A 57,671-nucleotide genomic window follows, 5' to 3' on the forward strand; every position below is an offset into this window, starting at 1 on the left:
GAGTGCGGACACGGCCGTCAGTCCCACCGCCACGGCGACAGCGGCGGCACAGCACCACCCCAGCACCGCCAGTGCCGTGCGCGTCTTTCCGGTGGGAACCCTCATGGGCCCACTATGCCAAGCCGGAACGGACGAGCGGTTCCGGTTACCGTGCAACAGTGGCACAGGTGCTGCTTGTCGAGGACGACTCGGCTCTTCGCACGTCGTTGAGCAGAGGACTGAGCGAGCGCGGGCACGCGGTCACCTCGGCCGTCACCGCGATGGACGGACTGAACAGGATCGTGGCGCACAAGCCCGACATCGTGGTGCTGGACATCGGCCTGCCGGACCTGGACGGGCGGGAGATGCTGCGGATGCTGCGCGCGGCCAGTCGGGTCCCGGTGATCGTGGGCACCGCGCGCGGCGGCGAGGACGAGATCGTCTCCGTGCTGGACTCGGGGGCCGACGACTACGTGGTCAAACCGTTCAGCGCGGGGCACCTGGACGCCCGGATCCGCGCCGTGCTGCGCCGAGGGGGAGAGCAGCAGACCGCCCCCGAGGCGATCGTGGTGGGCGGACTCCGGGTGGACCCGGCGACGCGCTCGGCGAGCCTGGACGGCGAGCCGCTGGAGCTCAACCCGAGGGAGTTCGACATGCTGCACTACCTCGCCGCGCGGGCCGGGCAGGTGGTGAGCAAACGCGAACTGCTCACCGAGGTGTGGCAGCTGCCCTACGGCGGTGCCGACAAGACCGTGGACGTGCACGTCTCCTGGCTGCGCCGCAAGCTCGGCGAGACGGCGCGGCAGGCGCGTTATCTGCACACGGTGCGCGGGGTGGGGATCCGCCTGGCCGCCCCGGACGATTCCGGGGACCGGTGATGCGACGGCGTATCGCGGTACTGGTGGCTGCCACCACCACGCTGGTGCTGGTGGCCTTCCTCATCCCGTTGGCCGTGCTGGTGCGCACGGTGGCCTTCGACCGCGCGGTGAACACCGCCACCACCGAGGCGCAGGCGTTGACCTCGGTGGTGGGGACGGTCGACCGGTCGACGCTGGAACTGAGCGTGCAGCGTGCCAACGCCCAGGGCAGGTTCCCCCTGACCGTCTTCCTCCGGGACGGCACGGTGCTGGGCGCGGAGGCCGAACGCACCCCGGCGGTGCGGTTGGCGGCCCGGGGGCGCAGTCTGACCGTGGACACCGACAGCGGGGTGGCCGTGCTGGTGTCGGTGGGGGACTCCTCGGGTGGTCAGGCGGTGATCCGCAGCGAGGTCGGCGAGCGGGAGCTCATGCGCGGGGTGCACCGTGCCTGGCTGCTGCTCGCGGGGCTCGGGGTGGTGCTGCTGGGGCTCAGCGTGCTGGTCGCCGACCGCCTGGCCCGCTCTCTGGTCCGTCCCACCAGAGAGCTCTCCGAGGTGTCCCACCGGCTGGCCAACGGGGAGTTGGACGCCAGGGCCCGGGTCGACTCGCCACGGGAGATGCGGGACGTGGCCACCGCCCTGAACCACCTGGCCGGACGGATCCGCGAGCTGCTGGCCGCCGAGCGCGAGTACGTCGCCGATCTCTCCCACCGGCTGCGCACCCCGTTGATGTCGCTGCGGCTGGACGCGGAGGCGCTGCGGGACCGGCAGGAGTCCGAACGCATCACCGAGCACGTGGACACGCTGCACCGCGAGGTCACCCGCATCATCGAGCAGGCGGGCAGACGCAGCTCCGCGAGGTCGGCCCCGAGCGGCTGCGACGCGGTGGCGGTGGTCTCCGAGCGGGTGGAGTTCTGGTCGGTGCTGGCCGAGGACACCGAACGCGAGATGCGGGTGGACCTCGCGCCCGGCCCGCTGCGGGTGGCGCTGGAGGCCTCGGAGCTGTCCGACTGTGTCGACGCGCTGCTGGGTAACGTCTTCGCGCACACCGAGGACGGGGTCGGCTTCGACGTGCGGCTGTTCGCCCACGAGGGGTTCGTGCGGCTGGTGGTCTCCGACGACGGTGCCGGTTTCGGGGAGTCGGTCGCCTCCGGGGAGCCGTTGAGTCGCGGTGCCAGCGGTAGTGGTTCCACCGGGATCGGGCTGGACATCGTGCGGCGTGCCGCTGACGAGTCCGGTGGTTCGGTGACCCTGGGAACCGGTGAGCGCGGCGGGGCCCGGGTGACCGTGGATTTCGGGGTGCCCGAGGGATAGCCCTCGTCGGGTCCGCGCCCGTCGTTCGAGCCGGAGGGGGTCCTTAACCTCGTTTTAGCGTTCGGGTAGGGACCGTTTAGCGCCCGCGCTGTGACCGTGGTTGTCGGCAGTGACGGAGAACAGGTTCTACCGGGAAAGGAGATCGAGGTGCCGGCTACGAAGAGGTTGGTCGCGGCGCTGGCGGTCACGGGCGGGGTGCTCGCGGTGGGCAGCACCGCCGTGGCCTTCGGCAGCGGGGACGCACAGCAGCAGGCTCCGGCTGGGGGCGGTTCCCCCGTGGTGCGCGAGGCTTCGGGGCAGCCCTACACCGGTCCGAATCCGGACGATGTCTACACCGGTCCGGATCCGGACGATGTCTACACCGGTCCGGATCCGGACGATGTCTACACCGGCCCGGAGGAGTTCTACCACGGTCCCCGGCCGCGGGACTGCACGAAGGATGCCCCGGAGGTCGGTGCCGACCAGGCGCGGAAGACCGCGTTGGAGCGGGTGCCCGGCAAGGCGCGGGTGACCGAGGTGGAGCTGGACCGTTGCTACGAGTTCGAGTGGGAGCTGGAGCTGCGTGACGGCGACACGGAGTACGAGGTCACGGTGGACGCCCGCAGCGGTGACGTCCTCGGCTACGAGAGCGACCGGGACGACTGACCGGGGCGAGTGAGTGTGCGAGGCGGGGTGTCCGCGTCGCGGATGCCCCGCCCGGGTGTTCTTCGAGGGCTTCAGCGGGTGCAGGAGTGGATGTCCGGTGGGTTGACGGTCACCGAACTCGCCACGGCGGCCATGTCGTAGTCGTTCAGGTCCGCGTGGCGGGAGCCCGGTGGGATGACCACGCAGTTCCCGCGCCCCCGGTAGTCCTGCCAGACGAAGACGTCGTGGTCGGTGTGGTTGACCACCGAGCGGATCTTGTCGTTGGCGCTCACGGCGTTCTCGGGAACCTCGTTCAGGTTCTGCCAGTTTCCGTCCGCGTGCCAGAGGTTTCTGGGGTGCTCCTGCTGCTTCTCGTTGAAGTCGGTCCACTGGTACAGGCAGTACACCCCGGAGGGGCAGGCGTCGGCGCCTTCCCCGCGTGTGCCCACGGCGTTGTCCGGAGGAGCCGCCTGCGCCGCGGTGGCCGAGGCCAGCATGGCCGCGGCGACGAGTGCGAACAGACCGGGTTCGTTGCGGGATCCGAACACTGTTTCTCCTTCGGGAGGCGGGGATGCCGGTGTGTTCTTCCGGCTTGGGACGGGTTTTCCCATTTCGTGCGGAGATTAGTGTTCGGTGTCGGCGGTGATCAACGTTTTCCGGTCTTTTTCATGCGAAAGATTCTTGGTTTCTTCTTTTCGAAAGGCGCGATCGCTTCCGTTCTTTCCGGAGGGTTCCTTCGACGGTGTGGCGACGAGGGTTCGTCGGGATGCTCGTGGCCGGGCTACGAGATCGTGTGTCACGGACGGCGTCCGTTGCGGACCTCGGATTCCCTGTGTGTCCGAATGGACACTGTGTGCTCGTGGGGTGCGATAGGGTGTCCCCCGTTGTCGTGACGGTGGCTGGGCGGTACTGACGCGGTGTGCGCGCTCGGGCGGTCCGGGCCACCGGTGCGCGGAACACGGTCGCTCACAGGGGGAGATGTCAGTGGGGCAGGACGGTTTCACCGTCGACCAGGACCTGATCCGGCAGGGGCTGGAGGAGCTGAGGCAGGCGCGGGACGAGGCACGCGATCTCGAACGTCAGATTCAGTATCTTGAACCGGGTGAGCTGACCGCCGAGGACCGTAACACCCGGGGAGCGCGCGAGGTGTTCCAGCGGCGGATGACCGGGGACGGGTCTGTGCGCAGCGCGGCGGCTGAGATTCGTCTGCGGTTGGACGAGCGGATCCGGGCCTACGAGGAGGCGGTCGGGGAGTACGCCAGGGCCGAGGACAACGCGAACGCAGAACAGCGCGGGAAGGAGAGCTGAGTACAGTGCGCGCCGTCGAGAGTGCACCGCGCCGTGTGACCGGTGTCGTGGGCGGGTTGGTGTTGGTGGCGGTGCTGGCCGCGTGTTCGGGAGGAGCCGGCATGCAGCCTCCTGCCACCGAGGGGTCAGGCGACTCCACCACCCCGGCGGGCTCCGGAGAGAGGATCGCGAACCCGAAGGACGCGACCGCTGTCGGGGTGTGTGAGTTGCTTCCGGCCGAAGCCGCCTCCGAGCTCGGAGTGCAACAGCAAGGTGAGAAGAGCACTAATGAGCTGGGTGGAAGCGGAACTCCCGCGTGTACGTGGGAGAGCCGAGACGGACTCACCAGCGTGGCTTTGTCTCCGGCTCCGGATCGGTCGGTTCGAATTTATCGGAAAAACAGATCGCAGTACGTGGACTACGAGGAATTCGAAGTCGGCGGATATCCGGTTGTGCGGGCGAACAAAGTAAAACCGATGGAATCGGGATCATGCGGTATGTTCATCGCCGCACAGGAAAATCAACTTGTGCAGTCTTTCGCTGCTGTTCCCGCGGAGCAGGTCGGGAAGAGTGATCCGTGTTCCTTGGCTGAGAAGGCGTTGGAGTTGTCGGTGTCCTCGTGGCCCGATGCGTAGTGCTGTGTGGGGGAGTTCGCGATGACCGTACTGGGGATGTGCTACGCCAGCACCGCCAGGGAGCTGCGCAAGGCCATGGCGGGATCGGAGGAGGCGACGAGCCTGCCCGCGCCGAGTTCCAAGGGAGCGGAGGCGCTGGGGAACGCGGCGGACAAGTTCGACTCGATTCTGGGCAGGATCGACTCGGGGCTGCGCACACTGGAGCGGGGCCATTCCGGCCGGGCGGCCGAGGCCGCCCGGGCCTCGATCGCCGAGGTGCGTCCGGTGGTGGAGCAGGCCGCCGAGCACTCCCGGAAGGTGCAGGAGGCACTGAAGGAGCAGACGCGGATGCAGCACGAGACGTTCCGTGCCCTTCCCGTCGAGGGAGGTCGGCTTCCGGACGGGCGTCCGACGCAGCTGCGGCCCCCGGAGAAGAACTTCGCCGAGATCACCAGGCTGGACAGTGTTCCGGGTTTCGACTGGACGAGTGACTACGAGGAGAAGCAGGCGCGTTTCCAGGCCACCAACGACGAGGCCAACCGGGTGATGACCGAGTACAGCACCCGGACCGCCGAGACCACCGACGGGACGGAGGACTTCGACCCCGCGAAGGCCGGAGAGGTCGATCCGGGGCGGCGGGCGAGCTACGGGCCCGGGGCGGACGGTGTCGTCTCCGGTGGTTCCTTCGGATCCACCGGCACGGGCGGAGCCGCTCCGGCCGGGTCCAGCTCGGCGTGGGCGAGCGGGGCCGCCGGGGCCTCCGGCGCGCCCGGCGTTCCTTCCGGTGGTGGCGGTGCCGTGCCGTCCGAGGGAGGGGCGTCGAGTCCGTCCGCCGGTTCGGGTTCGGCCTGGACGACCCCTCCGGGGACGGTGCGCGGTCCGGACGGGACGCTGTACCGGCAGGGCCCGGACGGAACCTGGCAGCGGCAGAACCCGTACAACGGCCGCTGGGCCCCCGCCCCGTACGCTCCGTCCGGAGCGGGCGGCGGTGCGCGCGGTGCTGGTGGTGCGACACCACGGGGCGGTGGTGTGAGCCGGGTGCCGGGTGGGGGTGCGCGCGGTGACCTGGCTCCCGGCGGCCGTGCCGGAGTCGGTGGTTTCGGTCCGCAGGGAGGCGGCGGCGTGAACTCGGGGAGCGCCGCCGTCGGTCAGCCCTCCGGGCGTGGGGGTGTGCGCGGGATGCCCGCCGCCGGGGCCGGTCGACAGGGCGAAGGGCGGGACGAGGAGCACGAGCGTCCCGAATGGCTGGTGGAGACCGAGGACGTGTTCACCAACGACATGCAGCGGGTGGCCCCTCCGGTCATCGGCGAGACCCCGTACGAAGGCGGGCGGTGAGCGCCGGGGCGGGCACCCCGGCCTCCGGGGTGCCCGGTGTTCCGGGCGCTCAGGCGAAACGGTCGGCCTTCACGGCGTCGACGAACGCCAGCCACTGCTCGCGACTGGCTGTGACGTAGCCGGCCGTTCGGTTCTTGGTGTCCCGGACGGCCGCGCCGTCACCTAACCTCCCCACCTCGACACAGGCGGTCTGGTGTTGTGAACGGCTGGACTTACGCCATGCAACGGGACTTCGTGCTGTCATTGCGAGTTCTCCATCTCCTTGGCGACACGGGCGATGAGATCTGTCGTTTCCGCAGGACTCATCGCCAGTTGCCGGAGCTTACCGGCCGCCTCCTGATAGGCACGACCATCTTCGGGTTCGTGCAGGAACACGGCCGAGCTGTACTGCTCGATGTGGACGATAGGTTTCGATCTCGCGAATTCGAACAGGATGAAGGCTCCCGCGTGGGCGGGATGCCATGTTTCGAGGTCCATCGGGATAGCCTGGACTGTCACGTTCGGCCATCCGGCCATGTCGATGATCTGCCTGAGCTGTTCGGCGAGTACGGCACGACCACCGATCGGGTTCCGTAACGCGGTTTCGAGTATCAGGGCGGTGAAGTGGGGGCCGTCCTCGCGGGTCAACACTTCACGTCGTCCTTGGCGCAATGCCACTCGTGCTTCGACGTCGCTGTTCGAAGCACCGGTCATCACTGCTCGGGTATAGGCCGAAGTCTGGAAGAGACCCGGCAGGACCATCGTCGAGACTTCCAGAACTTGCGAGGCGTCCCGCTCGAACTCGATCAGAGTGGTCAACTCGTGTTGCGCACCAGGAACACCGGTAGACACCCAATTCGGTTCGTTCGCTCCGCGAGCCATGTCCGTGAGTCGTTCTCGCTCGCTTTCGGGAACTCCCAGTGCAGTAAGCACACTGGCCACGTATTCCGGGGTGGGTGCCGTCGACTGTCCGCTCTCGTAGCGAGAGATCTTCGAGTGATCCGTTCCGAGGCGGCGCGCCAGTTCCCGTACTCCCACCCCGCGTTCTTCACGTGCTTGTCGCAGCTCAGCTCCTAGAGCACGCGTGCGAGGAGTTCCTTTGTTGGTGCGAGCCATACACCAATCCTAGAGACGAGTCAGTGGGTGGATCTTTCCTTCGATCGTGTTATTGCGGGCATTGGTGCAATGGATCATTCTGGTGCACACCAGAAACACCAGTTTTCACCAGACAGGGAGGACGTCATGCCTCACCCGTTTACCTGGGTGCCCGCGGCGGAGCAGCGGCATGTGAGCAGGGATCCGGTCCCTCCTCCGGGGATGGAGTTCCCGGACGGGGTGGTGGTGTCGACGTTGTGCGGACGGGAGGTCACCTCCGCGACCGGGGAGCTGGCGTGGTTGTGGACCACCTGTCCGAGCTGTGACGACGCGGCCCGGGAGATCGTGGGAGCGCCTCCGCGCCCGGAGATCTCCTCCGAGCGGGGTGAGCACGCGTGAGCACGCGACACGGGGAGTTGGCCATGCTGCTGGCACACGAGCAGTGGCGGCTGGAGCAGTTGTCCTACGACGTGGCGAGGCGGCGGTGCACGGCGCGGCAGTGCTGCGAGGCGGCGGCGGTACTGGAGCGGTTGTCCGCCGGGTTGCGGGAGTACGCGGCCTCGTTGCCCTTCGAGCAGCGCAGTGGACACGGAACGGATCCGTTCGCCATGTGGGAGGACGATCGCGATGACTGACCCCGTGGCCGTGGTGACCACGGCATCGGCGCTGGCCGCCCTGGGGATCGCCCTCGCGGTCTCCGGCCGACGTGCCGAGTGCTCCCCGAAGCACGTGAGACGGGCGGGCGGTGTCGGTCCCGCGGCGCGCAGGTTGGCGCTCGTCCGCCTCGGGCAGCTCGCCACGGAGAGCCCGCCCACCGTGGAGCTGATCCTCTGGCCCACTGTGGACCCGGATCGGCACGAATGCTTCCGGCCCGACGGGGAGCGGGATCGAGGAGCCGTCCTCCCGCCGGTCGAGGAGGATCCCGCGCTGGTTCTGCTGCGTCGTGTCCGCGACGGCCTCCGACGGTTGTGAGCCGGTGGAGCCCCGGGGCACTCACTCGGGCGGAGCGGATCTCGCGGAGAGCGCGGCCGAGACGACCCGGGGTCTCGGCCTTCGGCAGTGTGCCCTTCCCGGCTCGTCCCGACGTGACGTCATGCTGCCCGAGGAGAGGTTCACCTCGGTGAGGAGAGTTTCTGGCGGTGGCTCCGACTACCGAGGTCGTCCCTCGGGTGTGTGGGTCGTCCTTTTCCGCGTGTCCTTCCGGTCCCACAGACACTCGGTGGTCAGCCCGAAGACGACGAGCGGCCACACCTGGCCCGCACCCGGGGTTCACTCTTCATGACCCCGGGTGCGGGCCAGGCGAACGCGGTCCGCGGAAGCCGATCACCACGTGACCGGCAGCTGCCGGGGCGCGCGGACGAAACTGCCCGTCTTCCAGGCCACCTCGTCCTCGGCCACGGCCAGTTCCAGGCCGGGCAGCGCACCGACGAGCCCGCGCAGCCCCACGTCGAGTTCCAGTTTGGCCAGCTGCGCTCCCAGACACCGGTGAATCCCGCTGCCGAAGGCGAGGTGCCGGTTGTCCCGCCGTTCCACGTCGAGCTCGTCCGGGCGGTCGAACTCCCGCTCGTCACGATTGGCCGCCGACAACGCGACGAGCACCACCTCCCCCTCGGAGACGGTCACCCCGCCCACCTCGACCCGCTCGACGGCGACACGGGGCAGAGTGACGTCGAAGTTGAACAGCGAGATGTAGCGCAGCAGTTCGTCCACGGCCGTGGGCACACGCTCCGGGTCGTGGACGAGCGTCCGCCACTGCTCGGGATGCTTGCCGAGCAGCACCAGCACCGAGTTGGCGAGCTGGTTCTTGGTGGTTTCGTGCCCGGCCACCAACAGCATGAGACCGAACAGCACCAGCTCGTTCTCGTCCAACCGGTCGTCGACGTCGCGGGCTTCGACCAGGGCGCTGAGCAGGTCCTCCGCCGGTTGACGTCGTTTCTCGGCGACCAGCCCCGCGATGTAGTTCTGCAGACTCTCCCAGCCGTGCCACACCTGTTCCGGCGACACCCCGTCGACACTGGCGATCAGTTCGGTCCACCGCTCGAAGTCCTTCTGGTCGGAAAGGGGGACACCGAGGATCTCGCAGATCATCCTGATCGGCAGCGGCGCGGTGAACCGTTCGATCAGGTCCACCGGCGGGCCCGTGGTGACGAGGTCGGCGAGCAGCTCGTCGACCACCTCCCGCACCCGTGGGCGCAGGGCCTCGATGCGCCGGGGAGTGAACACCTTCGTGGCCAGTTTCCGGACCCGGGTGTGCTCGGGCGGGTCCAACGCCAGAATCGCGCCCGGCGGCACGGAGAGCGTGCCGAGACGGGGAATGTGCGGCTTGGACGCCTCGGCGAGGCTGAACCGCTGGTCGGCGAGCACGCTCCGGGCCTGCTCGTGGCCGAGGACCAGCCACGCGTCGTGCCCGTAGAAGTCGATACGTGTGACCGGCTGTTCGGCGCGCAGCCGCGCGTACAACGGGTCCGGGTGGTGCACGGTCGAGTTGTCGAACGGGAAAACGGGTGGTGCCTGCGACGATGCGCTCATGACGACTCCCGTCGGGAACGATGTCGATCGGATCCTTCCGACTCGGGATTCCGACGTGTCGAACCGAAACGTGTCCGTGCCCGTCGGAAACATCGGAACACGCGATGATATGTCGCGCGCGGAAGCGATATCGCCCGCTGAACGAGTGAGAAGGCGTGCGCCCGCCGACGACGGTGAATATTCCACGACGCGGGGGCGGCGCGAGGAGGAACGGCCCTTCCCGGGCGGGGGTCGGGGAGAACATTTCCCGCCGGAAGCATTCGCACGGAGATTCTTTTTCGTCGTTTCCGGACGACGGGGATCTTCCTCTCATCGGGAAGCACTGCGAGGGGATTCCGGTGATTCGCCCCAGGCCCGTGTCACCAGGGCGAGGAAACGGACCCACGGATCCGGGTCCGGCACGTTTCGTGCGGAACCGGTGACGCAAAGCGAGAAATCCCGGGAATCACGTGCGATCTCGGCGAGGATACGCTCGACGGCGACCCGCCCGTTGTTCGTCCGGACAAGAAAACACGGGAACTCATGTCGAACCACATGAATACGCCGTGGGCGAGGTCACCTACTATCCACCGCACACTTGACCGCGAACACACATGCCGGCCTCAAGTCGCGAACACCGCCCCAGCAGTCCGCCTCGTCGGGAAAAGCATGTGTCCCCTCGGCCGAAGGAGTAGCAGTGTTTGACATCAGCCCATCGGTGCTGACGACCTTCGCGGCGTATCTGGTCGTCATGATCGTGATCGGGGTGTGGGTGTACCGGCGGACCAACACCCTCGCGGACTTCGCGCTCGGCGGCCGCCGCCTGAACGCGCCGACGGCGGCGCTGTCGGCACAGGCCAGTGACATGTCCGGCTGGCTGTTGCTCGGTCTTCCGGGGGCGGTCTACGCCCAGGGAGTGGGAGCCACCTGGATCGCGATAGGGCTGGCCGCGGGCACCTATCTCAACTGGCTGCTCGTCGCACCACGGCTGCGTACCTACACCGAACGGGCGAGCAACGCGGTGAGCCTGTCCGCCTATCTGGAGTCGCGGTTCGAGGACGGGACCCGTTCGCTCCGTCTGGTCTCGGCGCTGGTGATCGTGGTGTTCTTCACCGTCTACGTCTCCAGCGGCCTCGTCGCGGGCGGTGTGCTGTTCGAGGACGTGTTCGGCGTGGACTCCAGACTGGCGATCACCGTGTCCGTGGCGGTGATCGTGATGTACGCTTTCCTCGGCGGATTCCTCGCGGTGAGCTTCACCGACGTGGTGCAGGGAACGATGATGTTCCTGGCGCTGCTGGTGCTCCCGCTGATGGGCATCGCCCTGTTGGGCGGTTTCGGCGGCCTGGGTGGTGCGCTCGCCGAACGCACCCCGGCGCTGCTGGACATGGGCCGGGAGGCCAGTTTCACCGACGGCACCTGGTCGGCGGGCAGCGGACTGGGCTTCGTCTCGATCGTGTCCCTGCTCGCCTGGGGACCGGGATACTTCGGCCAGCCGCACATCCTGGCGCGGTTCATGGGCATCCGCAGCGTGCACCACATCCCCGTGGCCCGCCGCATCAGCACCAGCTGGGTGCTGGTGACCCTCCTCGGTGCCTCCCTGGTCGGACTGGTCGGTATCGGCCTGCTGGACCAGCCGTTGGACAACCCGGAGCGGGTGTTCATCGCGCTGGCCCGTGAGCTGCTGAACCCCTGGGTCGCGGGTGTGCTGCTGGCCGCGGTGCTGGCCGCGATCATGTCCACAGCCGACAGCCAGCTGCTCGTCGCCTCCACGGCGCTGACCGAGGACTTCTACCGAGCCTTCGTCCACAGGGCCGCCTCGGAACGCGCCCTCGTGTGGGTCGGGCGTGCCACGGTGATCCTGGTGGCGATCGTCGCCTACGTGATCGCGCTCGGCGGGGGAGCGGTGCTGGACATCGTCTCCTACGCGTGGGCGGGCTTCGGCTCCGCCTTCGGACCGGTGATTCTGCTGTCGCTGTTCTGGCCCCGGATGACCTGGACCGGCGCTCTCGGCGGCATCGTCGGTGGGGCCGTCACCGTGGTGGTGTGGCAGAACGTGGAGGCGCTCAGTGGCACCGGCGTCTACGAGATGATCCCCGGCTGGATCGTCGCCCTGCTGGCCATCGTGGTGTGCAACGGGATCGGCCACCGTCCCCAGCGGGACTGGTCCGGGCCCATGACCGAACCGGAGAGCCGGGCCGTGGGGGTCTGACGGGTTCCGGAGCGGGGTGACGGGATCCCCGCTGCCTCGGACGCCGCGCTCGTGTTCGCGGTGGTTCGTGCGAAGTCCCCGGTCGGAGAGGGCCGAGTCTCCGACCGGGGACTTTTCGTCGTTTCCCTCCGGAGGACACGAGTGTCCGGCGGCGGGCCGGGTTCCCCCGGGGAAGCCTCCGCGCAAGGATCTGTTCGAATCGTGTCCGTTTCGTTACTGTGCGTGCCGAAAGTGGCGACGCCGGACCTGCCGATGTCCCGTGGGGACGCCGTCGGCGTTGGGACAAGGAGAGAGTGTGACGGACATGCACCAGCAGCCGGGAGGATCGGCTGCGGCACCCAAGAACGGCATGGGGATCACCGCCCTCGTGCTGGGGATCGTCGGGATCCTGCTCGCCTGGATCCCGATCATCGGCTTTCTCGGGTTCGTCCTGGGGATTCTGGCGATCATCTTCGGTGTCATCGCCGTGGTGCGCGCCCACAAGGGCACGGCGACCAACATGGTCATGAGCTACATCGGCCTCGCGGCCGGTGTGGTCGCCCTCGTCGTGTCCATCGTGGTGTTCAGCGCGCTCGCCAACGAGGTGGGCAAGCGGTTCGACAACAGGAACACCGGCCCGGGAGGCGGACAGAGCGCTCCGCCCCGGGACGAGCAGGGTGGTCCGGGAACCGAGCAGGGCGACGGCGCCGGACAGAACGGTGGTGCCGGACAGGTGATCTACGAGGTCACCGGGTCGGGCACCGCCGGTTCGGTCACCTACGGCAAGGGCGGCCAGACCAGCCAGGACACCGACGCGGAACTTCCGTGGTCCCAGCGGGCCGAGGCCTCCGAAGGGGTGGAGTTCTACTCGCTGACCGCGCAGAACGGCCAGGAAGGCGGAGAGATCACCTGCAAGATCACCGTCGACGGTGAGGTGCTCGCCGAGAACACCAGCAACGGGCCCAACGCCCTGGTCAGCTGCAACGGCAACACCGGGTTCTGAAGACGCCCTCCTGGTCCGGTTCGGGGTGAACGCACCACGCCCCGGGCCTCCGTGGGGGAGCTACGGGGCGTGGCGTGCAGGTGAGAGGCCGTGTGCTCCCTCCCGGAGGGCGGTCGGACCAGGCCGCGGCGAGGACGGCGGTTCCCGTCCGGCGTCCGCGCCGCTCCCGAGAGCGGCACCGTGACCGGAACCGTTCACCGGCCGGGCTCGCCGTAGAAGTCCGTCGGGTCGAGAAGACCGATCGGAACGCGTGCCGTGCTCGGTGGTGAGTGCGAGTCCTCCACACCGCGCAGCACCAGAGCCAGACGCGGTCGGTGGTCGAGCTGGCGCGCGATCTCGAAGAAAGCGGCCAGGATGTGTACGCACGGGCGCTTGCGCCCTGTGCAGTCACAGCTCGCGGTCACGACGTCCGGTTGGGGGGCGGGTGGTTGACCGGCCCGAACGAGGGTGCTGTGCACGGTGTCGGGGAGGTCGTCGCCGTGGCCGGTCACCAGCTCCCGGGCCCGCTCGACGTGTTCCCCGTCCCAGACGGGCACGTCCACGCGCACGCGGTGCGAACCGCTGTGGTGGACCACGGCCGTGATCTCGCCGGGGTGGAGTTCCACGTCGGTGACGTGGTCGCGACGCGCCAGCGAACGCGCCTTGGGCAGGGCCGGGTCCGGTCGGGTCAGTGAGGTGGGTTCGGCGAGACGTTGCCAGTCCCGCCCCCAGGCCGTGGTGCCGAATTCGCTGTTCAAGGTCGGCCCTCGTGTCTCGGCAGGAGCAGTTCGTGGAGCTGCTCGTCCGACAGTCGTGTCAGATCGGTGTCGATGCCGGCGGTCTCTCCCGTGGCCGTTCCCGCCAGGGCCCGTTTGCCCTCGTGCATCTCGGCGATGGCCTCTTCCAGGGTGCGTTCGGTCAGCAGCGTGTGGACGGTGACCGTCTGGTCCTGGCCGATCCGGTGGGCCCGGTCGCTGGCCTGGTCCTCCACGGCCGGATTCCACCACCGGTCGTAGTGCAGCACGTGTGTGGCGCGGGTCAGGTTGAGACCGAAACCCGCCGCGCGCAGGCTCAGGATGAGCACGGCGGGTCCCTGGGGATCCTCCTGGAAACGGGTGACGATCTCCTGCCGCGCCCCGGTGCCCAGGCCACCGTGCAGGAACGGGACCTCGTCCGTGGCCAGTTCGTCGCGGAAGTGTTCGGCGAGCAGCTCCCCCGTCTTGCGGTACTGCGTGAACACCAGGGCCCGGGCCCCGTTCGACGTGAGCTCGGCGAGCATCTCGGTAGCCCGGTCGAGCTTGCCGGACCGACCGGCCAGCGGTGTGCCCTCCGCGCTCACGAGCTCGGGATGATTGCAGATCTGCTTGAGACGGGTGAGCAGGGCCAGGATCCGGCCACGACGGTCCGTTCCGGACCCGAACCCCTCCTCGAAGGCCTCGTTCAGGCTGGCTCGGTAGAGTCGTTCCTGCTCGTCGGTCATCGTGCACACGACGCTGGTCTCCAGCTTGCTCGGCAGCTCCGGGGCGACGTCCTCCTTGCGGCGGCGGAGAACGTGGGGACCGACGATCTCGTGCAGCCGCTGGGCGGCGGCCCGCGAGTTGTTCCGCTGGACGGGCCCCACGAAACGCCGTCTGAAGCGCGCGTGGGTGCCGAGCAGGCCGGGATTGGTGAACGCCATCAGCGACCACAGTTCGTCGAGCCGGTTCTCGACCGGTGTGCCGGTCATGGCGATGCGCAGTTCGGCCCGCAACTCGCGTGCGGCCCGGGAGCCCAGGGAGCCGGGGTTCTTGATCTGCTGGGCCTCGTCGAGGACGACGGCCTGCCAGGACCTGTCGGACAGGGCCGCGTCGCCGCGCAGCACCCCGTAGGTGGTGAGCACGACGGTTCCGGCTCGTGCCGTCTCCAGTGTCCGCAGCCGGTCCGGGCCGGTGTAGGTCAGCACGTCGACGTCCGGGGCGAACCGGGCCAGCTCGCGGGACCAGTTGCCGAGCAGCGACGTGGGGCACACGACCAGGTTGGGATGCTCTCGGCACTCCCACAGCAGTGCGATCGCCTGCACGGTCTTGCCGAGTCCCATGTCGTCGGCGAGCACGCCGCCGCCGTGTTCGGAGGCGGCGCGCAGCCAGGCCACCCCGGCGCGTTGGTAGGGGCGCAGCACCGCCTGCGGCGAGGAGGAGTCGTGGCTCCGGGCCCTGGTGACGGCGCGGCGCGCGGCGTCGACGGCGGCCGAGGCCGACCAGATCGTGGTGCGGTCCAGACCGAGAACGGCGTGACCGGCGGTGGGAAGGAGCCCGATGAGCCCGTCGGTGGGCTCGCCGTGGTGGATCGCGGCGGCGATGCGGGCCCAGACCCGCAGGGAACATCCGACTTTCTCCGGCGGTGACCAACAGGACAGGGCCGCCACCGCCGGTTCCGCTGCGACGAGCGTCGCCGGCACCGTGCGGGGTGTGATCCTTCTTCCGGTGCTGTCCGGCAGCGCCAGGGTCAGCGAGGTTTCGTCCCCCGGCGGCAGGCCGAGCTCCTCGGCGGTCCCGGCCGGATCGTCGACCCCCCACCAGGCGAAACCGTCCGACTCGACCACGAAACTCGCCTGCAGGCTGCCCGGCAGCGGGGCGTGCGGCCGGGACGGAGAAGTGCTCGACAAGTCGCGCCCCGTTCCACGAAAGGACGTGTTCCTTTTCCGGGAACCATGCTACGCGCCGCCGGGGAATCGGCGTGGATGCTCGTGCGGGATTCACAGAATTGTCGGAAAACGCTTGACACGATCGCCGATTCTTCTTACCGGGGTCGTCCGGTCGGGAGGAACCCTCGCCGGGTGCGCTCGGTCCCCTACGACTTCGTGCCGGTGCCGGCAACGACGAGATCGCGGTGCCGTCGTGGGAACGCGGGCTCCTCCCGCGAGGATCGGCATCACGCACACGAGTAGGAATTCCCTCCGGGAAAAACGGAACCGCCTCCCGCACACCCGGGAACGACTAGGGTCCGGAGAAACTCCGTCGGAGCTGTCCGCATCCGCCGGAGATTCACTGATTCGCCGTCGATCTCACCCGGACGAGGGTTGAGGGGAGCGGGATGTGCGCTTTTTCGCGGATACCGAACAGCCGACCGTCGCCGTCGTCGGGCTCGGGTACGTGGGCTCGTGCGTGGCCGCCACCCTGGCCGAACGGGGTGCGCGTGTCCTCGGCGTCGACAGCGACGCCGGGCGCGTCGCGGAACTCAACGCGGGGTACGTGCGGTTCAACGAGCCCGGGCTGAGCGAGCTCATGGGGCGGTGGCTCGGTGGCCCGCGCCTGTCGGTCACCGACGACTGCCGGGTCTTCTCCGAGGCCGACGTGGTGCTGGTCACGGTCGGTACCCCGGTGCGGGACGACGGAACCCTGGACGACGAGCAACTCAGGCACGCCTGTCACGAACTCGGGCGGCACCTGCGGCGGGGGCAGCTCGTGATCGTCAAGAGCACGGTGCCGCCGGGAACGACCAGGAACCTCCTCGTGCCACTGCTGGAGAACGGAGGACTGCGCTGCGGCGAGGACTTCGGTCTCGCGTTCAGCCCCGAACGGCTTTCCGAAGGCAGCGCGCTCCACGAGCTGGGCACCTTCCCGATCGTGGTCGGGGGATGGTGCCCGGACAGCTCCCGCGCGGCGCAGGCGTTCTGGCGGCGTGGTCTCGGCGTCGAGGTGCGCCCGGTGGAACCGGTCGAGGCCGCCGAGATCGTCAAACTGGTCGACAACTGGTGGATCGACCACAACATCGCCCTGGCCAACGAGGTGGGAAGGTTCTGCGCGGCTTTCGGGGTCGATTCGCTCGGGGTCATCTCCGCGGCGAACACCATCCGTCGCGGCAACGGCCCGGTCAACGTGTTGCTTCCCAGCGTCGGTGTCGGCGGCTCGTGCCTGACCAAGGACCCGTGGATGGTGCACCGGGCGGCGCGGGAGCGGGGCGTGCAGCTGCGAACCGTCCCCACGGCCCGCGAGGTCAACGACTCGATGCCGCACCACACCTGCGAGATGATCCTGGAGGACCTGCGGGGGCGGGGCCGTGCCCCGGGGGAGTCCGCTGTGGCCGTGCTCGGGCTGGCCTACAAGAACAACACCGGTGACCTGCGCGAGACCCCGACGCTGCCGGTGGTCGAACGGTTGCGCCGCTGCGGGGTGTCGGTGTCGGTGTACGACCCCCTCGCCGATCCCCGCGAGGTCGAGACGATGTTCGGTGTGCCCCCGTGCGTTTCGGCCTACGAGGCCGCCTCCGGCGCCGACTGCGTCGCCGTCCTGGCGTGGCACAGGGCGATGGAGAACCTCGATTTCGGTGAGCTCGCCCGCTCGACCGCCGAGGGGTGCCTGGTGCTCGACGGCCGTGCCTACTTCACCGGGGACGTGATCGACGGCATCGAGAAGTGCGGGTTCCGCTATCGCGGAGTCGGGAGGTGAGTCCATGTCCCGCTTCGTGGTGACCGGCGGGTGCGGTTTCATCGGCAGCCATCTCGTGGAACGCCTGCTCGCACGGGGGGACGACGTGGTCGTCGTGGACGCCGCCCCGTGGCCACACGAGCACGACCCCGCGCGACACCCCGGGACGGTGCGCCACGTGCGTGCCGACGTCCGTGTTCCGGAGCAGCTCACCCGTGTCGTGCCGGACCGGGTCGAGGCGATCTTCCACCTCGCCGCCACCGTCGGCGTCGACCGCTATCTCGACCGGCCGCTGGAGGTCGTCGACACCGCGTTGGAGGGCACGAGGAACGTGCTGCACGCGGCCGAGCGGACCGGCGCCAAGGTGGTGCTGGCGAGCACGAGCGAGGTCTACGGCAGGAACCCGGACGTGCCGTGGCACGAGGACGACGACCGGGTTCTGGGCAGCACGACGGCACACCGCTGGTGCTACTCCACGAGCAAGGCACTGGCCGAGCACGTGACGTTCGCGTTCGCGCACCAGCACGGTGTCCGGGCGACAGTACTGCGCTACTTCAACGTGTACGGTCCCGGACAACGGCCCGCCTTCGTCATCAGCCGCGGTGTGCACCGCGCGCTGCGCGGCGTCCCCCCGGTGGTCTACGACGACGGTGGGCAGACCCGGTGCTTCACCTTCGTCGACGACGCGGTGGAGGCGACGCTGCGCGCTGTCTCCACACCCGCTGCCGACGGGCTGTGCCTCAACATCGGCGGTTCGGACGAGACCTCCGTCCGTGAGGTGGTGGAGACCATCCGCCGGTTGACCGGGCACGCCGTCGGCGTGGAGCGCACCGACACGTCCCGTTCGCTGGGCAGCGGCTACCAGGACCTGCGCCGCCGTGTTCCCGACACCGGCCGCGCCCGGAACCTGCTGGGCTGGCGTTGCGTGGTTCCGCTCGAGGAGGGAGTTCGGCGCACCGTCGCGTGGGCGAAGGACAACACCTGGTGGAGGGAACTTCCCGACCATGGTGCGGAGTAGGGCGCTCGACGAACGGGAGCGCTTCCGGGGAGTTGTCGACGGGATGCGCGTACGGCAGCCCGCGCTGCGCGCCGCCGCGTGGCGGGCTGCCCCGCCCGAGTGGCGGGACGAGGTGGTTCCCATGCTCACCGCGCCCGGCTGGGTGCTCCCGCGTCCTCGCCCCCTGGAGGAGGTGGAGCTGGACTGGGCCGAGGCGGCCGACGAGGCGGCGCTGGTGACCTGCCGCGAACGGAGCTCCGCTCTCCTTCCCCCCGGAGAGGACGGACGCCCGTTCACCAGTTACGGGCGGGCCCTGGTCCGGGTGGCCGGCAAGGGACGGCTCTACAACGGCCGGATCTACCGTCCGGTCGGTGTTCACTCGCTCGAAGGGCGACTGCGCCTGCGGTTCGTGCTCGCGCGTTACTTCGACCACCTCGACACCACGGAGTTCCTCGCCTACGAGTCCTCCGTGCGAACGGCGAACGCGGCCGATCCGTTCACCGGTGCCTACCGACGTTTCCTCGCCGACCCCTTCGACCTGTCGCGACGGGCCACGGGGCTGGGGGTGGTCACCCTGACGATCCGGCGTTCGGAGCGGGAGGCGGGGTTCTTCCTGCACCGGAGGAACGACGACCGGGTGGTCGTGGCTCCCGGCATGTTCCAGGCCGTGCCCGCCGGGGAGTTCAGCCCGGCCGACTGCGACGACCGCTCGGCGGCCGCGGGCCTGGACCTGTGGCACATGATGCTGCGCGAGTACGCCGAGGAGCTCCTCGGATTCGAGGAGGGCTACGGGCGTGGCCTGCCCCCGCCGGACTACCACCGGCAGTGGCCGTACGGCGAGCTGGAGGCGGCGCGTTCGGCGGGCCGGGTGGTGCCGTGGGTGCTGGGGATCGGGCTGGACCCGCTCACCTGGAAAGCCGAAATTCTCACCGCCTGCGTTCTCGACGCCCCGGTGTTCGACAGCGTGTTCGCCCGGATCGCCGTCAACGGGCAGGAAGGAACCGTCCTCACCGGTCCGGACGGCCGGGGGATCCCGTTCGAACAGGAAAGCGTGCACCGCTACGCCGACCACCCCGGTACCCGGGATTCGGCCCGTGGGTGTCTGCGGCTGGCGTGGCGTCACCGCTCGGTGCTCGGACTCGGCTAGCGGGCCCACGTGGGTGGGGTGCGGGGGAACCGAGTACGCCGCGACGGAGCGCGTGCGGAACGTCCCCACGCTGACTAGCGCTCGTGTCGGGAGGCCGCGTGCAGCAGCCGGGAGCCGAGCGAACGCGCGAAGGCGGCGAGCTCGGGTGACTCCAGGATCTCGTAGGGGTAGTCCTCCGGGATCCAGGCGATGCCGAAGACGAGTTCGGGCAGGTTGTCGGCGCTGATCGGCAGCAGGGTGGTCGTCGACGACTCCGCCCGGGCGTCCTGGACCCACGCCCCGAACCGGGACCGCAGCGTCTCCAGCGGCGCGTGGATGCGCAGCAGACCGACGTGACGGCGGGCGAAGCGCGCCGCGGCCGCGTTGGCGATCTCCGTGGCACACCGTGTGTCCAGCTCGTGCGGACTGAACCGTTCCCCGGTCGCGACGTAGGAGTCGATGCGGTTGACCCGAAACGCCTCCCACGACTCCTCGTGCGGGTCCCGGGCGACGAGATACCAGCCCTGCTCGGCGGAGATCAGACAGTGCGGTTCGACGAAGCATGTCGTCCTGGTGCCGGTCGCCTGGGTGTAGCCGAACCGCACGCGTTCGCTGTCCCTGCTGGCCAGGGCCAGGCGGGCGATCATCTCGGGTGCCGTGGACGAGGAGGGGCCGGGACCCACCGGCAGGGTGTGCGACTGCAACGCCGAGACCCGGCGGCGCAGTCGGGCGGGAAGCAGCTGCTCGAGCTTGGCCAGCGCGGACAGCGCGGTCTCGTCGGTGTGCTCCACGGCGCGGGCGGCCACCGTGCGCAGGCCCACGGCCAGCACCACGAGTTCGTCGTCGTCGAGCAGCAGGGGAGGCAGGTTCGCTCCGGCTTCGAGGGAGTAGCCGCCGTGGTAACCGCGTTCGGCGGTGACCCGGTAGCCGAGCTCGCGCAGCTGGTCGATGTCGCGGCGCAGGGTGCGTTCGCTGGTGCCGAGGCGCTCGGCCAGCTCGTGACCGGGCCAGAACCGGCGTGCCTGCAGCAGGGACAGCAACCGCAGTACCCGGGCGAGAGTGGGGTGGCTCACGTGCTCCTCCTCGGGCGGGCCCGGGGCCGGTGCGGTTCGCGTATACCGATCGGAGTGATCGTGGAATTCCGGACAGGGTTTGACCTGAATTTTTTCTAGCATGTCCGGCATGAGTACGAAAGCTATCGAGGCCGAGCGGCTCACCAAGACGTTCGCCTCGGGGAACAAGCGGGTCCGGGCGGTGCGCGGGCTCGACGTACGCGTCGACCCGGGTGAACTCGTTGCCTTCCTCGGCCCGAACGGCGCCGGGAAGACGACCAGCCTGAGACTGCTGACCACCCTGCTGCCACCGACCGAGGGAGCCGCCCGCGTGGCCGGGCGCGACGTCCGCACCGAACCCGCAGCCGTGCGTCACCGGATCGGATACGTCGGTCAGATGAACAGCGCCGGGCACAACCAGCGGGTCCGTGACGAGATCGTCATGCAGGGCCGGTTCTACGGCATCGACAAGAACGCGGCCGCACAACGTGCCGACTCCCTGCTGGAGAGCCTCGAACTGGGCTGGGTGGCCAACCGGATGGTCTCCTCGCTCAGCGGCGGACAGCGTCGCCGCCTGGACATCGCCATGGGGCTGGTGCACGCTCCGTCGCTGCTGTTCCTGGACGAACCCTCGACCGGGCTCGACCCGCAGAGCAGGGCGAACCTGTGGCGTCACATCCTCAGACTCCGCGAGGAGTACGACACCACGGTGTTCATGACCACGCACTACCTCGACGAGGCCGACCAGTTCGCCGAACGCGTCATGGTCATGGACCACGGACGCGTCATCGCCGACGACACCCCCTCCGGACTCAAGGCCAACCTCATCGGCGAACGGGTGGTACTGGAGTTCGACTCCCACCACGAGGCCGAGCGTGCGCTGCCGCACCTGCGTGAGTACGGCTCCGCAACGGGGTTCCAGGCCCCGGTCCACCACGACCGGACGGTGGAGCTGCCCGTGCCCGCCGCCGGCAGCTGCCTTCCGAAGATCGTGCTCGCACTGGAGCGGGCCGGGGTACCCGCGCGCAGCACGGAGACCAAGCGACCCACGCTCGACGACGTCTTCTTCGTGCTGACCGGCCGTACGCTGCGCGACACCGGAGTCTCCGCCCCCACCGAGACCTCCGAGACGGAGGAGGAAACGCCATGACGACCCGGACCGACCACACGACCGTTCCCACACCTCGCCTCCGAAACGGGCGGACACACCCGAACAACGTCCAGGCCGACGTCTGGCTCGTGTTCCTGCGCGAGCTGCGCCCGGTGCTGCGCGACCCGCTGTCGATCGTGTTCGGCCTGCTACAGCCACTGGTCTTCGTCGGCCTGTTCATGCCGCTGCTGAGCAGCTTCAGCGCTGGCGAACTGGATCTGCACTGGTTCGTGCCCGGCGTGCTCGTCATGGTGTCGTTGTTCGCGACCGCCTCCACCGGCTCGAACCTCCAGTTCGACATGCACACCGGGGCGCACGAGCGCACGCTGGTCCTCCCGCTTCGCCGCGGACCGCTGCTCATCGGGCGGGCGCTCAAGGAGATGGTGCCGCTGACGGTGCAGGCCTGCGTGCTGATCCTCATCACGCTGCCCTTCGGGTTCCTGCCGAACCCGGTGGGTGCGCTGCTGGGGCTGGTGATCCTGGCGGGGTTCGGAGTGGGTTTCGGAGCGCTGAGCTACGCGCTGGCGCTGGCGGTGAAGAACCAGGACTGGATGTTCTGGACCATCCAACAGGCAGTGCTGTTCCCGCTGATGATCCTGTCCGGGATGCTGCTCCCGCTGGAGCAGGGGCCAGGGTGGATGCGCGTGGTCGCCGCGTTCAACCCGTTGAGTTACATCGTCGAGGCGGAACGGGCCCTGTTCGCCGGGCGGTTCGGCTGGGAGGCCGTGTGGGGTGCGGTCGCGGCCGCCGTGGTCGTGCTGATCGGGCTGTTCGTGGGGACACGGGCGATGCGCAGGGCCTGAGGCACCACGAGGGGACCTCACCCCGGTGCCCGCGCCGGGGTCCCGTTAGTCCAGCCACGCCTCGGGGGCGGGACCGCCGTTGCCGGGAGGGGGGAACAACTCCTCCAGACGCTCCAGTTCCTCCCGCGTGAGCCGCGTCCGACACGCACGCAGGGCCCCGTCGAGCTGTTCGACGGTGCGGGGGCCGACGATGGCGGAGGTCACGGCCGGCCGGGACAGCACCCACGCCACGCCCATCTCGGCGGGGTCGCTGTTCCGTCGCGCGCAGAAGTCCTCGTAGGCCCGGATGGTGTGTTCGTGGCGGTGCAGCGCGGTGGCGGCGCGGCCCTGCGCGCCCTTGACCGCCGCCCCCGCGTTCCTTGTGCGCACCACCCCGCTCAACGCTCCGCCGTGCAGCGGCGACCACGGCAGCACAGCCATCCCCAGCTGCCGGGCGGCGGGTAGCACCTCCAGCTCGACGTGTCGGCTCAGCAGGTTGTACAGGCACTGCTCGGAGACCACACCGAGCGCGTTCCCACGGGTGGCGGTCTCCTGTGCCCGGGCGAGGTGCCAGCCCGCGAAGTTGGAGGAGCCGACGTAGCGGATCTTGCCCTGGGTGACGAGTACCTCCATGGCCTGCCAGATCTCCTCCCAGCAGGCGGTGCGGTCGATGTGGTGCATCTGGTAGAGGTCGATCCAGTCGGTGCCCAGGCGGCGCAGCGACTGCTCGCAGCCGGCGATGATGTGGCGCGCCGACAGGCCGCTCTCGTTCGGTGCCTCGCTCATGGGGTTGCCGACCTTCGTGGCCAGCACGGTGGACTCCCGTCGCCCACCGCCCCGCTTGAACCACGTGCCGATGGTCTCCTCGGTGTGCCCCTTGTAGACCCTCCAGCCGTACATGTCGGCGGTGTCGACGAGGTTGACGCCGTTGTCCCTGGCGTGGTCCAGCAGACGGTGCGCCTCGGGTTCGTCGACCCGTCCGCCGAAGTTCACGGTTCCCAGACCGATCCTGCTGACGAGGAGCGCGGTCCGGCCGAGTCGCGTGAGCTCGGGCATGGTCCCTCCGAAAACGTCGGTGGCGGTGGTCACCACAGGGTCTGCAGGCAGCAGACGAGGCTGCGAGCTTCGATGTTGAGATAGTTGCTGTGTCGTTGCAGGGCGACGAGCTGTCCGAGCGTCAGCCACGCGAAGTCCTCCGGGACCGAGGTGGGGAACTCGGCACCGACCTCGACGACGAGGTAGCGGTTCAGCGCGTGGTGGAAGCGTCCTCCCTCTTCGGACTGCACCACGTCGTAGTGGACGGTGCCGCTCGCCGAGGAGACGACGTCGTGGAACCGGGGCCATCGCGAGGCGGGCAGGTGCGCGTGGTCGTGCGGGCGGAACTGGACGGTGGGCCCCAGCTCGACGGTCTCGCGGTAACCGGGTTCGACCGTGATGCGGACCAGAACGTGGACGATCCCGTCGAACTCCCGCACGAGGAGGGCGTTCACCCCGGTGCCACACGGTCGCAGCAGGGGCTGCGACCAGCTGGAGACCTCGCGCCCCTCGGCGGTGACCGTGACCCCGACGACGTCGAAGTACCGGCCGTGGCGATGGGTGAGTCCACGGGGGCCGAGACTCCAGTCGTGCACCTCCCGCAACGGGACGGGGCGTGTCACCAGCACGTGGCGGCTTCGTTGCCGCGTGATCCAGCTCAGGATCTCGGTCATGCGCGCCGGATCGGCCGCCTCTCCGACGCCCAGGGAGCGGCGTAGCGCCCGGCCGAAGCGCTCGTCGGTGGTCCGGAGTCGTGCCGACGGATTCGCGGCCGGGGCGAACGGAAGCGCGCCGAGCACGGTGCGCGCGTCCATGTTGACCACATTGGGTACTCGCAGGAGCGCGTGGATCTGCCCGAGCGTCAGCCAGCGGAAGTTGTCCCGGACCTCCACCTCCTCCGAGGTCTCCACGATCACGTTGCGGTTGCGCTTGTGCAGGAACCACGTGCCCTGTTCCGACTGCAACGCGTCCGTCAGCACCCGGGCCCGGCCGGGGTCGGTGAAGTACTCGACACAGGGTGTGGCGCTGCCGTGGTGGGCCCGACCGTAGTTGCTGGAGGTGGCCTGCACGGTCGGCGAGAGCTGGATCGCGTTGACGTTTCCCGGTTCGAGTTTGGCCTGCATCAGGAAGTGCAGAACCCCGTCGAACTCCTTGGCCAGCACACCGAGGACGGCGATGTCGGACTGGTTGATGATCGGCTGACGCCAGGTGCCGCGCGCGTGGTGGTCGGTGTGGACCTCCAGGCCTTCGACGCTGAAGAACCTCCCACTGTCATGGGACAGATTCCCCGTTTCCGGGTCGAATCCCCACCCGTCGAGCTCCCCGAGGGGGACACGACGGATGCGCGCGGCGGCACGCTCGCGGCACAGCGCGAGCCAGTCGAGGAGCTCCTCCACCGTGGACTCGGAGTCGGTCAGGGCCGAGCGCGCCGTGCGTGCGCCCAGGTCCTCGCGGGAACCGGACCCGTTGCCGAGGGGACAGGCGAACGCCGTCATCGCAGCCCCTCGCCCGTGGAGGCGAGTGCCACGTCGTGGGCGGCGTGCTCGCGCACGAGCCGGACGACCTCAGCGACGTCGGAGTCGCTGAGCGCCTGGTGCAGGGGCAGGCACAAGGTGACCTCGGCCGCGTGTTCGGCACCGGGCAGACTGGCCCCGGAGTCGTAGGCCGCTATCCGGTGAAGCAGCGGATAGCGGAAGGTCGTGTAGACGCCCTGACGGTAGAGGTGGTGGGCGAGCCGATCCCGACTGGGACCGTCCCGCAGCTGGACCCAGTACAGGTAGTGGGAGGACTCGTGATCCTCCGGCAGGGGCGGAGGGCAGGTGATGCCCTCGACGTCGGCGAACCCGCGGTCGTACTGTTCGACGACGGCCCGGCGCCGTTCGACGAACTCACCGAGTCGCCGCAGTTGGACGGTGCCGACGGCGGCGGCGAGATCGTTCATGATGCTGCGGCGGGCGAACGTGGAGACGTCGATGTCCCACCAGCGGGAGGCATCCGAGCGCGCGCGGTCGAGGCCGCTGCGCTCCTTCAACCCCAGGTAGGTGTCGCGGTCGGCGCGGGAGGCGAGCTCCGGGTCGCGGGCGTAGAGCATTCCGCCGTCACCGGTCACGAGGATCTTCATCGCGTCGAAGCTCCACACTCCGATGTCGCCGAAGGTGCCGCACGCGGTTCCGCGTACCCGTGAGGCCACCGCGCAGGCGGTGTCCTCGATGAGACGGAGACCGCGCTCGCGGCACAGTGCGGCGATCTCGGCCACGTGCCCGGGATGGCCGCCGTAGTGCAGCAGCAGCACGGCCCTGGTCCGGTCCGTGAGTGCCTCGTCGACGTGGTCCGTGGTGGGGTTCAGGGCGCGCGGGTCGACGTCGCAGAAGACGGGGCGGGCGCCGGAGGCCGCGACGGCGTTGGCCGCTCCCACCCAGTTGACGGTCGGCAGCACCACGTCGTCGCCGGTGCCGATCCCGAGCAGCCGCACGGCCAGGAAGAGGGCTTCGGTGCACGAGTTCGTCGACACCACATGCTCGGGCCCGGCCCCGATGTGTGCGGCGAAGGCGCGTTCGAACCGCTTCGTACGTTCGCCCCGCCCGAGCCACGCGCTGTCGAACACCTCCTGTACGGCGGCGAGCTCGTCCTCTCCGACGGTGGGCTGGAAGATGTTGATCACGTTGTTCGTGCCTCCTCGTGGGCTGGTCTCGCCCGTGTCGGCTCGCCGCGGCGTGTGCGGCGGTAGCGAGGGTCGCGACGACACATGCTCCCGCTCGGCGGCGGTGATCGTGCATCGCGTAACCGCGTGGGATGAGCACGGCCGCAGCGGGTCTCGTCGTGGCGAGAACCCACGCGTTCGACCGGGTTGGTCGCGCGGGAAATCCCGGTAGTCTCACCAGCGGGCGCCTCCGAAGTGCCCGGGGACACCGCCGCGAGGACGGGGGCAGGCATGTACGAGTACGAAATGGCCAGTGTTTACGATCTCGTCTACCGCGGACGGGGCAAGGACTTTCGCGGTGAGGTCGAGCAGATCATGGACGTGGTGCGGGCCCGCACCACCGGAGTCGCTTCGCTGCTCGACGTGGCCTGCGGCACCGGGGAGCACCTGCGGTACCTGAGGGAGAGCGTGCCACACGTCGAGGGACTGGAGCTGTCGGAACCGATGCTGCGCGTCGCCGGGGAGAAACTTCCCTCGGTACCGCTGCACCACGCCGACATGCGCACTTTCGAGCTCGCGGGCACCTTCGACGTCGTCACGTGCCTGTTCAGTTCGGTGGGCTACATGGAAACGGTCGACGAGCTCGTCAGCGCCCTCGGCCGGATGACCGCCCACCTGGCTCCCGGCGGTGTGCTGCTCGTCGACCCGTGGTGGTTCCCCGAGAGGTTCCTCGACGGTTACGTCGCCGGTGACGTGGTCCGCGACGAGTCGCGGACGGTGGCGCGGGTGGCGCGCTCCACGCGGGAGGGAGGTGCCACCCGTGTGGAGGCGCACTACCTGCTGGCCGACGACGGCGGGGTCCGGCACTTCACGGACACACAGCTGATCACGCTCTTCGACAGGGACGACTACCTCGGTGCCTTCCGGCGGGCCGGCTGCGATGCGGTCCACCTCGAGGAGCGCCTCTCACCCCGGGGGCTGTTCGTCGGCACGCGCCCCGGTGTCGGCAGGACGTAGCGCGCGGGCAACCCACGCAGCCGAGTGGTTCTTCCCCGCGCGGTGCCGCTCACCTCCCGCACGCGCCGGCCCTGGGGGGAGGCGCCGGTAGCACCGGGTCAGCGCACGTCCACCCCGCTCACATCTGGTGAGGGCCACCCCGCGCGTCCGCGTCGGATTCGGTTCCGCCGGTCGCTTCGGCCGGAAAAAGGGAGTCCCACGGCCTAGTGTGCCACCGGCACAGTCACATCGGTCGTATACCGCCACGAGGGAGGATCATGCGCGTCCTGTTCGTGTCCTGGGGGTGGTCCACGCACTTCCAACCCATGGTGCCACTGGCCTGGGCGTTCCGGGCCGCCGGGCACGAGGTCGCCGTCGCGAGCCAACCCGCCTTGTCCGAAACGGTGGTCTCGGCGGGCCTGACGATGCTCCCCGTGGGCCACGAGGTCGACATCGCGACGCTGCGCTCCGATCCGACGCTGAGCCGGGTTCACGACACCCTGCGTGACCCTGCGGTGTGCTACCAGAGCCAGGGCACGGTCCCGGAAACCGAGCGGTTCAAATGGCTGGCCATGCAGACGCATTTCACCCTAGTCGCCGAGGCGATGGTCGACGACCTCGTCGCCCTCACCGGGCGGTGGGAACCCGAGCTGCTCGTCTGGGAACAGACCACCCTCGCGGCACCGGTGGCCGCCCGCGTCCACGAGGTGCCCGACGTCAGGCTCGTGATCAGCCCGGACGTCCTGGAGGAGCGCTCACCCGAGATCGAACGGCAACTGGTCTGCCCGAAACTCACCGCGTTGTTCGAGCGTTTCGGGGTGACGGCGACGCGTGGCGGAGCCCGGTGGACGGTCGACCTGTGCCCGCCGACGCTGAGGCTGCCGACGCGGTCGTCGCGGTCGTCGATGCGCTACACCCCCTACGCCGGAGGAGCCACGGAGCCGGACTGGATCCGCACCCCCGCCGACACCCCGCGGGTCTGCCTGAGCGGGGGGCTCACCACCAGCGGGTTCGCCGCGCAGGACACCGCACAGCTACCGGAGGTCCTCGACTGCCTACGCGACCTCGACGTCGAGGTCGTCGTGCCCGGTGCCGCGAGGACGTTCCCCCGACTCGCGAAGAACCCTCCGCCGAACGTGCGGGTGCTGGACTACGTGCCGCTGTCAATGATCCTGCCCACCTGCGCGGCCGTCGTCCACCACGGGGGCGGAGGGACCATGCTGACCGCCGCTTCTCTCGGTGTGCCGCAGGTGGTGTTGCCGCAGATCGTTGACCAGGGCATCAACGCCCACCAGATCAGCCGGTGTGGTGCCGGCCTGCATGTGCCCCGGGAACGGGCCGGTCCGGCGGCGGTGCGCGAGGCACTCACCGAGGTGCTGTCGGACCCCTCGTTCTCGACGGCCGCCTCGGACCTCGTTCGGGAGATCCACCGCCAGCCCACCGCCGCCACGGTCGTGCGGGAGCTGGAGCGGTTCGAGCCCTGACACGACCGGCCGAGGGGACGCCGTCACACACGACCGCCGCGCCGACCGCGGGTGACCGGAAGCCGTTTGGGACCGAACACGTCCGGATTGCCGTAGATCGGGATCGTGCTGTCGGCAGCGAGCTCCAGATCGGGCATGCGGGTGAACAGCATCTCCAGCAGAGTGCGGCTTTCCAGACGGGCCAACGGCGCGCCCAGGCAGAAGTGTCCACCGTGCCCGAAGGCCAGATGCGGGTTGTCGGTGCGGTGGATGTCGAACCGGTCCGGTTGCGCGAACACCTCCTCGTCGTGGTTGGCCGACATGATCGAACCGGTCAGGAAGCTGTTGGCGGGGATCTCGACCCCGGAGACGACCACGTCGTGCAGTGTGACGCGCCGAGCCGGCAGGAACGAGGGACGATAGCGCAGGACCTCCTCGACGAGCTGTGGGACGAGGGCGGGGTCCTCGCGGACCCGGAGGTCTGCCCGCGGGTTCTCGGCCAGCGAGCGCATGGTGTTGCCGAGCAGCACGGTCGTGGTGAGACTACCGGCGAGCAGGAGGAACGAGGCGAAGCCGACGACGTCCTCGTCGGCCAGCCTCTCGCCGTCGACCTCGGCGGAGACCAGTCGGCTGATCAGATCCTGCCTCGGCTCCCGGCGGCGCTGGTGGGCCTTCTCGAGCAGGTAGTCGTCCAGGGCCCTCCGGGCGTTCATCACCGCCTCGTTGTCAAGCAGGTCGGTGAGCTGATCGTAGGGCGGGTCGAGCATGTCGTCCACCCAGGACCGGAACAGCTCACGGTCTCCGGCGGGAACGCCGAGCAGCTCGGCGATGATGATGATCGGAAGCTGGTAGGTCACCTCCGAGACGAGGTCGAACTCGGTGCGCCGTTCGACGTGGCCGAGCAGTTCGTCGCTGACCGCGCGGATCCGCTCTCCGAGGTCCTGCACCGTGCGGGCCGTGAAGGCCTGGTTGACCAGTTTGCGCATCCGCGGGTGCTGAGGGGGGTCCATGGTGGCGATGTTGCCCCGTGTGAAGGTCTCGATCGGCATGACGCGGTCCAGCTCGGCCGAGAACGTACTCGGGTCCGAGAGGATCCGGCGGATGTCCTCGTGCCGGAACAGGTGCCAGGTGTTGGTCGTCGTCTCGTGCGCGACCGGGTGCTCGGCGCGCATGCGGCGCGCCCAGGCGAAGAACTCGTGACCTCCGTCCCACAGTGCTGGCCGTGCTGCCAGCATCTCGTCCGCTGACACCTCGTGTCCTCCCTCCGTCGCCGCCCGCGCGGCTGTCGTGGTCGTCCGCGGTGCCGGACCGGACACACCGGAGGCACCACGGTGCTCGGAACCTTCTCGGACTTCACGGCACCCGCGCCGAGAGCAGGACGTAGCCGGCCTGCGGCATGTCACCGAGCCGTTCCAGGGTCCGGATCATGCGGTCCACCTCTCGCTCGCCCATGTGGGGGACCAGCCGGTGTCTCTCGTTCCGGAAGAACTCGGCGTGTCTGGTGAGCGAGGGACGAGCCTGAATGCTCACATCCAGCGTTTCGACCACGTCCAGACCGGCTCGACGCAGGTCGTCCACATAGTCCTCGATCGTCCCGAGACTGCGCACCCCGCCTCCGGCCCGGAACGCCTCCACCGTGTCCCGCTCCCGCCCGTACACGGGTCCGGTGAGGACGAAGTCGGCCACGGCCAACGCCCCTCCGGGGCGCACGACCCGTCCGATCTCGCGCAGGGCGCGTGTCCGGTCGCTCGTGTGATGCAGCGACTCCAGCGCCCACGCCGCGTCGAAGGTGTCGTCCGCGAAAGGCAGCTCCATCGCGTCGCCGTAGCGGAACGTGACGTCGTCGGAGAGCCCGGACTCCTCCGCGTTGGCGCGTGCCCGCGAGACCTGCGGAACACTGATCGAGACACCGGTGACACGAACGCGGCGCGACCGCGCGAGCCGCAGCGCGGGAAGGCCCACACCACATCCCACGTCGAGCACGTGCTCCTGCGGGGAACAGGGCAGTCTCGTGAGCAGTTCGTCGGTCATCCGGTCGGTCGCCTCCGCGACGGAGGTATCGGCCACGCCGGACCCCCAGTAGCCGAAGTGCAGGTTCTCGCCCCAGATCCGGGCGAAGAGGTCGGTGTGGTCGTCGTACATCCGCCGGACACGGTCGGTGTCGACACCCTCGGAGGGTGGGTCGGTGAGCGAGGTTCTCTCGTTGTCCTGGTTCACGGCTTCTCCGTTTCCGATCCGCCGGACCGCCGTGGAGCCGACGGTCCTGTACTCGGCCCGCCTGAGACGAGCTCCTCGATGCGGTCCACCGCCTCGCTGCGCCCCCCGTGGTCGCGGTATTCCGCACGCAGTTCCCCGGCCCGCCGAACGAAGGACGGTTCCGAGAGGACACGCCGCACGGCGTCGCGGATGTCGTGCCGCGACAACCGCCGTTTCCTCAGGTGGATCCCGGCCCCGCTCCACGCGACACGCTGACCCACCTCGTGCTTCTCCTCGGTCGCGGCGGCGACCACGAGCGGAACTCCGTGCGACAGAGCGCTGTTGACACCGCCATAGCCCCCGTTGGTCACCATCACGTCCGTTCTCGGCAGCAAGTGGGCGTGCGGGACGAAGCGGCACAGACGCGCGTTCCCCGGCAGCGGTCCCAGGTCCAGGTCCTCGGGATCGGCGCCCGTGGTGGCGATCACGGTCACGTCCTCCTCGGCCAGGGCCTCAAGACCGGGTGCGAGCAGCCGACGCCAGTCGTTGGCCACCGTTCCCTGCGTGAGGTGCACGACCGGTCGGCGACCGTCGAGCTCGTCCCACCACGGCGGCAGGTCCCCGTCCGGAACCGTGGCCGACTGGAGCGGTCCCACGAAGCGCGTCTGCGGCAGCATGTCGCCGAGGGGGTATTCGAACGAGGGCACCGTGCTCATCAGGTACAGGTCCGGCGGGTGCACGACGTTCTCGAAGGGGCCCTTGCGCATCGGTGCGAGCCCGACGCGGGAACGGATCCGGTCGCCGTGGCGCCGCAGACCACGCAGGACGACGTGATGCGCGGCCAGACGCAGCGCCGCGTTGCGAACACGGGCCCACGGCGCGGTGCTCGGGAACAGGCCGAGTCCGAACGGGGCGGTGTCACGGCTGCTGAACAGGTACACCGAGGTGGACACCCACACCTGCCGCAGACCGAGGTGCTCACGGGCGAACCCGGCGCCGAAGATGGTCTCGTCGGTGACGAGCACGTCGGGGGGCTCGACTTCGACCAGGTCGAGCAGATCGGCCATCTGGTCCGGTGCCGGGTCGAGGAAGATCTCCCGGAAGCCCGTGGTCATGCCGTTCAGCCCGGTGAGACCGGCGTGGTGGGGGAAGGCTTGCTCCCGGGTCATCCCGCTGAAGTCGTAGGCGGCGCGCATGGGTTCGAACCGCGCTCCGGAACGGCGGACGGACTCCCGGAACGCCGCGCCGGTGTACCAGCGCACGCGGTGTCCGCGCCCGACGAGTTCCTCGGCGACGGACAGCATCGGTGCGACGTGACCGGCTCCCGGTGTCGTCGCGATCAGAACCCGCAACGGGTCTCCCCTCGTTCGTTCCCAGGGTCTTTTTCTCTCCACGGGTGTGGCGAAGGGCGACCGTAGAGCCTCGACGCGACCGCCCGCGACGGATACGCGGGGCTTCCGCGACGAACCCGCACGGACGTGCTGGGAAACGGAGGCGGTCACCGACCGCCCGGCCGGGCGGAGACCGCAGGACTACTCGGGTGCGTAGTAGGCGCCGCCGGAAGCGGAGGGCACCGTCGTGGGAGTGAGGTGCCGTGCGGCGTGGGGCGACGTTCCGTGCCGGACGCTCCGTCGATCCCGAAACCCCGTGAAATGAGGTGATCTCGTGTCCAACGAGAACGTGGTCGGCGAGCCCGTGCGGCCACGTGCCGTCGTGGGCGGAACCCGCAGGAAGGTCACTGTGCTCGGCGCCGGGATCGCCGGGCTGGTGGCCGCCTACGAACTCGAACGGCTCGGACACGACGTCGAGATTCTCGAAGCCGACACGAGGCCGGGCGGCCGCATCCGAACCCACCGTTTCGGCACCGGGCCGGACGCGCCCTACGTGGAGCTCGGGGCGATGCGCGTTCCCGCGGAACACCACCACACGTGGCACTACATCCGCGAACTGGGGCTGACGGAGCACGTCCGGACGTTCAGAACGCTGCTGTCCCAGGACGACACCTACCTGGCGACCCGCTCCGGACACCTGCGCACGAAAAACGCCTCGCGGGTGCTGGTCGCGGAGTTCAGCCGGAAGCTGGGTCGGAGCCGCTACAGCGACAACACCGTGCTGTTCGGTGCCTGGCTGGCCGCGCTGTCCGACGCGATCTCGCCGACCGGTTTCCGCGCGAACCTCGACGAGAGCCTGCACCACGAGCTGCTGGACCTCGTCGAGGAAACCGATCTCACCCCCTACCTGGTCGGACCCGCGCACGATAGGATCGACCTGCACGCCTACTTCGCCGAGAACACGCATCTGCGCACGAGTTGCAGTGGGCGACTGGCCCGTTTCCTGCACGACGTCATCAACGAGACGAGCCCGGACCTCGTGCGCCTGTCCGGTGGCATGGACCAGCTCGTGCACCGTCTGGTCGACCGGATCAGAGGCCCTCTCACATGCGGGCAGCAGGTCGTCGGGATCGACCAGTGCGATGACCACACCGTGCTGCGCGTCCGCGACGGCAACACGGTCGGCACACGTCACTGCGAGTACGTGTTGTGCACCATCCCGTTCTCGGTGCTGCGCCACATGCCGGTGTCGGGCTTCAGCGCGGACAAGCGGGAGCTGATCAGACAGGTGCGGTACTGGTCGGCGACGAAGGTGGCGGTGCACTGCGACGAACCGTTCTGGGAACGGGACGGCATCGTCGGCGGGGCCTCGTTCGGCGGCGGGCGGATCCGACAGGTGTTCTATCCCGCTCCGGACGAGAACCGCGGGGACGGGGCCGTGCTGATGGCCAGCTACACGATGGGCAACGACGCCGACGTCCTCGGCAGGATGCCGCGGGAACACCGGCACGCCGTGGTGCTCGAGGAAGCCGGACGTATGCACCCGGAGCTGCACCGGGCGGGCATGGTCCGCGAGGTGGTGAGTCTGGCGTGGGGCGAGCACCCGTTCACCAACGGTGCCGGGGTGACCCGCTGGGGCAAGGACTCCGAGGAGTGCGAGTGGGAACGCCTCCTCGCTCTGCGGCCGCAGGGACGCGTGTTCTTCGCTGGGGAGCACTGCTCGTCGACACCGGCGTGGGTCAACGGCGCCATCGAGTCGGCGTTGCGGGCGGTCACCGCGATCGACGAGCACTCCGACGAGCGAACGCCCACCGCCGCGGCGCCGAGCAGGGGGCCGCGATGAGCGTTTTCGACGTTCCACGCCTGCACTTCGCCGGCACTGCCTGGACGAGTCTGCCCACCGGCCCACGCAGCGGACTGTTCGACGTGGCCACGAACACCGCGCTCACCGAGGAGGGGCCTTTCCCGCTCGAACGTGACCCGCGCGAGTACCAGGAGTACCTCCGCCGGCGCGGTCCCGCGGTCGACGCGAGGGGCCGGCGCGACCCCGACGGCGTGTTCAGCGCGGGCACCGGCCCGAACTTCGCGGGCAGCGGCCACTTCCGTGTCGAAGCCGGTGTGGTCAGTGTGGAAACCCGTCCCGGCGACGTCCGTCGGGACGACCCCGTGGTCGGACGCGGCGTCGACATGTGGGGCCACTACAACGAGTACCTGGCCACCACGTTCAACCGCGCTCGGGTCTTCGACATCGACCCCTCGTCGAACTGGACGACGACGCTGATGGTCGGGCACTTCTGCTTCGGACGTCTCGACCGCTCCCTGGACACCGGATACATGGTCACCGGTCCCGTCCGGGGAGTCCAACCACCGCGCTGGCACCGGTTCGGCCCCGCCGGGTACGGCGACGACAACGCCGGGTGGAACCAACCCCGCTGCGTCGTCCACCAGTTCGTGGTGCGCACCGTGGACGGGCTGCGCTGGTTGCGTGAGTCCGCGGCCTCGCCGGCGGTGACCAGGCTGGGCTCGCTCCTGCGGTCACCGGGCGTCGACGGTCTGGTGGTCCAGTTCGGCCTGTACGACACGGCGCCGCCCCCGGAACCGGACAGTCCCGGGCGGTGGGCCCTGCACGGCACGATCGCGCCGTGGAACGCGGAGGAACCGCGTACCGAACCCCCCGGACGGCTGCTCACCCCGACCGGCCCCGGCGCGGCACACCTGCCCAACCTCACCGTCGAGGTCGCTGACGGCCTCGTCACCCTCAACATGATCAACGCGTTGGCCCCGACCGCCGCCGAGGCCCCGGACCCCGCCCCGCCCGGTGTCGCCGACCTCGGTGACCTCGAACTGCGCACGAGCGGAACCGGGGAACGTCTCGCCACCCTCGACCGCGAGCACTACCAGCACGCGGAAGTCAGCAGCGGTGTGGTGACCGTGCCCGCCGAGCGCGGATCCCGGCTCGCCGCGACGCGGGGGCTGTACCTGGCACGACGTGACCAGCGGGAGCCGGGCGAAGCACTGTTCGAGGAACTCGAAACCCGTGTGCTCGTCGACGACTCGGCCGTGTTCGTCGAACACGCCCGTGCCCCGGACAGCGCCGAGCACGACCACGAGGTGACCGTCCGGACCTTCCACCTCGGACACCCGGCACCGGCCGGGAGGGTGTACGTGCGCCAGTTCCACAACCCGCGCAGCATGCCCCGCGACGAGACGGCCACCTCCCCCGAGGCCCGCCCCGACGACGTCCTGCTCGTGTGGCTGCGCGGCGATCACGGCCGTTGGGGACGCGAGTGCGAAACCACCCCCGACCGCACCGGACGGAGTCGGTTCACCGTCCGGGGCGCGCGGGGCGGGGCCACCCGACTGCTGGTCAGCACCGATCCCACGGACGGTCCACACGACGGGTACGAGCGTGCCGAGACCGCGACGGCCCGCTACGACAACCACGACGAACTCGGTTACTGGTCCACGGTCGCGTGGATGGCCGTCCGGGTGCTGCCGAACCACTGGCACCTCGACGAGATCCCCCAGGAGCAGGTCACCTTCGACGTGCTGTACCGGCACGTGTTCGCCTGCTACGAACAGTGCTACTCCTTCATGCGCGGCGGTGTGTTCAGTCTCGCCGACCGGTTCCGGGTCGAAACACACCCGGATCTCATCTGGCAGATGTGCGACCCCGCGAACAGGGACAAGACCTACTACATGCCGCCCACCCGCGACCTCACCCTCCCCCAGTCCCGGCTGCTGCTGAAGTTCCTGCGGCAGCAGCGCGAACCCGCCGCCACGCCGACCCCCTCACCCGTCCGCCCCCGTGAGGACGGCGGCATCACGACCCGACGGGAGCTCGTCGAGGCGCTGCGCCACGGCGTGCGCATCGAACTCGCGGTGATGCTGCAGTACCTGTACGCGGCGTTTTCCGTACCGACCTACGGTGCCGGGCGCGAACACGTCCGTACCGGTGCCTGGACGGAGGAACAGCTGCGCCTGGCCTGCGGCGACGGCGGTGAGACCAGGGACGGGGGCATCCGCGGAACCCTGCTGGAGGTCGCCCGTGAGGAAATGATCCACTTCCTGGTGGTCAACAACGTCCTCATGGCCGTCGGTGAACCGTTCTACGTACCCGACATCGACTTCGGGTCGATCAACCATGACCTGATGGTGCCGCTGGACTTCGCCCTGGAACCGTTGCACGTGGGCAGCCTGCAGCGTTTCGTCCGGATCGAACAGCCCGAGGGACTCGACGGCGAGGCGCACCGCACCGGCTCGCCCGGGCGGAGTCCGGCCGGAAACGGGGTGACGTACGACTCGCTGAGCGAGCTCTACGCCGGCATCCGACAGGGACTGCAACGCGTTCCCGGCCTGTTCGCCGTCGAACCCGGCAGGGGCGGGGGAGAACACCACCTCTTCCTGCGTGGGTCGCTCAACACCGAGCACCCCGACTACCAACTCGAAGTGGACGACCTGCCCAGCGCGCTGTTCGCCATCGACTTCGTGACCGAACAGGGTGAGGGCGGGGTGCGCACCACCGAGAGGGCCGACACCGACGAGCAGTCCCATTACGACACCTTCCTGCGGTTGTCGGACCTGCTCATGGCCGAGCACAGCCGGGCGCGACGCACCGCGCGTGCCCCCTGGACACCGGCCCACCCCGTGGTGCGCAATCCGACGCTGCGCGCGGACGACCGCTCCCGCGAACACGTCAGCGACCCCGCCGCGCGGGAGCTGATGCTGTTGTTCAACCGCTCCTACTCCATGATGTTGGAGCTCATGGTCCAGCACTTCGGCCAACAACCGGATGCGAGCCTGCGCCGCTCGACCCTGATGAACACGGCGATCGACGTGATGACGGGAGTGCTGCGCCCGGTCGGCGAGCTGCTCGTCACCCTCCCGTCGGGGCGGCCGGGCAAGACCGCAGGGCCTTCCTTCGAGCTGGAAGGCGTCCCCGGTTTCGTCTCCCGCCCGGACGTGGCGGCCCGCGTCCTGTCCGCCCGGTTCGACGAGCTCGCCCGGTTGGCGGGCAAGTGCTCCTCGCTGCCGGAGCGGGTGACCGAGACCCTGCGTTTCCTGGCGTCGCACTACCGCCTCGACTCGTGAGCCACGGCGAAGGGAAAGGAGACCCCAGATGCACGAGAGGATCCGCGAGGTCGACGTGCTGATCGTCGGCGGGGGGCCGGTGGGCATGGCACTGGCCCTGGACCTGAGGTACCGGGGGGTGAACTGTCTGCTCGTGGAGACCGGTGACGGGACCGTGTCTCACCCGAAGGTGGGCACGGTCGGGCCCCGCTCCATGGAGCTGTTCCGGCGGTGGGGTCTCGCCGAGGCGATCCGTAACGCCGGATGGCCCGGTGACCATCCGCTGGACGCGGCCTGGGTGACCGCCGTCGGGGAGTACGAGCTCTACCGCCTGCGGCGGGGCACCGTCGACGATCGGCCCGTCCACGAGCACGCTCCCGAACCGGAGGCGGTGTGTCCGCAGCACTGGATGGCCCCCCTGTTGAACCGCGCGCTCGGCCAGGCCCCCCACGGCCCGTTGTGGCTGCGCTGCTCGCTGGAGACCTTCGAGCAGGACGAGGACGGTGTGTCAGCGACCGTGTCCGACCACGACAGTCGGCACCAACACACGATCCGCGCCCGGTACGTGGTCGGCTGCGACGGAGCCTCCTCGCGGGTGCGTGCCCTGTGCGGCATCGACGCCCCGGGGCTGTATCCCGTCCGGGTCTTCCGCAACATCCTCTTCCGGGCACCGGAGCTGTACGCCCGGCTCGGCGAGTCCAACGCGCTGTTCTACTTCCTCATGCTGTCCTCCTCGCTGCGCTTCCCGATGCGGGCGATCGACGGCCGGGGGCTCTACCGCCTCACCGTCGGCGTCGACGGAACCCCGGAAGCCCACGAACCCGCCCCGGACCTGGTCGACCGGGCGGTGGCCGTCGACACACCGATCGAGGTGCTCTCGGACAACCGTTGGCACCTCACCCACCGGGTCGCCGAGACCTTCCGCGCGGGTCGGGTCTTCCTCGTCGGCGACGCGGCACACACCCTGTCCCCTTCCGGGGGGTTCGGGATGAACACCGGAATCTGCGGTGCCGCGGACCTCGGCTGGAAGCTCGCCGCCGTCCTCTCCGGATGGGCCGGGCCGCACCTGCTGGACTCCTACGAGCACGAACGCCGTCCCGTGGCCGTGGAAAGTCTGGAGGAGGCCAACGTCAACCTCGCCCGCACCGTGAAACGCGACATCCCCGCGGAGCTGCGCGAGGACACACCGGCCGGCCGGCGAGCACGCGAGCGGATGATCCAGCGCCTGCGGGACAGCGACGTCGGCCGGGAGTTCAACGCGCCGCACATCCACCTCGGATTCCGCTACTTCTCCCCGGTCGTCACCACCGATCCGCTCGACCCCGCCGGGGAGGAGCGGGTCGGCGGCCCACGTGCCACCACCGGCTCGCGAGCCCCGCACCGCTGGCTCGCCGACGGCACGTCGACGCTCGACCTGTTCGGTCGGGAGTTCGTCCTGTTGTACTTCTCCGACGCCGCCGGGATCGAGGGACTGCGGGACGCCTTCGCCGACCGCGGTGTCCCGATGCGGGACGTGTACTGCGAAGGTGAGGCGGTCGCCGAGGTCTACGAACTGCCCTACGTTCTCGTGCGCCCCGACGGGCACGTCGCCTGGAGGGGCGCACGGCCACCGGATGACCCGGGGCGTCTGGTCGACGTGGTGCGCGGAGCCGTGCCCGCCCGCCACGAGGACGCGGAGGTGGTCTCGTGAACCCGAAGGGCCTACCACCGTTCAGCCCGGCAGGCTGGAGCGCGGCCGCGCTGGCCGACCCGTATCCCGTGTACGCGCGCTACCGCGAGTCCGCCCCTGTCCACAGGGGCCTGTCCACCGAGGGGGAGTCCGCGGTCTGGTACGTGTTCACCGCCGCGGAAACCGAACACGTGCTCACCTGCCGGGACTACGGTCGCGACGCCACGGCGGGAGAGGCCGCGCGGCCGCGGGTGGCACCGTCGTTGCCCTCGGCCAACACCGCCCTGCACGAGGTGGTGCGGAACTGGCTGGTGTTCCTCGACCCCCCGAAACACACCCGGTTGCGGCGGATCCTCAACGGCGAGTTCACCCCGCGTGTGGTGGGAAGGCTGCGCACGCGGATCGAGGAGATCGCCCGTGGACTGCTCGCGACCGTGCGGGACAAGCCGGTCATCGACCTGGTCGCCGACTTCTCCGCTCCGCTGCCCCTGGCGGTGATCGCCGAGCTGCTGGGAGTTCCCCGCCGGCACCTGGACTGGTACCGCGCACAGGCCCTCGAACTACAGGAGGCCAGCACCGCCCGGGTCGCACGCGGGGCACAGGCCCATCGGCGCGCGGACGCCGCCGCCGGTGAGCTGCGTGCCTACTTCCTCGACCACGTGCGCAGGCGTCGCCGCCGCACCGGCTACGACGACCTCGTCGCGCTGCTCGTGGCCGCGCGGCACGACGGTCAGGAGTTGAGCGACGACGAGATCGCGGCGACCTGCGTTCACATGCTCACCGCGGGACACGAGACCACGACGAATCTCATCAGCAAATCCGTGCTGGCCCTGCTGGAACGTCCCGAACTCCGCACGCGGCTGGAGAACTCCACGCGGGCCGTGAGGCAGGCGATCGACGAGTTCATCCGGTTCGACGGGCCCGTGCAGATGATCTCGCGGTGGGCGTACCGGGACAACGAGCTGGGTGGTGAGCACATCCGCCGCGGTGACAAGGTCGTGCTCGTGCTGGGGGCCGCCAACCGTGATCCGGCCCGCTTCGGCGAGCCCGACGTGCTCGACCCCGACCGTGAGCCGGGCAGACATTGCGGCTTCGGCATGGGAATCCACTTCTGTCTCGGTGCCGCCCTTGCCCGTGCGGAGGGGGAGATCGGGATCGCGGCGTTGTTGACGGAGATTCCCGGACTGTGTCGGACCGCCGACCCGGTCGTGTACAACCAGGACCTCGTGTTCCACGGGCCGACGACTCTGCCGCTGCGCACAACCCCGGCAAGCCGGTCCTCCCGAGGCGTCTGAGCATGCTATCCGAACCGGGACACAGAAGAAGGATAATCTGCGAACAATTTTCGACAAATAAAAAGGAGTGTTAGCGCATTCCGGCGAGATGTTTTTCGTTTTTTGTTGCTCTGATTCCGTGAAAGTGCTGCCCCGGTCCGGTTGAACCCTGGTCAACAGGGTTCACGGACGAGATGCGGCCGATACCGTGGTGGAAAATCGCGGAGATCGCCCGAGTGCGACGAGGAAAAAGTGGGGTGTCGTCCTTGTCCTGGGGGAGAATACCTTCACCGTACCGGGAGAGCACCACCGGCAAACAGCATTCCGGTCCCGAACCGGGCGCGGGAGTCGAACACCGATCCGTCGGGGCACGTTCCGGGCCGCGCGAGCAGCACGGTGCGCTGGACACGCTCGATGACGTCCTCACGCACCGGCAGCACCGGGTCGTCCTGCTCGAAGGGGCTCGAGGAGCCGGAAAGTCCCACGTGCTGACCCGGGGACGCGAACTGGCGACCGAGAAGGGATACCAGGTCGCCCACCACGCCTGTGAGGGAATCGAATACCCACCCGCCCTGTTCAGCGCACTCGGACACACGACTCTTCCCAGCACCCCCGGATTCGCCGGCACCGACGCCGCGCACACCCGCATGCTGCTGGTCGAACGTGCCGGATCCGTGGCCGAACACCTCAGCACCCAAAAACCACTGCTCGTCAGCCTCGACGACGTCCAGTTCGCCGACCAGATCAGCATGCTGGCGCTACGGACCCTGCCCCGCCAGCTGCGTGGCAAATCCGTCGTGTGGATGCTGACACGCTGCACCGACCGGGAGGAGCGCAGTACACGCCGACTCTACGAGCTCCTCGAACGCAGCGTGGACACCGTCCGGCTGACGATCGAACCGCTGTCGCCGTCCGAGGTCGCCGATCTCGCGCGTGCGCTGTGCCAGGCCCGACCGGAGCGGGACCTACTGAGCCATCTGGAAGCTCTCGACGGCAATCCGCGCAACATCACCGAACTGGTGAACGGTTATCTCGACGAAGGCAAGATCCGCACCGAAAACGGTCTCGCCCATCTCACCGAGTCCGGAGAGCAGGACAGGACCAGCGCACTGGCGATGCGCCTGCACGGTCTGCCCGTCCGCCCCGCGCTTCCGCGGCGGTTCCTGAACCTCGTCGAAGAGCAACTGGGAACTCTCTCGCGCAGAACCCGCCTGGTACTGCAGGTGGCGGCGGTGCTGGGCCCCACGTTCCGGCCCGACGACATCACCGGGGTGCTCGGCGAGCCCTCCGCCGGCATCATCACCGAGGTCCAGGAAGCGCTCGACAGCGGTCTGCTCGTCACCACGGCCCAGGCGCTGGCCTTTCGCAGTGACCTGCTGTGGCAGTCCGTGCTGGAGTCACTGCCCACCCCGTTGCGCACTGCCCTGCACCGTCAGGTGGCCGACGCGCACCTCGCTCATGGAGGCCCCGTCACCGAAGCCGCCATCCACCTGTTGCAGGGCACGAGCCGCGACGGTACGGCCACCACTCGCGGGGTCCTGGTGCGGGCCGCCCGCGAGGCGCTGTCCTCGTCACCGGCCGTCGCCGCGGAACTGGCCCAGTGCGGCCTGGAACTCACCCAGTCCGGCGACCCGGAGCACACGGAGCTGACCACCGTGGCCGTCGACGCGCTGACCAGAGCCGGACCACTCGCCGAGGCCGTCTCGACCGCGCGTGCGGCGCTCACACGTTCCCTGCCTCCGTCCGCCGAGGCAGAGGTCCGGTACTGCCTGTCGGTGGCCGAAACGCTCGGCGGACACGCCACCGAGGCCCAGGAGGAACCCGACGAGCGAACAGCCGGCGAGCACCTCGAAAAGTTCCGCGTCAGCGCGTTGCAGCGGGAGTTCTTCCGCGACCGGGACGCGGCGACCAAGCGCGCCGACGAACTGCTGAACTCCCCGTCGGACACCGAGCCCACCGTGCGCGTCACCGCCATGCAGGTCCGCGCGCAGGCGCACTGGGAAGCGGGCGAACTGCACGCGGGACTGCACCTGGCCCGTGAAGCCGCCGAACTCGCCCGGCACACACCAGACCTGCTCTGGCACACGTGCCCGCGCCTGCCGCTGGTACTCATGCTCGTCCACCTCGGCGATCCGGCAGAAGCCGAGGAGCTGGTCACCGCCCAGCACCACGACATCGACCGTCGAGGAACCCGCACACTCGCCGGGGTTCCGCACCTGCTGAAGGCGCGCACCGCCCTGGTCACCGACCGCCTCGGACAGGCCCTCGTCGAAGCGGAGACAGGACTGGCCAAGACCGCCCAGGTCGGCCTGTCCGTCCACGACGCGCTCGCCTGGGACACGCTCACCACGATCGCCCTCCGCAGGGGCGAGCTGGCGCGTGCCAACGAGACCCTGACGCGGCTGGAGACGTCAACACCGGCGGACACCGTCGTCCGAGCCAGACACCGCTGGCTGCGGGCCGAACTGGCCCTGGCCCACGACGACACCGAAGCGGCCAACACGGCCGTGCACGCACTCCTCGACCACCCCGCCCACTGCCGAGCCCTGCTGAGCACCGAACCCGTGGCCGGAGCGCGACTCGCCCGCCTCGGCGACGAGCGGGCCCGAACCGCCGTCGCCACGGCCTGCCGGCGTCTCGCCGAGGACAACCCCGGTTTCCCCGTGCTCGCGACCGCTGCCGCCCACGTACGGGCCGTGCTCGACCACGAGCCCGAGACCCTCGAACGGGCCGAACCGTACCCGGACTCGTGGTCGCGCGGAGTGCGAGCCGAGGACCTGGCCGCCCTGTGGGAGGGAACCGACGAGACCAGGGCCGTCGAGTACCTCGACCAGGCGCTGGCGGACTACGACTCTCACGGTGCCGAGCGGGACGCCGCCCGCGTGCGCCGCCGGCTACGCCAGCTCGGAGTCCGCCGCCGCCACTGGCGCTGCACCAAACGCCCGGCGAACGGCTGGGACAGTCTGACCGAGACCGAAAGCTCCGTTGCCACTCTCGTCGCCCAGGGACTCACCAACCGGCAAGTGGCCAAACAGATGTTCCTGTCACCGCACACCATCGGCTTCCACCTGCGGCAGATCTTCCGGAAACTCGGCGTACGGTCCCGGATCGAGCTGGCCCGCGACTGGGGACACGCCCGTGACTGACCACCACCGGTCGGAAGCGGTGACAGTGACAGTCCCAACCGCACGATCACCGACCAGGACAGAGGGACGAAGGATGTCGCACTCCCAGCTCCGACCGCACGAATACCTCGCCGCGACCCCTCCGGTGGTTCCGGCACACACCACCGTCACCGCGGAGGAGTTCCGCGGCATGATGCGGTGTTTTCCCACCGGGGTCTCCGTGGTCACCACCATCGACGAGCACGGGCGACCGCGCGGGATGACCTGCACCTCGCTGACCAGCGTCACGCTGTCACCGCCGACCGTGCTCGTGTGCCTGAACCGTCAGAGCGGGACCTCGCGCGCCGTGCACCACCACAGTGCCTTCGCCGTCAACCTCCTCCACGAGCGCGCGGGGGAGACCGCCCGACTGTTCGCCGGAGACCACCCCGACCGCTTCGGCCGCCTCAGCTGGCACCACTCCCGGATCCTGAACGTCCCGCTGCTGGGTGAGGACGCGTTCACCGTCGCCGTGTGCTCGGTCCGCGACTCCACGCCGATGGGCGACCACGACGTGATCTTCGGCCGCGTCCACGCGATCGAGGAGCACGACGACAGTCCGTTACTCCACGGCATGCGCGAGTTCCGGAGCTGGCCGGCTTCCCCTCCCGAGTAACACGGGCCGTGCTGCTCCGTTCGTCCAGGACCTCCCCGGAACATCCGAACCCGACCACAGCGCCGTGTCCCCTCGCGGGACATCGCGCGTATGCGGGGGCACGGCCCTCCGAACGGTTGGGTGAGCCGCAACCCGTGACGGGTGATCACGGAGACCGCATCCCCGATCCGAGCGGGAAATCCGTGTGCGAGCACGACGCGGAACCGATCGCGGTGGTGTGCGAATACGCTCGGAACGCACCGAACCCGTCGAGCAGTGAGGAAACCGTGAACGATTCCGTCGAAAGCATCGTGATCCTGGGTGGTGGCACCGCCGGATGGATGTCCGCCACGTACCTGAAAAAGGCCCTCGGCGACACGGTCCACATCACGTTGGTGGCAGCGCCGGACATTCCGACACTCGGGGTGGGGGAGGCGACCATCCCCAACCTGCAAACCGCGTTCTTCGACTTCCTCGGCATCGAGGAGGACGAGTGGATGCGCGAATGCAACGCCAGTTACAAAATGGCGATCAGATTCGTCAACTGGCGCACTCCCGGTCCCGGACGGCCCGTTCCGCGCGGATCCGACGATGGTGAGGACGAGTTCTACCACAGTTTCGGGATCCTGCCCTACCACCACGGAATTCCCCTGTCGCACTACTGGTTCGACCGCCGGTGGAGAGGGCGGACCACCAGGCCCTTCGACCGCTCCTGCTACAGGGAACCACCCGTCATGCGGGCGCGGAAGTCACCGCGATGGGCGGACGGCACCCGGGCGACGAACTACGCCTGGCATTTCGACGCGCACCTGGTCGCCGACTTCCTGCGACGCGTCGCCACCGAGCGGTTCGGGGTCCACCACGTCGAGGACCGCCTGGAGCACGTGCGGCGTCGACCCTCCGGGTTCATTGACGCCGTCACGACCGGCGAAGGCCGTACGCTGGAGGCGGACCTGTTCGTGGACTGCTCCGGTTTCCGTGGGCTGCTCATCAACCAGGAGATGGAAGAACCGTTCCTGGACATGAGCGACCACCTGCTCAACGACAGCGCCGTGGCCACGGCAGTCCCGCACGACGACTCCGCCCACGGCGTCGAGCCCTACACCTCGGCGATCGCGATGCCGTCCGGGTGGACCTGGAAGATCCCCATGCCGGGTCGTTTCGGCACCGGCTATGTCTACTCCAGCGCGTTCGCCACTGAGGACGAGGCCGTGCGCGACTTCTGCGCTCTGTGGGGGCTGGATCCCGAGCGGCACCAGCTCAACAGGATCCGGTTCCGGGTGGGCAGGAACCGGCGCGCATGGGTACGCAACTGCGTGGGCATCGGGACCTCGTCGTGTTTCGTCGAGCCCCTGGAATCCACCGGAATCTACTTCATCTACGCCGCCCTGTACCAGCTCGTGAAGCACTTCCCCGACAAGTCCTTCGACCAGGTGCTCATCGACCGGTTCAACCGCGAGATCGAGGTGATGTTCGATGACACCCGCGACTTCATCCAGGCCCACTTCCACTGCTCCCCACGCACCGACACCCCCTTCTGGCGGGCCAACAAGGAGATCGCGCTCGGAGAGGAGATGCGGGAGAAGATACGCTGCTACGACGCCGGTCTCGCGATCAACGCTCCGGCCACCGACGACGCGCAGGTCTACTACGGGAACTTCGAGGAGGAGTTCCGCAACTTCTGGAACAACAGCAACTACTACTCGGTGCTGGCCGGGCTGGGCTATCTTCCCGACAAGCCGCTTCCGAAGCTTCGGCACATGCCCGAAGCCGTGGAAACCGTGGACCGGGTCTTCGACAGGATTCGTGACGAGCAGAAGTACCTGTTGAACACGCTTCCCTCGTGTCACGAGTACCTCAATGCCCAGCACGGTCGATAAACCTGTCGGGGCTCACGAGGCCGGCCAGGGGGCTGAGCGAGGTGGACGTCGTCGCGTCCGAGGAAGGCGTTATTCGGAGAGCTTGCCGGAGAACAGGTACGCGCAGTGGAGCGCTCCGAACAGTGTCATGAGGACTCCCGCGGACAGGGCGACGAGAACTTCCCACGTGGTCTCTCCGAGGACCAGTTCTCCTCCGCGGGTCGCCACGAGCACTATGCCCGGGATGACGGAAAACGCCTTGACGTACCTTACTTTCCTCGCGTCCAAGGTCGTTCCTCCTGTCAGCTCGGGGAGGAGGTCACACGTTGTCGCGGTCACCGCGAGAGCGGTACTGTCCGCAGGCGGGATCCTGCTTTCGGGGTGAACACGCTAGCAGCGCAGCGTTACCGACACCAACGCCTCTCCGGGATTGTCACCTGGCAGGAGCAGTACTGCTTCGCGCGTGCAACGGGTCGGAGTGGATGTTCGTCGTCGATCTGTGGGGGTGAACTGGGGAAAGCACCGCAGCGACGCTGCGGTCGAGGTTTCCGTTGTTGTCCACGCCGTCTGTTTTCGCCGGGTTACGATTTCGGAGCCGAATCTCCCGCGTGGGTCTCGCTCGTGCTCCAAGCGTTTAGGCTGGCTGGATGAACGTGGACCAGAACCTCGTGGACGCGGCTGTCGATCAGATGCGGCGTCGGGACCGTGCCGCGGCTGCGGCGGTCTATCTGGAGAACGGTCGGATCCTCACCAGCGTGTGTCTGGACAACCTCAACGCTTCAGCCACGTTGTGCGCGGAGACCGGGGCGATCTGTCAGGCCTACACACTGGGTGTCTCGCTCACCGCTTCGGTGTTCGTCAGTAGGTGGGGAGGCAGTAGTGAGATCTCGGTCCTCGCGCCTTGCGGGATCTGCCAAGAACGTCTCGCGTTGTGGGGGCCGGATGTGCAGGTGGGCGTGGCGGATCCGGAAGCCGCGTCCGGCTGGAGCGTGCGCACGCTCCGGGAGCTCAACCCGTTCTACTGGGGCACGCACTTCGCCGAGGGCGACGCGTGGCCTTCCTCCACTGTGCACGCGTCCTGAGACCGAGATCCGTGTTCCCCGCACCGCACACGCGGGGATGGGCCGTGGTGGGCCGGTTTTAGGTAAAATCGGGCCACGCATTCCCGCGCACACGCGTGGGGTTTCTCAGCGGTTTGTCGTGAGGCTGTGTGCCGAACTCGTGACCTACCTGTCTGGCAGGGCCTGCGCGGCCGAGAACGTGCTCCGGCAGGAACTCGACCTCCCGGAATCGTGGTGGCATCGACTTCGCGGCAGTCTCGACACTCTGGCAGACTTTCCCACAGACACAAGACCGAGCCGGAGATCACCGGACGGCTCAACCGGATCGGCGCCCGGCGCCCGGTGCTCGACTGGGAAACCGTCCACGGCGACCTGCACTGGGCCAACCTGCTCCGCCCCGAGCTCGGGCTGCTGGACTGGAGTCTGTGGGGACGTGGCCCCGCCGGTACCGACGCGGCCACGTTGTACTGCTACAGCCTGCTGGCTCCACGCACCGCCGCGACCGTGTGGCACACCTTCGTCGACGTCCTCGACGCCCCCAGCTGAACCACCCGTTCCCGGCCACCCCTCGCTTGGGCCCTCTCGACCAGGTCCGCGAAGCCGTCACCGAGTAGCACAGACCGGACAACGCCCGAGCTGTGTGGGGTGGCAACCCGGACAGGGGCATGACCTCATTGCTACTTCCGAAACACAAGTGATTCCCACAGCGGGACAGCACTCTAAGGTCGCAGGTCAGCAAGATATGACCCGAGGATGCGGGGATGGACTCCCGGCCGTTGGGGAACAGCAGCTGCGGCGTTGAAGGGGGAAGCCATGGAGCACGACGAAAAATCCGCCCCACATGTGCCCCACGAACCGGGAGGCGACGATCAAGCGACGGTGATCGATTTGGCATCCCGTCGCAGGTCAACCGGCTGATTGCTGGGCGCCCTCGGCAGGATTCGAACCTGCGACACCCGCTTTAGGAGAGCGGTGCTCTATCCCCTGAGCTACGAGGGCATTCGCTTGTCGTTGGGCCGGTGCGACCGGCCTACCCACACGATACCCCTTCGGTGCGCGCGCTCGGACACCGGCCCGGGGCCACGGCGGAACGCGCCGATCGTCCCAGCGGAAAGCCGGGTTTCGCGTGTGGTCAGCTGATCGCTACCGTGTGCACGAGAACGGACCCGGGGCGGCGATGAGCAACGAACACCACGGCGAGGCACACAACGTGCTGCAGGCGGCGAACGTCGAGCAGCTGATACTGGAGTGCGGCCATGTCCGGCGGGAGTCTCCCACCCGCCGAGGGAGCAACCTCCCCGCCGGACCGGCGTTGCTGGTCGACCGCGACGCCGACAACGACAGGCTGCACAGCGCGCTCGACCACCCCGCGGACGAACGCGGAACCACCACGATCGCCGTCGCGATCTGCGGTGTCAGCGGCGTGGGCAAGAGCACGCTCGCCCGACGTTTCTCCTGGGAGATCCAGGACCGCTTCGAGGACGGCTTCTACTACGTCGACTGTCACGGCCGCGCCCTCACGGGACCCGCCGAGCTGGCACGGCTGTGCCTGCGGGAGATGGGCGCGGTCGAACGTGAACTGCCCGCCTCCGAGGAGGAGGCGCTCGCGCTGCTGCGCGAACTCACCCGCGACCGCAGGATGGGCTTCGTCTTCGACGGCTTGGTCCACCCGCGCCACCTGATGGAACTCAGGATCTCCGCCCCGGAGAGCCTGATCCTGTTCACCAGCCAGCACAGCGCCGACGAATTCTCCTCCGACGGAGTGACCTCGATCGAGTTGGAGCCGCTCCCCTGGGAACACGCCGTCGAGATGCTCACCCGGATCACCGGAACGCGCCTCGACGCTGAGGACCCGGACGTGAACCGGCTCGTCGACCTGTGCGGTCGTATGCCCCTGGCGTTGGAGTTCGTCGGCAGGAAGATCAGGCGACTCAAGCACTGGACCCCGCGCCGTGCCGCGGACTGGCTCGCCGACCCGGCCCACAAGCTGCGGATCCTGCACGACAACCCCGCGGTACGGGACACCCTCGAACTCGCGGTCACCGACCTGCCCGCCGAGCAGGCCGCACTCTACCGGCTGGTCGGAGCGATCCCCTGCCGCACGTTCGACACCGCGACGGTCGCCGCCCTGCTGGACACCTCGCCCACCGAGGCGGAGGACCTGTTGTACGAGCTGCACGCGGCCAACCTGGTCCAGGAGTCCGAACCCGGACGTTTCCACCTCCACGAACTGGTGCGCGTCCACGCCGGCGAGCACGCCAGCGCGCTCGACCGGCGGACCGTCGAGTCGGCCCATCGGCGCCTGGTCACCCGGTACCGCCGGATGGGTGCCCACGCCGACCGGGCGGTGATGGAACCCAACAGGCTCCGCGTGGCCGGAGACGAGGACCTGGTGGCCGGCGAGCGGAACCCCTTCACCAAACACACCGCGCTGCGCTGGTTGGAAACCGAGTTCCCCAACATCGTCGCGCTGATCCACGACGCCGAACGGCGCGGCGACGACGGGACGGTGCTCGCTCTCTGCGATGGACCACTGTGGACACTGCACAACCACCACAAGCACTACGAGGAGACACTGCGGGCCTTCGGAGCCGCTGTCGAGGCCGCTGACCGCCTGGGTGACCCCCTCTCCCGGGCGAGGACGCGTATCCTGCGCACCCGGGTGCTGACCGAGTGCCACCGCTTCACCGAGGCGCACCACCAGGCGGCCGAGGCCGTCGACACCGCCGTGCGCTCCGGGCACCGCCAGGTGCTCGCCTCCGCCCACGAGTTCCACGGGCGGGTGTATCTGGAGCAGGAGGAGTACGCTTCGGCGTTGGAGCCGCTCGCCCGTTCGTGGGAGATCAACGACGAACTGGGCAAACAACGCGGAGCGGCCCTGGTGGAACACTTCGCCGCCCAGGCCCACAGTGGTCTCGGCGACCAGGACACGGCTCTGGAGCTGCTGGAAACCGCCTCCGCGCGGCTGAAGGACTTCCCCGGCGACCGGCGCACCCCGGCCCGCATCCGGGTCACGCGGGGCAGGATCCACCAGCGGGCGGGACGCCACGAGGAGGCCGTCGGCGAACTGGGCGCGGCGATCCGCGAGCTGAGCGCCCACCAGTCCGCCCAGGACGACGCGAAGCAGCTGTTCGACCTGGCCCAGCCGTTCGAACTGCTCGCCTTCTCCCTGCGCGAACTGGGCGAAACCGCCCGGGCCGAGCAGTGCCTGCGCGAGGCCGTGGCGATCTACGAACACGCGGGCAGCCCCAGGGCTCGGCTGATCCGTGCCGAGCTCGACTGAACGGTCCGGCACCTGATCACTCGACGGGCCCGGGCCTACTCGGGCACGAAGGGGTCCACCGGCCGAGCCACCGCCCGCCACGATGGCTCGTCGAGGTCGAGCAGCTCGTAGAGGACCCGGCGCAGCGCCGCAGCGGCCTCACCCGGATGGGCGAACGCCGACTTCACCAGTCCGGTGTGGTCGTCCACCGGCGCGGCCCGTCGGACCTGCTCCTCCAGCGCCACGCCACGACACAGGTACGCCGCCCTTCTGCCCAGTTCCTCCCGAGGAGTGCCCGGCACCACCTCCTCGTGGCCGAATCCGGCCAACAGCAGCCGTGTGCCCAGTGCCGCGGCGTAGAAGCCGAGTGAACCGTGGTCGGAGACCACGACGTCGGCGGCCACCAGCGTGGCCTTCCAGCCGTGTTCCGGCGGAACCAGCACCAGTCCCTTCCGTCTGGCCCGTTCGGTCCACTCCCGGATCTGCCAGGGGCTGTGCCGGTCCCAGACGTTGGGGTGCAGCACCAGCGCCACCTGGTAGTCCCGTTCGGGAAGAGCCTCGACCATGTCCTCGGCCAGGGTGGGCCTGCGGGCGAACAACGCGTTCGGACCCCAGGTGGAAGCCAACAGCACCAGCTCCCGCCGCCCGCTGCCCAGCAGCCGCCGATAAGCGTCCCGAGCGGGCACACTGGCCCGCAGCCGGTCGAAACACGGATCGCCCACGACCCGGGCACGGTCAGCGGCCCGCGGGCACTCGCGGGCCAGCAACCCGAACTGGTCGGGATGGGACAGACACACCGCACTCGGAACGACCCTGCCCTCGTGCACCAGCTGGCTCGTCGCCAACCCGGCCACCTCGGGGGTGAACCCCTCCCCGGAGGGCAGGTGCTTGTGGTGGCCAGCGCCGTGGGACAGCGTCAGCACCGGCGCGCGCAACTCGTGCAACGCCCCGTTGCCGCTGGGGGAGATCGCCACGTCGAAACCGGGGCCGGTCGCCTCCGACCACGGCACCACGCGCATCCCGGCGCGGCGGAAATGGCCGGACAGGTCGGTGGCGAACTCCGAACCACCCGCCCGGGTGAAGCGGGTTTCCACCCGGACGTCGTCGGCCAACACGGTGAGGACATCGGTCAGTCGGTCCAGGGCGGTCAGCGTGCGCACCACCCCGAGGGCGCGCCGCCGCACCGGAGCGGTGTCCCAGAGGCTTCCGGCTTCCGGCTTCCGGCTTCCGGCTTCCGGCTTCCGGCTTCCGGCTTCCGGCTTCCGGCTTCCGGCTTCCGGCTTCCGGAGGATTGTACGCGGTCGTCCGGATGTGAGCGGGAGTTCTCCGGGAAGCCGGGATGAGCGGTCACCGCCATGAACACCTCCCCATCATCCCAACGAGCGAGCGGGACTCACTCGATGGTCTGAGGAGCGCTGTGGTCGGAGTCGTTGACCTCGACCCTGTTGCGTCCGGCGTGTTTGGCCCGGTACAGCGCCACGTCGGCCGCGGTGAACAGTTCCTCCAGCTTCGCGGGCCCCGCCGCCGCGCCGATGCTGACGGTCGGCGGCCGCTCGATCTCCCCCAGCACCTGTCTCCAGTGGTGCCGGTCGACGGCCCGCCTGATGCGTTCGGCCACGACGGGCCCGGCCGCACGCCCGTCCCCCGAGGACTCGACGAGCAGGATCACGAACTCGTCCCCCGCCCACCGGCAGATCAGGTCCTCGCCGCGACACTCGTTGCGCAGCAGGCTCGCCACCTCCCGCAACACCGTGTCCCCCATCGAGTGCCCCGCCCGGTCGTTGACGTCCTTGAACCAGTCCACGTCCAGCAACAACAGCCACGGGATACGCCCCTGGGAGGCGCTCTGCTCGATGAGCCGTGGGGCGTACCGTTCCAGTCCCAACCGGTTCGCCAGGCCGGTCAGCGGGTCCCGCAGGGCGGTCGCCTCGGCCGCGCTCGCCTTGCGCTGGGCGTGGATGGCGATACGGCGCTGCTCCAACGCCTGGGCCAGGCCCTCCCGCAGCACGTTCACCGTGTCCCCGGAGGCGCGCAGCGCCCGACGCAGCGCCGTCGCCTCCCCCACGTGGTCACCGAGCTGCTGGCAGATGGCGCCCAGGTCCGTGGAGATCCGTGTTATCAGCAGGGTGTCCTTGCTCAGCTCGGCTCCGTGCAGTGCCCGGCTGGCCGTGGTCCTGGCCGGTTCGAGTTCCCCCCGGCGGCGGTACACCTCGGAGAGGGTCCAGTTGGCGATGGCCTCCCCGAACAGGTCGTCGCAGCGCCGGGAGTCGGCCAGCGCCTCGGTCACGCGTTCGTGAGCCGTCTCGACCTCGTCCAGCTCCACGAGGGCTCGCGCGCTGCTGGCCAGGGTTCTTCTGCGCAACGCTCCGTGGGTGGTGAGACTGATCGCCTCGTCGAACCGCGCCAGGCTCTCGTGCAGGTAGCGCGCGTCGGGGAAGCCGTGCATCAGCACCCGTCCCAACAGCGTGGTCCCCTCGCGGAGCAGGCAGTGCGCGATGGTGTCGGGTTCGCCGGAGTCGCGGGCTATCCGCACGGCCCGACTGAGCAGCTCCAGCGCCGGTGTGCTGTGCCCCTCCAGCAGGTAGCCGAGCATGCTCAGGGCGTGGGCGGTGGAGGAGTCGTGCCGCCACTCCGCGTCCAGCTCGGTCCACGCGTCGGCCGCCAGTTCCAGCGCGAGCGAGACGCGACCCAGCCGCCAGGCGAGCATCGCACGGTGCACGAGCACCACCGGCCGGCTCCACTCCTCGCCGACCAGGTTCGGCGAGCTGGCTATGGAGTCGTCGAAGGCGGCCTCGCACTGCTCGATCAGGCCCGAGTCGAGTAACAGCCGCACGTGACGGTCCTGCTCGGGTATCCGGCCCAACAGCATCGGATCGTCTTGTTCCACGGCGTTCCTCGCACTCCCAGTCCGCGGAGGTCACCGGTCCCAACCGGCGCGGCTCGGCCCCGGGGAGTCCGCGTTCACTACCTGACGTCGGAATCAGGCTACCGGCTGAAATCGTGCCGGTACTTGCCGTCGTGTACAACATCGTCGAGGCTCAGACGCTTGCGCCAGCCGTGCCGTTCCAGATCGGGGGTCGTCGCCAACTCCCGGACCGGCCCCACGCACAGCCACGCGACCGGCCGTACCCGGGAGGGAATGTCCAGCAGCCTGCGCAGGAAGTCCTCCCGGTAGAAGCTGACCCAGCCCACTCCGAGTCCCTCGGCGGTGGCGGACAGCCACAGGTTCTGGATGGCCAGACACACCGAGTACAGTCCCGCGTCGGCGATGGCGTGGCGCCCGAGCACGTCCGGCGATCCCCGGTCGGGGTCGTAGGTGACCGTGATTCCCAGCGAGGACTCCACGATCCCCTCGACCTTGATCTTGGAGAACGTCGTGGCGCGCTCACCGCTGAGCTGCGCGGCGAAAACGCTGCGCTCGGCCAGTACGTGCTCCCGGAAGGCCCGCCTGGTGGCCTCGTCGCGCACGAGGACGAAGTCCCAGGGCTGGGACAGTCCCACACTGGGGGCGCTGTGGGCGGCACCCAGTATCCGTCGGAGCACCTCGGAGGGGATCTCCTCGCCGGTGAACTCGGAGCGCACGTCGCGACGCCGGTTGATCACGTCGTAGAGGTCGGAGATCGGTCGCTGTTGGTGAGCCCGTGGTGATTGGTCGGCCGTTGTCATCCTCGCCATCCTGCCGTGTTCCCGGTCGTGTTTCCCAGTGACCCGTGGTTCGGATGACCCCGCACACGTTTCCCTCCGCCGTCGGCGGGGGTGAGGCTGATCATAGACCGCCCGCCCGCTCGGCTGCCGTGTCCGCTTCTCAGCCTGTTCTCAGGGCTTCGGGTAAGACTGGGGGCATGCGCATCCTCGTCGTCGACGACGACCGTGCCGTCCGGGAGTCACTGCGAAGGTCTCTCGAGTTCAACGGCTATCAGGTCGAACTGGCCTCGGACGGTCAGCAGGCCCTCGACTCGCTGGCCACGGCGCGTCCGGACGCCATGGTTCTCGACGTCATGATGCCCAAAGTGGACGGCCTGGAGGTCGCGCGCAAGCTGCGCGGCACCGGCGACGACCTGCCGATCCTGGTGCTCACCGCCCGTGAGGCGGTCTCCGACCGGGTGGCGGGACTGGACGCCGGGGCCGACGACTACCTGCCCAAGCCCTTCGCGCTCGAGGAGCTGCTCGCCCGGTTGCGGGCCCTGCTGCGCAGGGCCTCCCCGCCGGAGGCGGACGAGGAGGGCCCCGCCGCGCTGCGGTTCGCCGACCTGGAACTGGATCCCGGCACCCGGGAGGTGCGTCGTGGGGACCGCAGCATCAGTCTGACGCGCACGGAGTTCGCGCTGCTGGAACTGCTGATGGGGCATCCGAAGCAGGTGCTGACCCGCAGCAGGCTCCTCGAGGACGTGTGGGGCTACGATTTCCCGACCACCGGTAACGCGCTCGAGGTCTACATCGGTTATCTGCGCCGCAAGACCGAGGCCGCGGGCGAACCCCGGTTGATCCACACCGTCCGTGGAGTCGGCTACGTGCTTCGGGAGACCCCGCCGTGACCACACCGGCACCCCCACCCCCCGACCTGATCGAGGTCCAGCCCTCCGAGGGCAACGGCGGCACGTGGCAGCGCATGTCCCTGCGCAGCAGAGTGGTTCTGCTGGCGGCCGTCTGCGTGGCGGCGACGGTGGCACTGGTGTCGGTGGGGGCCTTCCTCACCGTGCGGGAGAGCCTCTACGAGCAGGTCGACCGCAACCTCCACGAACGCGCGAGCCAGGCGGTCTCCGGCCCCCAGGTGCTGGAACCCAACCTGCGTTCGGTGCCCGCCGCCTTCTACGCCGCCGCCAACCTGCGGATCTGCCTGGTCTCGGCGGACGGCAAGTCGGTGACCGGCCCGGGCAAGGCCCCACCCTGGGGTAGCGCGGAACTCGCCGTGGCCCGGGGGGCGAGCTCCTCCTCGCTGCGTACCGACGAGTCCAGCAACAGCAGGGTGATCGCCCTGCCGGCCGGGGACGACCTGGCGCTGGTCATGTCCCAGTCCCTGGATCCGACCAAGAACACCCTGGCGCAGCTGAGCGTGGTGCTGGTCGTCATCGGCGGTGCGGGAATCCTGCTGGCGGCCGCGGCCGGAACGGCCGTGGCGCGTCCGGCGCTGCGTCCTGTGCAACGCCTGACGGCGGCGACGGAACGTGTCGCCCGTACCGGGGACCTGCGTCCCATCCCGGTCGGGGGTGACGACGAACTCGCCCGGCTGACCACGAGCTTCAACAAGATGCTGGGGGCGTTGGCCGAGTCCCAGGAGCAACAGCGCAGGCTGGTGGCCGACGCGGGACACGAGCTGCGCACCCCGTTGACCTCGCTGCGCACGAACCTGGAACTGTTGATCGCCTCGGACAAGCCGGGCACCCCCAGGTTGTCCGACGAGGACCGCGCCGAGATGCTGGACGACGTCCAGGCCCAGCTCACCGAGCTTTCCGCGCTGGTCGGCGATCTCGTGGAGCTGGCGCGGGAGGACGCTCCGAACGCGGTGCACGAGGAAGTGGAGTTCGTGGACATCGTCGAACGGGCCTGTAGCCGGGCGCGTCGACGTGCTTCCGAGGTGGAGTTCGACGTGCGGCTGCGGCCGTGGACGTTGCTGGGGGACGCCACGGCCCTGGAGCGGGCCGTGCTCAACCTGCTGGACAACGCGGCGAAGTGGAGTCCGGCCGGGGCGACGGTGCGTGTGGAGTTCCGCCAGCACGACGCCGGGTTCGGGGTGCTGGAGGTGGCCGACGCCGGCCCGGGCATCCCCGAGGAGGACCGTCCCCACGTGTTCGAACGTTTCTACCGCTCCACCGAGGCCCGACCGCTGCGTGGCTCCGGGCTGGGGCTGGCGATCGTGAAGCAGGTCGCCGAACGACACGGCGGCAGCGTTCGCGTGGGGGAGGCCCCCGAGGGGGGAGCGCTGCTGTCGATGTACCTGCCGGGCCGGCCGGGGCGGTCCGCGGAGGGGGAGTCGACCGAGCCCGGGTGAGGCGCTGTCTCCGCACCTTCCCTTCCCACACGGTCAACCTCAAAGTGTTGTAGAGTATTGTTGTTTTGTGTTGGATTTGCGGGTGTGTTTGTGTGTGATCGAGCTGGGGGAGCATGCTCGGGGAGCGGGACACCCGCGCTCGCGGCGAAACCCGGCCGAGGCGGTCCCGAATCGTGAACCCGGTTGTCCGGGCAGGTTGGAGAAGTGATGCTGGCACGTCAGCGCCAGGAGATGATACTGGACGAGGTGCGCCGCACCGGTGCCGTGCAGGTGAGCGATCTGGTTCAGCGGCTGGGCGTCTCGGACATGACCATCCGCCGCGACCTGGACGCCCTGGCGGCCCGTGGTGCGGTTGAGAAGGTCTACGGAGGGGCGACCTCGGTGCTCGACCGCAGCACCGACGAACCGGGCTTCGAGACCAAGTCGATGTACCTGCCGGAGGAGAAGAAGGCGATAGCGCTGCGGGCCTCCGAGATGGTCCGCCCCGGGACCGCCCTCGGTCTCTCCGCCGGGACGACCACGTGGACCCTGGCCCGTCACCTCGACGACGTCGCGGACCTGACCGTGGTCACGAACTCGGTGCGGATCGCCGACGTGCTGCAACAGCGCGGACGCACCGACCGCACGGTGATCCTCACCGGCGGGGTGCGCACTCCCTCGGACGCTCTCGTGGGGCCGGTGGCCGTGCGGACCCTGCAGTCACTGCACCTGGATCTCGTTTTCCTCGGGGTGCACGGCATGAGCACCAGAGCGGGGTTCACCACGCCCAACCTGGACGAGAGCGAAACGAACCGGGCCCTGGCGCGGGCCGCCAACCGTCTGGTGGTGCTCGCTGATCACTCCAAGTGGTCCACGGTGGGGATCTCCACCATCGTCGGACTCGACGAGGTCGACGTGCTGGTCACCGACGACGGTCTCCCCGAGCAGGCGCGCACCGCGCTGGAGGAACGGGTCCGCGAGCTGAGGATCGCGCCGTGTTCGGGAAACGGGGACGGCGTTTCCTCCTGTCCTTCCCGGCGGGCCCCCTCGGAGGAGGAGCACCGGTGAGGAGGACGACGCGTCGACTGGCGGACGGACGGGAGATCATCTACTTCGACGCCGACCCGGCGAGTCCTCCCAGGCGGGCCGAGGACCTGCGGGAGCTCTCCCCACAACCGGGGCCCCCGGAGATGCGGCGGGACCCGTTGACCGGCGAGTGGGTCGCGATGGCCGCCCACCGCCAGGACCGTACCCACCGACCTCCGGCCGACCTGTGCCCGTTGTGTCCCAGCGCTCCCGGGCGGCTCAGCGAGATCCCGGAAAGCGACTACGAGGTGGTGGTCTTCGAGAACCGTTTCCCCTCCTTCACCCGTTTCCCCGGCTCCGGCACCCCGGAACCCTCCACGGACGGACCCGGCCCGGTGGAGCGTGCCCCCGCGCGGGGCCGCTGCGAGGTGGTCTGTTTCACCTCCGAACACAGCGGTTCCTTCGCCGGGCTGAGCAGCGAGCAGGCCCGCACCGTGGTGGACGCCTGGGCCGATCGCACCGCCGAGCTCGCCGAGTCGCCGGGGGTGGAACAGGTCTTCTGCTTCGAGAACCGGGGTGAGGAGATCGGGGTGACCCTGCATCACCCGCACGGGCAGATCTACGGCTATCCCTTCGTCACGCCGAAGACGGACCAGTACCTGCGGACCGCCCGGGAGTACGAGCGGCGGCACGGCGGAAACGTCTTCGGGGACATGCTCGCCGCGGAACGCGCCAGCGGGGAACGCGTGATCCGCGAGTCCACGCACTGGACCGTGTTCGTCCCCCC

50 protein-coding genes and 1 tRNA gene (2 of these 51 running past the window's edge) are annotated in these 57,671 nt (G+C 69.3%); 32 read left to right on the plus strand and 19 right to left on the minus strand.

The window, feature by feature from the left end; all coding sequences use genetic code 11:
• Positions 1-105, minus strand: partial view of a hypothetical protein gene (locus tag CEP50_RS06225; RefSeq protein WP_106112982.1) — the beginning only. Its footprint begins 357 nt before the window's first position; the window shows 105 of its 462 coding nt (coding positions 1-105); the start codon lies at positions 103-105; its stop codon lies beyond the left edge, outside the window.
• Positions 106-158: 53 nt separating this feature from the next.
• On the opposite strand from CEP50_RS06225, the gene CEP50_RS06230 reads away from it, so the two are divergent.
• The 3 genes from CEP50_RS06230 to CEP50_RS06240 all read left to right on the plus strand — a co-directional run bounded on the left by CEP50_RS06230 (position 159) and on the right by CEP50_RS06240 (position 2,794).
• A complete protein-coding gene (locus CEP50_RS06230) occupies positions 159-857 on the plus strand; it encodes a response regulator transcription factor (RefSeq protein WP_106112983.1) in 699 nt (232 codons plus the stop codon).
• Positions 857-2,149: a sensor histidine kinase gene (locus CEP50_RS06235; RefSeq protein WP_106112984.1), complete on the plus strand. Its 1,293-nt coding sequence runs from the start codon at positions 857-859 to the stop codon at positions 2,147-2,149. The genes CEP50_RS06230 and CEP50_RS06235 overlap by 1 nt, the downstream gene beginning before the upstream one ends.
• Before the next feature lie 147 nt (positions 2,150-2,296).
• Positions 2,297-2,794, plus strand: a complete 498-nt coding sequence (locus CEP50_RS06240) for a PepSY domain-containing protein (protein ID WP_106113040.1) — start codon at positions 2,297-2,299, stop codon at positions 2,792-2,794.
• A gap of 71 nt (positions 2,795-2,865) precedes the next feature.
• On the opposite strand, the gene CEP50_RS06245 is transcribed toward CEP50_RS06240, so the two are convergent.
• Positions 2,866-3,321: a peptidase inhibitor family I36 protein gene (locus CEP50_RS06245; RefSeq protein ID WP_181188239.1), complete on the minus strand. Its 456-nt coding sequence runs from the start codon at positions 3,319-3,321 to the stop codon at positions 2,866-2,868.
• Positions 3,322-3,757: 436 nt separating this feature from the next.
• Between CEP50_RS06245 and CEP50_RS06250 the strand changes: the two genes are divergently transcribed.
• Genes CEP50_RS06250 through CEP50_RS06260 form a run of 3 tightly spaced genes read left to right on the plus strand, consistent with a single transcriptional unit; the run spans position 3,758 to position 6,009 of the window.
• The gene (locus CEP50_RS06250; protein WP_106112986.1) at positions 3,758-4,081 is read left to right on the plus strand and encodes a hypothetical protein; all 324 of its coding nucleotides are present in this window, start codon (positions 3,758-3,760) and stop codon (positions 4,079-4,081) included.
• Positions 4,082-4,086: 5 nt separating this feature from the next.
• Entirely contained in the window at positions 4,087-4,695 is a 609-nt protein-coding gene (locus CEP50_RS06255) for a DUF3558 domain-containing protein (protein WP_146134749.1), read from the plus strand.
• Between the two features lie 21 nt (positions 4,696-4,716).
• Positions 4,717-6,009, plus strand: a complete 1,293-nt coding sequence (locus CEP50_RS06260; RefSeq protein WP_106113041.1) for a hypothetical protein — start codon at positions 4,717-4,719, stop codon at positions 6,007-6,009.
• Positions 6,010-6,058: 49 nt separating this feature from the next.
• On the opposite strand, the gene CEP50_RS06265 is transcribed toward CEP50_RS06260, so the two are convergent.
• Entirely contained in the window at positions 6,059-6,253 is a 195-nt protein-coding gene (locus CEP50_RS06265; RefSeq protein ID WP_106112988.1) for a DUF397 domain-containing protein, read from the minus strand.
• Entirely contained in the window at positions 6,250-7,104 is an 855-nt protein-coding gene (locus CEP50_RS06270) for a helix-turn-helix domain-containing protein (protein ID WP_106112989.1), read from the minus strand. The genes CEP50_RS06265 and CEP50_RS06270 overlap by 4 nt, the downstream gene beginning before the upstream one ends.
• 126 nt (positions 7,105-7,230) lie before the next feature.
• Between CEP50_RS06270 and CEP50_RS06275 the strand changes: the two genes are divergently transcribed.
• The 3 genes from CEP50_RS06275 to CEP50_RS06285 are packed head-to-tail and all read left to right on the plus strand — an operon-like array spanning position 7,231 to position 8,055.
• Positions 7,231-7,482, plus strand: a complete 252-nt coding sequence (locus CEP50_RS06275) for a zinc finger protein (protein ID WP_106112990.1) — start codon at positions 7,231-7,233, stop codon at positions 7,480-7,482.
• The gene (locus tag CEP50_RS06280) at positions 7,479-7,718 is read left to right on the plus strand and encodes a hypothetical protein (RefSeq protein ID WP_258174908.1); all 240 of its coding nucleotides are present in this window, start codon (positions 7,479-7,481) and stop codon (positions 7,716-7,718) included. Before CEP50_RS06275 ends, CEP50_RS06280 begins: the two co-directional genes overlap by 4 nt.
• The gene (locus tag CEP50_RS06285) at positions 7,711-8,055 is read left to right on the plus strand and encodes a hypothetical protein (RefSeq protein WP_106112991.1); all 345 of its coding nucleotides are present in this window, start codon (positions 7,711-7,713) and stop codon (positions 8,053-8,055) included. The genes CEP50_RS06280 and CEP50_RS06285 overlap by 8 nt, the downstream gene beginning before the upstream one ends.
• A gap of 351 nt (positions 8,056-8,406) precedes the next feature.
• Here the strand turns inward: CEP50_RS06285 and CEP50_RS06290 are convergent, their stop codons facing one another.
• Positions 8,407-9,612 (minus strand): cytochrome P450, encoded by a 1,206-nt coding sequence (locus CEP50_RS06290; RefSeq protein ID WP_106112992.1) that lies wholly within the window; start codon positions 9,610-9,612, stop codon positions 8,407-8,409.
• A gap of 676 nt (positions 9,613-10,288) precedes the next feature.
• Here CEP50_RS06290 and putP point away from each other — a divergent pair.
• Positions 10,289-11,800, plus strand: a complete 1,512-nt coding sequence (gene putP / locus CEP50_RS06295) for a sodium/proline symporter PutP (RefSeq protein WP_258174910.1) — start codon at positions 10,289-10,291, stop codon at positions 11,798-11,800.
• A 304-nt stretch (positions 11,801-12,104) separates the two neighbouring features.
• The gene (locus CEP50_RS06300) at positions 12,105-12,782 is read left to right on the plus strand and encodes an MmpS family transport accessory protein (protein ID WP_258174923.1); all 678 of its coding nucleotides are present in this window, start codon (positions 12,105-12,107) and stop codon (positions 12,780-12,782) included.
• 194 nt (positions 12,783-12,976) lie between these two features.
• Here CEP50_RS06300 and CEP50_RS06305 read toward each other — a convergent pair whose 3' ends face one another.
• Together CEP50_RS06305 and CEP50_RS06310 are read right to left on the minus strand one after the other, a co-directional pair.
• Positions 12,977-13,519 (minus strand): SWIM zinc finger family protein, encoded by a 543-nt coding sequence (locus CEP50_RS06305; RefSeq protein ID WP_106112995.1) that lies wholly within the window; start codon positions 13,517-13,519, stop codon positions 12,977-12,979.
• Positions 13,516-15,405 (minus strand): DEAD/DEAH box helicase, encoded by a 1,890-nt coding sequence (locus CEP50_RS06310; protein ID WP_106112996.1) that lies wholly within the window; start codon positions 15,403-15,405, stop codon positions 13,516-13,518. The genes CEP50_RS06305 and CEP50_RS06310 overlap by 4 nt, the downstream gene beginning before the upstream one ends.
• A 430-nt stretch (positions 15,406-15,835) precedes the next feature.
• Here CEP50_RS06310 and CEP50_RS06315 point away from each other — a divergent pair, with 430 nt between their 5' ends.
• Genes CEP50_RS06315 through CEP50_RS06325 form a run of 3 tightly spaced genes read left to right on the plus strand, consistent with a single transcriptional unit; the run spans position 15,836 to position 19,311 of the window.
• Positions 15,836-17,188 (plus strand): nucleotide sugar dehydrogenase, encoded by a 1,353-nt coding sequence (locus CEP50_RS06315; RefSeq protein WP_106112997.1) that lies wholly within the window; start codon positions 15,836-15,838, stop codon positions 17,186-17,188.
• A 4-nt stretch (positions 17,189-17,192) separates the two neighbouring features.
• Positions 17,193-18,185, plus strand: coding sequence for an NAD-dependent epimerase/dehydratase family protein (locus CEP50_RS06320; protein WP_106112998.1), 993 nt, complete (start codon positions 17,193-17,195; stop codon positions 18,183-18,185).
• The gene (locus CEP50_RS06325; protein ID WP_106112999.1) at positions 18,172-19,311 is read left to right on the plus strand and encodes a hypothetical protein; all 1,140 of its coding nucleotides are present in this window, start codon (positions 18,172-18,174) and stop codon (positions 19,309-19,311) included. Before CEP50_RS06320 ends, CEP50_RS06325 begins: the two co-directional genes overlap by 14 nt.
• A gap of 74 nt (positions 19,312-19,385) precedes the next feature.
• Here the strand turns inward: CEP50_RS06325 and CEP50_RS06330 are convergent, their stop codons facing one another.
• The gene (locus tag CEP50_RS06330; RefSeq protein WP_181188240.1) at positions 19,386-20,363 is read right to left on the minus strand and encodes a helix-turn-helix transcriptional regulator; all 978 of its coding nucleotides are present in this window, start codon (positions 20,361-20,363) and stop codon (positions 19,386-19,388) included.
• A 109-nt stretch (positions 20,364-20,472) separates the two neighbouring features.
• Between CEP50_RS06330 and CEP50_RS06335 the strand changes: the two genes are divergently transcribed.
• On the plus strand, positions 20,473-21,492 hold the full coding sequence (locus CEP50_RS06335) for an ATP-binding cassette domain-containing protein (RefSeq protein ID WP_106113043.1): 1,020 nt from the start codon (positions 20,473-20,475) through the stop codon (positions 21,490-21,492).
• A complete protein-coding gene (locus CEP50_RS06340; RefSeq protein WP_106113001.1) occupies positions 21,489-22,295 on the plus strand; it encodes an ABC transporter permease in 807 nt (268 codons plus the stop codon). Before CEP50_RS06335 ends, CEP50_RS06340 begins: the two co-directional genes overlap by 4 nt.
• A gap of 45 nt (positions 22,296-22,340) precedes the next feature.
• Here the strand turns inward: CEP50_RS06340 and CEP50_RS06345 are convergent, their stop codons facing one another.
• Genes CEP50_RS06345 through CEP50_RS06355 form a run of 3 tightly spaced genes read right to left on the minus strand, consistent with a single transcriptional unit; the run spans position 22,341 to position 25,971 of the window.
• Positions 22,341-23,330 (minus strand): aldo/keto reductase, encoded by a 990-nt coding sequence (locus CEP50_RS06345; protein WP_106113044.1) that lies wholly within the window; start codon positions 23,328-23,330, stop codon positions 22,341-22,343.
• 29 nt (positions 23,331-23,359) lie between these two features.
• The gene (locus tag CEP50_RS06350) at positions 23,360-24,805 is read right to left on the minus strand and encodes an NDP-hexose 2,3-dehydratase family protein (RefSeq protein ID WP_106113002.1); all 1,446 of its coding nucleotides are present in this window, start codon (positions 24,803-24,805) and stop codon (positions 23,360-23,362) included.
• Positions 24,802-25,971, minus strand: a complete 1,170-nt coding sequence (locus CEP50_RS06355; RefSeq protein ID WP_106113003.1) for a DegT/DnrJ/EryC1/StrS family aminotransferase — start codon at positions 25,969-25,971, stop codon at positions 24,802-24,804. The genes CEP50_RS06350 and CEP50_RS06355 overlap by 4 nt, the downstream gene beginning before the upstream one ends.
• Positions 25,972-26,241: 270 nt before the next feature.
• On the opposite strand from CEP50_RS06355, the gene CEP50_RS06360 reads away from it, so the two are divergent.
• Positions 26,242-26,967 carry a class I SAM-dependent methyltransferase gene (locus tag CEP50_RS06360; RefSeq protein WP_106113004.1) on the plus strand — a complete coding sequence of 242 codons (726 nt, stop codon included), beginning with the start codon at positions 26,242-26,244 and terminating at the stop codon, positions 26,965-26,967.
• A gap of 257 nt (positions 26,968-27,224) precedes the next feature.
• Complete coding sequence (locus CEP50_RS06365) at positions 27,225-28,430, plus strand: nucleotide disphospho-sugar-binding domain-containing protein (RefSeq protein ID WP_106113005.1); 1,206 nt, start codon at positions 27,225-27,227, stop codon at positions 28,428-28,430.
• A 23-nt stretch (positions 28,431-28,453) separates the two neighbouring features.
• On the opposite strand, the gene CEP50_RS06370 is transcribed toward CEP50_RS06365, so the two are convergent.
• From CEP50_RS06370 to CEP50_RS06380, 3 genes are all read right to left on the minus strand, one after another.
• Positions 28,454-29,659 carry a cytochrome P450 gene (locus tag CEP50_RS06370; protein ID WP_146134750.1) on the minus strand — a complete coding sequence of 402 codons (1,206 nt, stop codon included), beginning with the start codon at positions 29,657-29,659 and terminating at the stop codon, positions 28,454-28,456.
• A 103-nt stretch (positions 29,660-29,762) separates the two neighbouring features.
• Entirely contained in the window at positions 29,763-30,626 is an 864-nt protein-coding gene (locus tag CEP50_RS06375) for an SAM-dependent methyltransferase (protein ID WP_106113007.1), read from the minus strand.
• Complete coding sequence (locus CEP50_RS06380; RefSeq protein WP_181188241.1) at positions 30,623-31,957, minus strand: glycosyltransferase; 1,335 nt, start codon at positions 31,955-31,957, stop codon at positions 30,623-30,625. Before CEP50_RS06380 ends, CEP50_RS06375 begins: the two co-directional genes overlap by 4 nt.
• Before the next feature lie 313 nt (positions 31,958-32,270).
• Here CEP50_RS06380 and CEP50_RS06385 point away from each other — a divergent pair, with 313 nt between their 5' ends.
• The 7 genes from CEP50_RS06385 to CEP50_RS06415 all read left to right on the plus strand — a co-directional run bounded on the left by CEP50_RS06385 (position 32,271) and on the right by CEP50_RS06415 (position 45,588).
• The gene (locus tag CEP50_RS06385) at positions 32,271-33,779 is read left to right on the plus strand and encodes a flavin monoamine oxidase family protein (protein WP_106113008.1); all 1,509 of its coding nucleotides are present in this window, start codon (positions 32,271-32,273) and stop codon (positions 33,777-33,779) included.
• Entirely contained in the window at positions 33,776-37,027 is a 3,252-nt protein-coding gene (locus CEP50_RS06390) for a ferritin-like domain-containing protein (RefSeq protein ID WP_106113009.1), read from the plus strand. The genes CEP50_RS06385 and CEP50_RS06390 overlap by 4 nt, the downstream gene beginning before the upstream one ends.
• A 28-nt stretch (positions 37,028-37,055) precedes the next feature.
• A complete protein-coding gene (locus tag CEP50_RS06395; RefSeq protein WP_106113010.1) occupies positions 37,056-38,696 on the plus strand; it encodes an FAD-dependent monooxygenase in 1,641 nt (546 codons plus the stop codon).
• On the plus strand, positions 38,693-39,970 hold the full coding sequence (locus CEP50_RS06400; protein WP_106113011.1) for a cytochrome P450: 1,278 nt from the start codon (positions 38,693-38,695) through the stop codon (positions 39,968-39,970). The genes CEP50_RS06395 and CEP50_RS06400 overlap by 4 nt, the downstream gene beginning before the upstream one ends.
• 236 nt (positions 39,971-40,206) lie before the next feature.
• Positions 40,207-43,095 carry a helix-turn-helix transcriptional regulator gene (locus CEP50_RS06405; RefSeq protein ID WP_219905351.1) on the plus strand — a complete coding sequence of 963 codons (2,889 nt, stop codon included), beginning with the start codon at positions 40,207-40,209 and terminating at the stop codon, positions 43,093-43,095.
• A 73-nt stretch (positions 43,096-43,168) separates the two neighbouring features.
• Complete coding sequence (locus CEP50_RS06410) at positions 43,169-43,729, plus strand: flavin reductase family protein (protein ID WP_106113013.1); 561 nt, start codon at positions 43,169-43,171, stop codon at positions 43,727-43,729.
• Positions 43,730-43,995: 266 nt separating this feature from the next.
• The gene (locus tag CEP50_RS06415) at positions 43,996-45,588 is read left to right on the plus strand and encodes a tryptophan halogenase family protein (RefSeq protein ID WP_106113046.1); all 1,593 of its coding nucleotides are present in this window, start codon (positions 43,996-43,998) and stop codon (positions 45,586-45,588) included.
• Positions 45,589-45,657: 69 nt separating this feature from the next.
• Here the strand turns inward: CEP50_RS06415 and CEP50_RS06420 are convergent, their stop codons facing one another.
• A complete protein-coding gene (locus tag CEP50_RS06420; RefSeq protein ID WP_146134753.1) occupies positions 45,658-45,906 on the minus strand; it encodes a hypothetical protein in 249 nt (82 codons plus the stop codon).
• A 308-nt stretch (positions 45,907-46,214) separates the two neighbouring features.
• Here CEP50_RS06420 and CEP50_RS06425 point away from each other — a divergent pair, with 308 nt between their 5' ends.
• Together CEP50_RS06425 and CEP50_RS19805 are read left to right on the plus strand one after the other, a co-directional pair.
• A complete protein-coding gene (locus CEP50_RS06425) occupies positions 46,215-46,649 on the plus strand; it encodes a cytidine deaminase (RefSeq protein ID WP_106113015.1) in 435 nt (144 codons plus the stop codon).
• Between the two features lie 213 nt (positions 46,650-46,862).
• On the plus strand, positions 46,863-47,174 hold the full coding sequence (locus tag CEP50_RS19805) for a phosphotransferase (protein ID WP_146134754.1): 312 nt from the start codon (positions 46,863-46,865) through the stop codon (positions 47,172-47,174).
• A gap of 380 nt (positions 47,175-47,554) precedes the next feature.
• Here the strand turns inward: CEP50_RS19805 and CEP50_RS06435 are convergent.
• Positions 47,555-47,627: transfer RNA gene (locus CEP50_RS06435), tRNA-Arg, on the minus strand.
• A gap of 178 nt (positions 47,628-47,805) precedes the next feature.
• Here CEP50_RS06435 and CEP50_RS06440 point away from each other — a divergent pair.
• Complete coding sequence (locus tag CEP50_RS06440) at positions 47,806-49,911, plus strand: ATP-binding protein (protein WP_106113016.1); 2,106 nt, start codon at positions 47,806-47,808, stop codon at positions 49,909-49,911.
• Positions 49,912-49,946: 35 nt separating this feature from the next.
• Here CEP50_RS06440 and CEP50_RS06445 read toward each other — a convergent pair whose 3' ends face one another.
• The 3 genes from CEP50_RS06445 to bluB all read right to left on the minus strand — a co-directional run bounded on the left by CEP50_RS06445 (position 49,947) and on the right by bluB (position 53,556).
• Positions 49,947-51,074, minus strand: a complete 1,128-nt coding sequence (locus tag CEP50_RS06445) for a hypothetical protein (protein ID WP_106113017.1) — start codon at positions 51,072-51,074, stop codon at positions 49,947-49,949.
• A gap of 209 nt (positions 51,075-51,283) precedes the next feature.
• Positions 51,284-52,777, minus strand: coding sequence for a GGDEF domain-containing protein (locus CEP50_RS06450; RefSeq protein WP_106113018.1), 1,494 nt, complete (start codon positions 52,775-52,777; stop codon positions 51,284-51,286).
• A gap of 98 nt (positions 52,778-52,875) precedes the next feature.
• Entirely contained in the window at positions 52,876-53,556 is a 681-nt protein-coding gene (bluB, locus tag CEP50_RS06455; RefSeq protein ID WP_106113047.1) for a 5,6-dimethylbenzimidazole synthase, read from the minus strand.
• Between the two features lie 176 nt (positions 53,557-53,732).
• On the opposite strand from bluB, the gene CEP50_RS06460 reads away from it, so the two are divergent.
• The 4 genes from CEP50_RS06460 to galT all read left to right on the plus strand — a co-directional run.
• Positions 53,733-54,425: a response regulator transcription factor gene (locus tag CEP50_RS06460; RefSeq protein WP_106113019.1), complete on the plus strand. Its 693-nt coding sequence runs from the start codon at positions 53,733-53,735 to the stop codon at positions 54,423-54,425.
• On the plus strand, positions 54,422-55,879 hold the full coding sequence (locus CEP50_RS06465) for a sensor histidine kinase (protein ID WP_106113020.1): 1,458 nt from the start codon (positions 54,422-54,424) through the stop codon (positions 55,877-55,879). Before CEP50_RS06460 ends, CEP50_RS06465 begins: the two co-directional genes overlap by 4 nt.
• A gap of 207 nt (positions 55,880-56,086) precedes the next feature.
• Positions 56,087-56,926, plus strand: a complete 840-nt coding sequence (locus CEP50_RS06470) for a DeoR/GlpR family DNA-binding transcription regulator (RefSeq protein ID WP_106113021.1) — start codon at positions 56,087-56,089, stop codon at positions 56,924-56,926.
• Positions 56,923-57,671 carry the 5' portion of a galactose-1-phosphate uridylyltransferase gene (gene galT / locus CEP50_RS06475; RefSeq protein ID WP_106113022.1) on the plus strand. The gene runs 340 nt beyond the window's last position, so only the first 749 of its 1,089 coding nucleotides appear in the window; it begins with the start codon at positions 56,923-56,925; the stop codon falls past the right edge of the window. Before CEP50_RS06470 ends, galT begins: the two co-directional genes overlap by 4 nt.

Source organism: Actinopolyspora mortivallis (assembly GCF_003001495.1).
In the GTDB taxonomy this organism is placed as follows: Bacteria; Actinomycetota; Actinomycetes; order Mycobacteriales; family Pseudonocardiaceae; genus Actinopolyspora; species Actinopolyspora mortivallis_A.

What these genes read in the sequence shown, in the direction of transcription:
- CEP50_RS06235 (WP_106112984.1), top strand. Translation starts at nt 857, where the DNA reads ATGCGACGGCGTATCGCGGTACTGGTGGCTGCCACCACCACGCTGGTG.
- CEP50_RS06260 (WP_106113041.1), top strand. Translation starts at nt 4,717, where the DNA reads ATGACCGTACTGGGGATGTGCTACGCCAGCACCGCCAGGGAGCTGCGC.
- CEP50_RS06265 (WP_106112988.1), bottom strand. Translation starts at nt 6,253, where the DNA reads ATGACAGCACGAAGTCCCGTTGCATGGCGTAAGTCCAGCCGTTCACAA.
- CEP50_RS06270 (WP_106112989.1), bottom strand. Translation starts at nt 7,104, where the DNA reads ATGGCTCGCACCAACAAAGGAACTCCTCGCACGCGTGCTCTAGGAGCT.
- CEP50_RS06275 (WP_106112990.1), top strand. Translation starts at nt 7,231, where the DNA reads ATGCCTCACCCGTTTACCTGGGTGCCCGCGGCGGAGCAGCGGCATGTG.
- CEP50_RS06285 (WP_106112991.1), top strand. Translation starts at nt 7,711, where the DNA reads ATGACTGACCCCGTGGCCGTGGTGACCACGGCATCGGCGCTGGCCGCC.
- CEP50_RS06290 (WP_106112992.1), bottom strand. Translation starts at nt 9,612, where the DNA reads ATGAGCGCATCGTCGCAGGCACCACCCGTTTTCCCGTTCGACAACTCG.
- CEP50_RS06300 (WP_258174923.1), top strand. Translation starts at nt 12,105, where the DNA reads ATGCACCAGCAGCCGGGAGGATCGGCTGCGGCACCCAAGAACGGCATG.
- CEP50_RS06320 (WP_106112998.1), top strand. Translation starts at nt 17,193, where the DNA reads ATGTCCCGCTTCGTGGTGACCGGCGGGTGCGGTTTCATCGGCAGCCAT.
- CEP50_RS06325 (WP_106112999.1), top strand. Translation starts at nt 18,172, where the DNA reads ATGGTGCGGAGTAGGGCGCTCGACGAACGGGAGCGCTTCCGGGGAGTT.
- CEP50_RS06335 (WP_106113043.1), top strand. Translation starts at nt 20,473, where the DNA reads ATGAGTACGAAAGCTATCGAGGCCGAGCGGCTCACCAAGACGTTCGCC.
- CEP50_RS06340 (WP_106113001.1), top strand. Translation starts at nt 21,489, where the DNA reads ATGACGACCCGGACCGACCACACGACCGTTCCCACACCTCGCCTCCGA.
- CEP50_RS06345 (WP_106113044.1), bottom strand. Translation starts at nt 23,330, where the DNA reads ATGCCCGAGCTCACGCGACTCGGCCGGACCGCGCTCCTCGTCAGCAGG.
- CEP50_RS06350 (WP_106113002.1), bottom strand. Translation starts at nt 24,805, where the DNA reads ATGACGGCGTTCGCCTGTCCCCTCGGCAACGGGTCCGGTTCCCGCGAG.
- CEP50_RS06360 (WP_106113004.1), top strand. Translation starts at nt 26,242, where the DNA reads ATGTACGAGTACGAAATGGCCAGTGTTTACGATCTCGTCTACCGCGGA.
- CEP50_RS06365 (WP_106113005.1), top strand. Translation starts at nt 27,225, where the DNA reads ATGCGCGTCCTGTTCGTGTCCTGGGGGTGGTCCACGCACTTCCAACCC.
- CEP50_RS06390 (WP_106113009.1), top strand. Translation starts at nt 33,776, where the DNA reads ATGAGCGTTTTCGACGTTCCACGCCTGCACTTCGCCGGCACTGCCTGG.
- CEP50_RS06395 (WP_106113010.1), top strand. Translation starts at nt 37,056, where the DNA reads ATGCACGAGAGGATCCGCGAGGTCGACGTGCTGATCGTCGGCGGGGGG.
- CEP50_RS06410 (WP_106113013.1), top strand. Translation starts at nt 43,169, where the DNA reads ATGTCGCACTCCCAGCTCCGACCGCACGAATACCTCGCCGCGACCCCT.
- CEP50_RS06425 (WP_106113015.1), top strand. Translation starts at nt 46,215, where the DNA reads ATGAACGTGGACCAGAACCTCGTGGACGCGGCTGTCGATCAGATGCGG.
- CEP50_RS06440 (WP_106113016.1), top strand. Translation starts at nt 47,806, where the DNA reads ATGAGCAACGAACACCACGGCGAGGCACACAACGTGCTGCAGGCGGCG.
- bluB (WP_106113047.1), bottom strand. Translation starts at nt 53,556, where the DNA reads ATGACAACGGCCGACCAATCACCACGGGCTCACCAACAGCGACCGATC.
- CEP50_RS06460 (WP_106113019.1), top strand. Translation starts at nt 53,733, where the DNA reads ATGCGCATCCTCGTCGTCGACGACGACCGTGCCGTCCGGGAGTCACTG.
- CEP50_RS06470 (WP_106113021.1), top strand. Translation starts at nt 56,087, where the DNA reads ATGCTGGCACGTCAGCGCCAGGAGATGATACTGGACGAGGTGCGCCGC.